The 48,333-nt window shown below is 48.4% G+C and carries 41 protein-coding genes; 34 read left to right on the top strand and 7 right to left on the bottom strand.

What is annotated here, in order from left to right; all coding sequences use genetic code 11:
- Positions 1-174: 174 nt before the first annotated feature.
- On the bottom strand, positions 175-1,143 hold the full coding sequence (locus AA84_RS0110035; protein WP_028977092.1) for a sugar-binding transcriptional regulator: 969 nt from the start codon (positions 1,141-1,143) through the stop codon (positions 175-177).
- A gap of 212 nt (positions 1,144-1,355) precedes the next feature.
- Between AA84_RS0110035 and rpe the strand changes: the two genes are divergently transcribed.
- The 5 genes from rpe to AA84_RS0110010 all read left to right on the top strand — a co-directional run bounded on the left by rpe (position 1,356) and on the right by AA84_RS0110010 (position 6,082).
- Positions 1,356-2,012 carry a ribulose-phosphate 3-epimerase gene (gene rpe, locus AA84_RS0110030; RefSeq protein WP_028977091.1) on the top strand — a complete coding sequence of 219 codons (657 nt, stop codon included), beginning with the start codon at positions 1,356-1,358 and terminating at the stop codon, positions 2,010-2,012.
- A 112-nt stretch (positions 2,013-2,124) separates the two neighbouring features.
- A complete protein-coding gene (locus tag AA84_RS0110025; protein ID WP_028977090.1) occupies positions 2,125-3,060 on the top strand; it encodes a DUF1861 family protein in 936 nt (311 codons plus the stop codon).
- 218 nt (positions 3,061-3,278) lie between these two features.
- Entirely contained in the window at positions 3,279-4,493 is a 1,215-nt protein-coding gene (locus AA84_RS17615) for a MalY/PatB family protein (RefSeq protein WP_160168715.1), read from the top strand.
- Positions 4,494-4,597: 104 nt separating this feature from the next.
- Positions 4,598-5,251, top strand: coding sequence for a helix-turn-helix transcriptional regulator (locus tag AA84_RS0110015; protein WP_051577928.1), 654 nt, complete (start codon positions 4,598-4,600; stop codon positions 5,249-5,251).
- Between the two features lie 90 nt (positions 5,252-5,341).
- Positions 5,342-6,082 carry a gamma-glutamyl-gamma-aminobutyrate hydrolase family protein gene (locus tag AA84_RS0110010; RefSeq protein WP_028977088.1) on the top strand — a complete coding sequence of 247 codons (741 nt, stop codon included), beginning with the start codon at positions 5,342-5,344 and terminating at the stop codon, positions 6,080-6,082.
- Between the two features lie 306 nt (positions 6,083-6,388).
- On the opposite strand, the gene AA84_RS0110005 is transcribed toward AA84_RS0110010, so the two are convergent.
- Positions 6,389-7,534: a M20 peptidase aminoacylase family protein gene (locus tag AA84_RS0110005; RefSeq protein WP_028977087.1), complete on the bottom strand. Its 1,146-nt coding sequence runs from the start codon at positions 7,532-7,534 to the stop codon at positions 6,389-6,391.
- Between the two features lie 180 nt (positions 7,535-7,714).
- Between AA84_RS0110005 and AA84_RS0110000 the strand changes: the two genes are divergently transcribed.
- Together AA84_RS0110000 and AA84_RS0109995 are read left to right on the top strand one after the other, a co-directional pair.
- A complete protein-coding gene (locus AA84_RS0110000; protein ID WP_028977086.1) occupies positions 7,715-8,680 on the top strand; it encodes a 2-hydroxyacid dehydrogenase in 966 nt (321 codons plus the stop codon).
- A gap of 193 nt (positions 8,681-8,873) precedes the next feature.
- Positions 8,874-10,343, top strand: coding sequence for an NAD-dependent succinate-semialdehyde dehydrogenase (locus AA84_RS0109995; protein WP_028977085.1), 1,470 nt, complete (start codon positions 8,874-8,876; stop codon positions 10,341-10,343).
- A gap of 105 nt (positions 10,344-10,448) precedes the next feature.
- Here the strand turns inward: AA84_RS0109995 and AA84_RS0109990 are convergent, their stop codons facing one another.
- The gene (locus tag AA84_RS0109990; RefSeq protein ID WP_028977084.1) at positions 10,449-11,660 is read right to left on the bottom strand and encodes a glycosyltransferase family 4 protein; all 1,212 of its coding nucleotides are present in this window, start codon (positions 11,658-11,660) and stop codon (positions 10,449-10,451) included.
- A gap of 2 nt (positions 11,661-11,662) precedes the next feature.
- The gene (locus AA84_RS17610; RefSeq protein WP_037563409.1) at positions 11,663-13,075 is read right to left on the bottom strand and encodes a lipopolysaccharide biosynthesis protein; all 1,413 of its coding nucleotides are present in this window, start codon (positions 13,073-13,075) and stop codon (positions 11,663-11,665) included.
- Positions 13,076-13,285: 210 nt separating this feature from the next.
- Between AA84_RS17610 and AA84_RS0109980 the strand changes: the two genes are divergently transcribed.
- From AA84_RS0109980 to nspC, 15 genes are all read left to right on the top strand, one after another.
- The gene (locus AA84_RS0109980; RefSeq protein ID WP_028977083.1) at positions 13,286-13,561 is read left to right on the top strand and encodes a hypothetical protein; all 276 of its coding nucleotides are present in this window, start codon (positions 13,286-13,288) and stop codon (positions 13,559-13,561) included.
- Between the two features lie 278 nt (positions 13,562-13,839).
- On the top strand, positions 13,840-15,159 hold the full coding sequence (locus AA84_RS0109975) for a UDP-glucose dehydrogenase family protein (RefSeq protein ID WP_028977082.1): 1,320 nt from the start codon (positions 13,840-13,842) through the stop codon (positions 15,157-15,159).
- A 31-nt stretch (positions 15,160-15,190) separates the two neighbouring features.
- Positions 15,191-16,441 (top strand): glycosyltransferase, encoded by a 1,251-nt coding sequence (locus tag AA84_RS0109970; protein WP_028977081.1) that lies wholly within the window; start codon positions 15,191-15,193, stop codon positions 16,439-16,441.
- A gap of 15 nt (positions 16,442-16,456) precedes the next feature.
- Positions 16,457-17,884: a lipopolysaccharide biosynthesis protein gene (locus AA84_RS17605; RefSeq protein WP_051577927.1), complete on the top strand. Its 1,428-nt coding sequence runs from the start codon at positions 16,457-16,459 to the stop codon at positions 17,882-17,884.
- Between the two features lie 136 nt (positions 17,885-18,020).
- A complete protein-coding gene (locus AA84_RS0109960; RefSeq protein WP_037563407.1) occupies positions 18,021-18,680 on the top strand; it encodes a sugar transferase in 660 nt (219 codons plus the stop codon).
- 36 nt (positions 18,681-18,716) lie between these two features.
- Complete coding sequence (locus AA84_RS0109955; protein ID WP_028977079.1) at positions 18,717-19,652, top strand: GDP-mannose 4,6-dehydratase; 936 nt, start codon at positions 18,717-18,719, stop codon at positions 19,650-19,652.
- Positions 19,639-21,153, top strand: coding sequence for a teichuronic acid biosynthesis protein TuaE (gene tuaE / locus AA84_RS0109950; RefSeq protein ID WP_081791762.1), 1,515 nt, complete (start codon positions 19,639-19,641; stop codon positions 21,151-21,153). Before AA84_RS0109955 ends, tuaE begins: the two co-directional genes overlap by 14 nt.
- Positions 21,150-21,842: a hypothetical protein gene (locus AA84_RS0109945; protein WP_028977077.1), complete on the top strand. Its 693-nt coding sequence runs from the start codon at positions 21,150-21,152 to the stop codon at positions 21,840-21,842. The genes tuaE and AA84_RS0109945 overlap by 4 nt, the downstream gene beginning before the upstream one ends.
- Positions 21,843-21,844: 2 nt before the next feature.
- The gene (tuaG, locus tag AA84_RS0109940) at positions 21,845-22,624 is read left to right on the top strand and encodes a teichuronic acid biosynthesis protein TuaG (RefSeq protein WP_037563405.1); all 780 of its coding nucleotides are present in this window, start codon (positions 21,845-21,847) and stop codon (positions 22,622-22,624) included.
- Between the two features lie 18 nt (positions 22,625-22,642).
- Complete coding sequence (gene tuaH, locus AA84_RS0109935) at positions 22,643-23,797, top strand: teichuronic acid biosynthesis protein TuaH (RefSeq protein WP_037563403.1); 1,155 nt, start codon at positions 22,643-22,645, stop codon at positions 23,795-23,797.
- A gap of 678 nt (positions 23,798-24,475) precedes the next feature.
- Positions 24,476-25,267 (top strand): adenosylmethionine decarboxylase, encoded by a 792-nt coding sequence (gene speD, locus AA84_RS0109930; protein WP_197021210.1) that lies wholly within the window; start codon positions 24,476-24,478, stop codon positions 25,265-25,267.
- A gap of 17 nt (positions 25,268-25,284) precedes the next feature.
- A complete protein-coding gene (locus AA84_RS0109925) occupies positions 25,285-26,730 on the top strand; it encodes an aminotransferase class I/II-fold pyridoxal phosphate-dependent enzyme (protein WP_028977073.1) in 1,446 nt (481 codons plus the stop codon).
- A gap of 5 nt (positions 26,731-26,735) precedes the next feature.
- The gene (gene speE / locus AA84_RS0109920; protein WP_028977072.1) at positions 26,736-27,587 is read left to right on the top strand and encodes a polyamine aminopropyltransferase; all 852 of its coding nucleotides are present in this window, start codon (positions 26,736-26,738) and stop codon (positions 27,585-27,587) included.
- A 67-nt stretch (positions 27,588-27,654) separates the two neighbouring features.
- Positions 27,655-28,854: a saccharopine dehydrogenase family protein gene (locus AA84_RS0109915; RefSeq protein WP_028977071.1), complete on the top strand. Its 1,200-nt coding sequence runs from the start codon at positions 27,655-27,657 to the stop codon at positions 28,852-28,854.
- An 11-nt stretch (positions 28,855-28,865) separates the two neighbouring features.
- Positions 28,866-30,002 (top strand): carboxynorspermidine decarboxylase, encoded by a 1,137-nt coding sequence (gene nspC, locus AA84_RS0109910; protein ID WP_028977070.1) that lies wholly within the window; start codon positions 28,866-28,868, stop codon positions 30,000-30,002.
- 38 nt (positions 30,003-30,040) lie between these two features.
- On the opposite strand, the gene AA84_RS18835 is transcribed toward nspC, so the two are convergent.
- Positions 30,041-30,235, bottom strand: a complete 195-nt coding sequence (locus tag AA84_RS18835) for a hypothetical protein (protein WP_028977069.1) — start codon at positions 30,233-30,235, stop codon at positions 30,041-30,043.
- 344 nt (positions 30,236-30,579) lie between these two features.
- Here AA84_RS18835 and AA84_RS0109900 point away from each other — a divergent pair, with 344 nt between their 5' ends.
- From AA84_RS0109900 to AA84_RS0109890, 3 genes are read left to right on the top strand one after another with little or no spacing between them, the layout of a single operon-like run.
- Positions 30,580-31,869, top strand: coding sequence for an ArgE/DapE family deacylase (locus AA84_RS0109900; protein WP_236628083.1), 1,290 nt, complete (start codon positions 30,580-30,582; stop codon positions 31,867-31,869).
- A 58-nt stretch (positions 31,870-31,927) separates the two neighbouring features.
- Positions 31,928-32,851 carry an EamA family transporter RarD gene (rarD, locus tag AA84_RS0109895; RefSeq protein ID WP_028977067.1) on the top strand — a complete coding sequence of 308 codons (924 nt, stop codon included), beginning with the start codon at positions 31,928-31,930 and terminating at the stop codon, positions 32,849-32,851.
- Between the two features lie 23 nt (positions 32,852-32,874).
- A complete protein-coding gene (locus AA84_RS0109890; protein WP_051575257.1) occupies positions 32,875-33,621 on the top strand; it encodes a helix-turn-helix transcriptional regulator in 747 nt (248 codons plus the stop codon).
- A 156-nt stretch (positions 33,622-33,777) separates the two neighbouring features.
- On the opposite strand, the gene AA84_RS0109885 is transcribed toward AA84_RS0109890, so the two are convergent.
- Together AA84_RS0109885 and AA84_RS17600 are read right to left on the bottom strand one after the other, a co-directional pair.
- Positions 33,778-34,935 (bottom strand): amidohydrolase, encoded by a 1,158-nt coding sequence (locus AA84_RS0109885; protein WP_028977065.1) that lies wholly within the window; start codon positions 34,933-34,935, stop codon positions 33,778-33,780.
- A gap of 59 nt (positions 34,936-34,994) precedes the next feature.
- Positions 34,995-36,236: a M20/M25/M40 family metallo-hydrolase gene (locus AA84_RS17600; RefSeq protein WP_037563401.1), complete on the bottom strand. Its 1,242-nt coding sequence runs from the start codon at positions 36,234-36,236 to the stop codon at positions 34,995-34,997.
- A gap of 419 nt (positions 36,237-36,655) precedes the next feature.
- On the opposite strand from AA84_RS17600, the gene AA84_RS0109875 reads away from it, so the two are divergent.
- From AA84_RS0109875 to AA84_RS17590, 9 genes are all read left to right on the top strand, one after another.
- Positions 36,656-37,876 carry a M20 family metallopeptidase gene (locus tag AA84_RS0109875; protein ID WP_028977064.1) on the top strand — a complete coding sequence of 407 codons (1,221 nt, stop codon included), beginning with the start codon at positions 36,656-36,658 and terminating at the stop codon, positions 37,874-37,876.
- A 17-nt stretch (positions 37,877-37,893) separates the two neighbouring features.
- Complete coding sequence (locus AA84_RS18395; RefSeq protein WP_051577923.1) at positions 37,894-38,931, top strand: ABC transporter ATP-binding protein; 1,038 nt, start codon at positions 37,894-37,896, stop codon at positions 38,929-38,931.
- A gap of 2 nt (positions 38,932-38,933) precedes the next feature.
- Positions 38,934-39,926 carry an ABC transporter ATP-binding protein gene (locus AA84_RS0109860; protein ID WP_037563414.1) on the top strand — a complete coding sequence of 331 codons (993 nt, stop codon included), beginning with the start codon at positions 38,934-38,936 and terminating at the stop codon, positions 39,924-39,926.
- 14 nt (positions 39,927-39,940) lie between these two features.
- Positions 39,941-40,891 (top strand): ABC transporter permease, encoded by a 951-nt coding sequence (locus AA84_RS0109855; RefSeq protein WP_028977061.1) that lies wholly within the window; start codon positions 39,941-39,943, stop codon positions 40,889-40,891.
- A 15-nt stretch (positions 40,892-40,906) separates the two neighbouring features.
- Positions 40,907-41,836: an oligopeptide ABC transporter permease gene (opp4C, locus tag AA84_RS0109850; protein ID WP_028977060.1), complete on the top strand. Its 930-nt coding sequence runs from the start codon at positions 40,907-40,909 to the stop codon at positions 41,834-41,836.
- A gap of 32 nt (positions 41,837-41,868) precedes the next feature.
- Positions 41,869-43,506 (top strand): ABC transporter substrate-binding protein, encoded by a 1,638-nt coding sequence (locus AA84_RS0109845; protein ID WP_028977059.1) that lies wholly within the window; start codon positions 41,869-41,871, stop codon positions 43,504-43,506.
- Positions 43,507-43,653: 147 nt separating this feature from the next.
- A complete protein-coding gene (locus AA84_RS0109840; protein ID WP_028977058.1) occupies positions 43,654-45,030 on the top strand; it encodes a M20/M25/M40 family metallo-hydrolase in 1,377 nt (458 codons plus the stop codon).
- Between the two features lie 21 nt (positions 45,031-45,051).
- Positions 45,052-46,470 carry an amidohydrolase gene (locus tag AA84_RS0109835; protein WP_028977057.1) on the top strand — a complete coding sequence of 473 codons (1,419 nt, stop codon included), beginning with the start codon at positions 45,052-45,054 and terminating at the stop codon, positions 46,468-46,470.
- Positions 46,471-46,588: 118 nt separating this feature from the next.
- The gene (locus AA84_RS17590; RefSeq protein WP_051575242.1) at positions 46,589-47,788 is read left to right on the top strand and encodes a metallophosphoesterase; all 1,200 of its coding nucleotides are present in this window, start codon (positions 46,589-46,591) and stop codon (positions 47,786-47,788) included.
- Positions 47,789-48,333 lie beyond the last annotated feature (545 nt).

Genomic DNA, 48,333 nt, shown 5'->3' with positions numbered 1-48,333 from the left:
CTACAAAGGGGTTCACGGCCAGGAATACAGAATTAAAGATTATCTCTAAACAAAAAAGGACCGGGCGTATTTTGCCCGGTTTTTCTTAACCGGTAATACGTTGTACCGCATTAAAAGATTATTTCCAGGGAAATAGTCGCGGAACATCGAATCCTGTCACAGTCTATGAACGAATCAAGGCATTTTAGGTTTGTCAAGCGCGAGAAGACCTTTTGCGGTTTCTTCGGTAGTGATTAGTACATTCAGATGACGCCCATGCAATGCGCCGAGAATACCCGGAATCTTGCCTTGCGATTCTGCAACGCCAATGGTGTAGCGAGTATGGTGCAGCACGTCCAGAGGAATCGAAAGTGTGCGCTTGCTGAGGTGCGTAGCGATTTCTTTACCCGCATCATCAAAGAAATGCGAGCAGAGATCACCAACAATCTGCTTTTCTTTAAAATGCTGGACGGATTCATGCCCATAAAAGGCGCGCCAAGTGGCATGACCGGTGTTTTGAATCGAACCGATACCGACAAGGGCAATGCTGATCTTCTTCCAATAAGCTGAAATTTCATCATAATAATGGGAATGCATCCAATCGTCTCGTGTCGATTCCTTCTCAACAATAGCGGGGACATCGATCATTATGGAGCGGGCATTCAACTTTTCTGCTGCTTTAAAACAAATCGTATTGACATGATAGCGGCTCTCTAATTTGCCGGCGGGCCCGCCAATCATTGGCAGACACAAGAGATCGGCGTACGTCTCGGACGGCTCAAGCGCATCGACCACGGAAGCAAGACCGCTGCCCCATGAAAAACCAATCACATCATGGGCTTGCAAATGGGCCTCAAGAAAGCGGGCCGCTGCTTGGCCAAGTGCGGTTAACGTCACATGGCTCGGCTGCGCCGGATCAACCGGAATAACAATCGACTTTTCGAGCTGAAACTTCTGCTCAAGTTGTTTGGCAAGAGAAAGGTCGTTTAAGTCATAATTGATGGTGATTTTGACAATGCCCTCGTCGCGCATCTTCTTCAGCATCCGGCTGACTGAAGTTCGGTTGACGCCAATTTTCGCAGCAATTTCATTTTGAGTGAGATTCTGTTCGTAGTACATCTGGGCGATTTGAATATATTTCTTTTTCAACGCATCGCGATCCATGGTATTTCCCCCTGATACTGCACAAATGATCAATAGGGTTGTAAATGTGCAAAATAATGGTTCCTATTATAGAGCGAATAAGATAAAATGTAAACGAACAAGGGGATGCCCAACATTCGTCGAATATCTTTTGACGAAGCGGTTGCTTTGACGTACTATTATTTGTGACAACGGTTACATAATACGGTTGCATTTGATTGGGGAGGGAAGCTGTGATGAAAATTTTACCATCAATTCTGTCTGCTCATTTCGCTTATCTTGCAGATGAGGTCCATGATGTGGCACGGGATGTGGATATGATTCATGTGGATGTTATGGATGGACGTTTTGTACCAAATATAACCATGGGGGAAAATGTCGTCGAAGCATTGAAACGTGAATCAAAGGTTGCGCAAGACGTGCATCTTATGGTTGAAGAACCGATTCATTTACTGCCGGATTTTCTGGCGGCAGGGGCAGATATGATCTCCGTGCATGTGGAAGCGTGCAAGCATGTGCATCGCGCCATCCAAATCATTAAAGAGGGTGGTGCTAAGGCAGGGGTTGTGTTAAATCCGGCCACACCTGCCGCCGTATTGGATTCGATATTGCGCGACGTTGACTACGTCCTGATTATGACGGTGGATCCCGGTTTTGGCGGGCAGCGTTTTATTCCGTCAATGCTTCACAAAATTCGTGCGGTTGCCCGAATGATTCAGAAAAAGCAAGTGCCGGTTAAGATTGAGGTCGATGGCGGTATTAACAGCGAAACCTTGCCGCTGTGCCTTGAGGCGGGTGCTGAACTCTTTGTCGCCGGCTCGGCGATCTTTAATGCAGAAGACCGTCATGGGGCAATAGAAACTTTACTGCGAAGCGCGCAGGAAAAATAAAGGATTCGATAGCGTTGAAAAAAATTTCAAATACATGAAGTTGCGCGAGAAGAAGACTATAGTAAGGGATGTGCTGTAATGGTGCAGCTTATGTTTTCAGGAGGCGCGATTCATGGAACGGGTTACGGAATGCTTGGATTTGCTTGAAGACTACATGTCGAGGCATCCGACTATTTATGAAGTTGAGAAGTTGAATTTTCTCGGAGCCGGTGCAAAGGATGTCTATAATTGCACGGCCCCTTTTTGCGATGAAGGTCGCCAGCGGATTGCAGCGCGCGTCGAGTCGCGCGAGAGCGAGGCGGCGCATGTTGGATTCTTTGAACAGACCGCGGAAGGCTGGAGGCTTGTACCGGACTTGCCTCTTTTCCCGCTTCAAGATCCTTTTGTGACACGGATTGACGGTCAACTGCTTTTCGGCGGGGTTTGGGTCAAACGTGCTGCCAATGGCGACAGCCAGTGGCGAACGCTCTTTTATCGAGGCGCATCGATTCGCATGCTAAAGCCGTATTTTGAGGGCCCCATCGGGATGAAGGATTTGCGTCTTGCACAATTGCCGAATGGGCGGATTCTTGTGCTGACACGGCCGCAAGGAAGTAAAGGCGGTCGGGGAAAAATCGGCTATCTGGTTCTTGCTTCACTGAACGCATTGACACTTGATAAAATAGAAGAGGCCCCGCTGCTTGAAGGTCATTTTGCTGAAGCGGAATGGGGCGGCGCCAATGAAGTACATCCACTGAAAAATGGCACCGCCGGCGTGCTTGGTCACATTGCCTACTTTGATGCACAGGGCAATCGCCACTATTATTCGATGGTATTCACGCTCGATCCGCTTACTGGCAGGCATACACCGGTCAAAATAATCGCGGTTCGAAAGGATTTTCTGGACGGGCCGGCAAAGCGCACCGATCTGCGTGATGTGGTGTTCAGCGGCGGCGCAATCCGTCATAGAGAAAGCGGCGTCATGGAACTGTATGCGGGTACCAGCGACGCCGAAGCTCAGCGAATCGTCATTGATGATCCTTTTCTGGATGAGGAGCAAAATGAATAAACCAATCCTTCGATTAACCACGCACCCCCTGAAAGCGGCCGAGCAACTGCTGCTTCAGGGGCTTTTATGATGAAAATGACTATTGACTTATTTTTACAAAACTATGAAAATAAAAATTATAAATAAATTATTATCGCAATAACAATTATTTTGCGAGCGGGCTGAATGATGGATTGCTGCAAAGAGATAAAGGAAGATTTGATATGGGAGTGAGCCCGGTGGCAAAAAGTATTTTCGATGAACCTGTTGAACGAACGAACACGAACAGTGTCAAGTGGGATGGAGCGGCAATGCTTTATGGGCATGCGCATTTATTGCCGATGTGGATTGCCGACATGGATTTTCGCGCGCCAGACTGTATTCTCGATGCGATGAGGCATGTTTTAGATCAAAAAATCTTCGGCTACACGCTGTGTCCAAAATCACTCAAACAAACGGTACGGGATTGGCTGATGCGGCGCTACGCATGGAATGTACCGGATCGTTCGATCATTTTTAATCACAACGTGGTGTCGAGTATTGCCCTTGCCTTGCGCGCCCTGACAAGCGAAGGGGATAAAGTTCTGATTCATCATCCGGTTTATAATCCGTTCTTTGAACAGATTAATCAGCTCGGACGCGTGCCGCTTGTATCCGAGCTTGAGCTGCACAATCAGCGCTATTCAATGAATCTCGCCGATATGGAACAGAAAATCAAAGAGGAGCAGCCTGCGTGTATGCTGATCTGTTCGCCGCATAACCCCGGCGGAAGAGTGTGGGATCCTGACGAACTACAAGCGGTTATCGCGCTTGCTGCTGCGTACCATTTGCCGATCATTTCAGACGAGATCCATGCCGATCTGCTGATTCCCGGGCATCAGCATCAACCGATTGCTCAGTTTGCCGGCGAGACAGCCAAGCAAATTGTAACCTTGATGGCGCCGACGAAAACCTTTAACCTGGCGGGAATTGGTCCGTCCTACATTTTGACTTTTGATTCAAAAATTGCAGCGGCGATTAAGCGCGAGCAGAGAGCGATGGTTTATCCGGCGATCAATCCGTTCCAAATTGCGGCAATGACGGCCGCTTATGAGGAGGGCGAGCCGTGGCTGATCGAATTGATGCACTACGTGAAAGGCAACATCGATGACGTGCGTCGCATCCTTTCTCAGCTTGATGGCATCTATTGCATGGAAAACGACGCCACTTATTTAATGTGGATTAACTATGAAGCGCTGCATTTGTCCGAAAAAGAGCTGCAGCAAGCCTTGATTAAACAGGGCGTTGTTTTGCAGATGGGCAGTACCTATGGGCCGTCAGGACGCGGATTTATTCGTATGAATGTGGCCGCGCCGCGTGCGCGTGTTGAAGAAGGCACGCAGAAGGTGCTGCGTGCGTTTCAACATCTCCTTGCTGTCACTCAAAGCAGATCCTCAAACGAACACGATTCATAATCGTTCTGAGTGACGCATAAAGAAACGGTAAAAACAGGGTGAACCTAAAGTTTCAATGTTCCCGAGGCTAGGAGGAGATAGACATCACAGATCAGCTGAACCGGTTGAAGGCCTTCGTTTTCTTTTTAAGTCATGTGTTGGGGGAGGATGCCGAGATCGTGCTTTACGATGTGCGAAATCGTGCACATTCGGTCATTGCAATGAGCGAGACCAATTGGAGCGGTCTTTCGCTCGGGGCGCCTGCCCCCCCATTGATCACGAAGATGCTTCGAAAAGAGAGAGAATCGCACCGATCGTTTCGCACCAATTATGAAGGTCATGCTGAGGATGGAACCGTACTCAGATCGTCTACATATTTTATAAGAGACGAACATCGTGAACTGATTGGTGCACTTGTCATCAATATTGATTTCAGAAAAATGGACGAAGCAATTCATTTTTTAGACGATTTCATGGGATTGGAACACGACGGCTTCACGAACGCCGGCAACGCCGTGGATCGCCTGGGGACATCGATAGAAGACATAGCGATAAACAGCATCAAGGAAATTGTATCCAGCATGCATGTCCCTTCCGAGCGCATGTCGCAAAAGGAGAAGCGCGACGTTGTGGATAAACTCAATAGTCATGGAATTTTCCTGCTCAAAGGGATTGTAAGTATTGTTGCTTCTGAGTTGAAGACATCTGAAGCAACCATCTATCGTTATCTGAGCACGATGAAGAAAAATGAATTGAACGTAAACTTTACGATGCCCTGAGAAGTAAGGCCCATTAATAAGCGAAAAAAGATGAATCGATAAAATAAAAAAGAAGACGCGCAAAAAAAGGAAAAAGAGAGGGGTAGGGCGGTGACAAAACCGATGATTGGAATCAGCAGCGGTTATGTAAAACTCAGTGAATTTTCAGAGGGGGACTACGCACACAAGGATTATATTTCATCACTGATCAAAGCAGGTGCCGTCCCTTTGATCCTGCCGATTGTCCCCGGTCCAAGTGTTGATGCGTATGCGGCGCTTTGCGACGGCTTTGTGCTCAGCGGCGGCTGCGACGTTAACCCGCAATTCTTTGATCAGGATCCGACTCCAGGGTGCGGTGTCTTTGATACGGAGCGTGATCGGGCTGAATTTCAGTTGTTGCAGCAAGCAATGAAACTGGGGAAACCTGTGTTCGGGATCTGTCGCGGATTGCAGGTGATCAATGTCGCGCTCGGCGGCACGCTGATTCAGGATATTGCTGATGAAATTGACCATCCGATTCAGCATACTCAAAAAGTGTCCCGCAAAGAAGGCAGCCATCGTGTACGGATTGCGAAGGATTCCCGTCTCTATCAAGTGCTCGGTGAACATGAAGCGATTGTGGTAAACAGCCTTCACCATCAATCGGTCGCTCGGCTTGGCGATGGGCTGCGTGCGGCAGCGTTCGCCGCAGATGGAGTGGTCGAAGCGGTCGATATCACGGAAAAAGGCTTGATCGGTGTTCAATGGCATCCGGAATCAATGACCGCAGGCGGAAGCGAACTCATGCTTCATCTGTTCGAGTACTTTGTTTCCTTGAGCAAAGAAATGAAACAAGCAAACGCCGAGATTTGATGCGCGCGCCAGCAGCAACGGACTGAGGCGATTATAAAAAATAGAAAAAAGATCGGCGCATTATCTTGTGGATGATGCGCCGATCTCTTTTAATAAATAAACGAAGCGGGGATAAAATTTTGTCATGCAGTCAGACCGAAAACAGGGCATCAAAAGCAGAAGTGCTCGGGTGCTTCAGGAGCGTTCCCGTTGATCGCGAGCCAAAGGAGACCCCGCAGGCCTTACAGAATCAGCCGATGCGGCTCCCGACTGCCCGCGGTTACGTCTTGTTGATGCACGCAAGTAAAACCAAACATGTAAGCACGATCATGCTTTGGCTTCAATGCAATTTAACTTTTCAAAGGTCTTAACGACGGCTTCAGACAGAATCAAGACTCCGTTGTACATTGCGTCATGGTTGAACGTCATGTAAGGGTGATGCAGTCCGGGCTTGAGGTCACAGCCGAGACCGAGCATGGTTGATTTTAGCTTGGGTGTGCGGATCGCGTATTGATGGAAATCATCGCCGCCGCCGGAACGTTTTGCCGGATCGTAATGCTCCTCGCCAAGGACCGTCTTGATCGCTTCTGCCATTATGGCGATGGCTTCCGGGGCAGAGACGGCGGCCGGACTGCCGTGTGATTCTTCAAGGGTCACGGTCGCACCGTAGCTGGCTGCCACCCCTTGAACGATCTGGCGAACTTTTTTCTTGAGCTCTGTCATGATTTCGTTGTTCTGAGCGCGAACGTCCAGACTGAATTCGGCATGTCCGGGGATGATGTTGGTTGCCGAACCGCTATGCAGCGTTGTCATTTTGACGGAGCTTGGCGTCATCGGATTGAGGTGCAGATGACCGAGCGCGTCTACGATTGAGGCAGCGACCTCGATGGCATTTATACCGAGATGTGGCCGTGCACCATGAGCCTCTTCGCCGTCAATGACACCGCGGATGGTGCCGCATGCGCCGTGCAGAATTGCCGGGCGTGCGCGTCCATCCAAGGTTTCTTCAATCGGACGGAGGTGAACACCGTAAAAATAGTCGGCGTCATCCAAGACGCCGCGTTTGCTCAATTCAAGCGCGCCTTGGCCTATTTCTTCTGCCGGCTGGAAGACAAGCCGAATGGTTCCGTTCATTCGATCGGTTTTTTCCTTAAGGATCATCGCTGCGCCAAGCACCATTGCCATATGGGCATCATGGCCGCAGGAGTGATTGGCTTGCAGCTTGCCGTTTACTTCTTGCCAGAGCGCGTCCATATCGGCGCGCAAGGCGACAACCGGTTTTCCGCTGCCGATTTCAGCAATGACGCCCGGGCAGTCTGCGAAAGTATGCGTCCGATATCCGAGCGCATCCAATTGTTTTTGAATAAATTCGGTCGTTTGAAACTCTTTCATACTCATTTCGGCATGGGTATGCAGATAGTTAAAGAGCGTCATCACTTTTTCTTTGATGGCATCGTCCAAATGTTGGTTCATGAATCGTCCCTGCTTTCATAATTTTCATACTTTATGTAGTATTCTTAACGTAGCATGATCGCTGTTGTTTTTCAACCAAAGAAATGGGGCTTTGTTTTTGGGCTCATCGGCATTTTTTTGCTATATTAATAGATAATTGTTCATTGAATCGATTGATTTGCGGCGGGGGAGGCTGACAAGATGCAGATTCTTTTTTGTGTGGGAAAATCCTATGTGGCCATTCACCAGCAGATGGTGGATCGTTTAGAGAAAATGGGCGCTGAGGTTCGTTGTCTGATGTACGATCAGGCGGCGAATAAAGCGGTAGTTAAGGAAGCAATTCGGGATGCTCAAGTGTGCATCACAGCCATTGCACCGTGTGACCGCGAAGTGATTGAGGCAGCTCCCCGGCTCCGCTATATTTTAAAAACCGGGACCGGACTCGATAATGTGGCCATTGATGCCGCCACGGAGCGCGAGATTATGGTCAGCAATGCGCCGGGAGAAAATGCAACCTCGGTTGCGGAGCTGGCGTTTGGTCAGCTGATTGCCTTGTCGCGGATGATTCCGATGTTTGATCGCGGCACGAAACAGGGAAAATGGCCGAGCGGGGATGCCTATGAACTCGACGGCAAAACCATTGGCATTATCGGTTTCGGTTCGATCGGGCAAAAGGTCGCGCGCTATGCAGTTGCGTTTAACATGCGTGTCATTGCTTATGGAAATTATCAGGATCATGATGCGGCGGCACGGCTGAAGGCAAGGTTCGTTGCTCTGAATCAGCTGCTCCGTGAATCGGATTATGTGGTGATTTCTACAGCCTTGAGCACATCAAACTATCATTTGATTGATCAGCAGGCCTTGTCGCGCATGAAACAGACAGCCTTTCTTGTCAATATTTCGCGCGGTGCGCTGATCGATGAGCCGGTATTAATGGATGCTTTGCGCCGGAAACAAATTGCCGGAGCGGCGCTTGATGTATTTGAAAAAGAACCGCCGCAGGCATTGCCGGAGCTGAATAATCTGATTGTTACCCCGCATGTTGCCGGGACGACGCGCGAGAGCATTGCTCGCGTTGCACAGGTCACGGTTGATAATATCGACAAATTTATGCGCGGGGAGCACCCTGACTTTGTCGTGAATGAAAAAGCACTGAAAAAAGCGTGAACCAGTCATTGATTTTCCCGGTGCAGAATGAGATTGTGGATGCATCTGGGCTACTTATTGAAGGCGGCGCCCGCATCGTTTTGTTTCGATTAAGTGGCTTAATTTTTCGCTGGCAGGTGCAGGCGCGTTCATGTATGCTAGTTTTATAATATTTGAATTGCTAGACTTATTTTATAGATGAGGTGAACGGGTGATGGCAAGTAAGGATTCGTTTTTAGAACAGGCACCAAAACAGCTTTTTATCGGTGGTAAATGGCTTGATGCGGAAAGCGGTGCGGTTGATGATGTGGTTAATCCGGCAACCGGGGAAGTCATTGCCCAAGTGGCACGCGGCAGTGTCGCAGATACAGAAAAAGCGATTGAAGCGGCTCAAGCTGCCTTTCCAATTTGGGCATCGTTGGATGTCGATGACCGTGCGAACGTTTTACGCCGTGTTGCCGATCTGATTACAGAAAAAGCAGATGAGCTGGCGGCGATTTTGACCATTGAACAAGGGAAACCGCTTGCTCAGGCCAAAGGTGAAGTCCTCGGCGGTGCGGAAAGTGTGCGCTGGCATGCTGAAGAACTCCGGCGCGTCTACGGGGAAACAATTCCGGGCCCGAATGGTCACCTTTTCCTCGTTCAAAAGGAACCGCTTGGTGTTGTCGGCGCGATTACGCCATGGAATTTTCCGTCGTCGATGATTACGCGCAAAATTTCGCCGGCACTGGCGGGCGGTAATGCGATTGTGTTGAAGCCGTCACCGGAAACGCCGCTTTCGGCAACGGCATTGATGAAAATTTTCCAAGAAGCCGGTATTCCGGATGGTACGGTAAACCTTGTGATGGGGGATGCGGCAGCAATCGGCAAAACGCTGACCGAAAGCAACACGGTGCGCAAAATTACGTTTACCGGATCAACCGCAGTAGGTAAACGGTTGTTCGAGCAGTCGGCAGATACATTGAAAAAGGTTTCGTTGGAACTTGGCGGACATGCGCCGTTTATCGTTTTCGATGATGCCCCGCTTGACAAGGTAGTCAATGATTTGGTTGCTGCAAAATTCCGCAACAATGGGCAAGTGTGCACGTCGCCAAACCGAATCTTCGTTCACGAATCGATCAGCGAAGCGTTCACAGAAAAACTGGTCGAGGCTGTGAAATCCGTCAAAGTTGGCAACGGCTTGGACGAGGGGGTACTCGCCGGACCGCTGATTCGCGAAGATGCGCTTGGCAAAATTCAGCGTCAAGTTGATGACAGCGTCGCAAAGGGAGCGCAGCTCTTAATCGGCGGCAAACGCTTAACCGATGGTGCGTATGCAAACGGCTATTTTTATGCGCCAACCGTTTTAGGCGGCGTCTCAACAAAGATGGCTATTTTCTATCAGGAAACGTTTGGTCCGGTGATCCCGCTGATTCCGTTCGCAGACACGGACGAAGTGATTCGCATGGCGAACGACACCAACTATGGGTTGGCCAGCTATTTCTACACGTTGGATTTGAAACGGATTGCCAAAGTCAGCCAAGGGCTGCAATACGGCATGGTCGGCGTCAACAGCAACACCGTTGCCTTCACGCAAACCCCGTTCGGCGGCGTCAAACATTCCGGATTTGGCAGAGAGAATGGGCATCAAGGGATCGATGACTATGTGAATACGAAATTCGTCAATTTGAATTACGGAATCTGAGAACAAGGTAGATAAAAATTCGAATCGCGCATGCGGCTTCGGATTTTTTTTATGCCAAATTGTGTCGTTACAAGTTGGGTTTCATCGCTAATTTCCGTGGATTTGTTATACTCGCGGCAAATGGGATCCCTTTCCTGCATGATTCAGTTTCTCGATGAGCTCGTCCAGATAGCCTTCTGCACGGAACCGGCGCAGCGCTGTGCGCCGGGCGTTAGCCCCGAGCCGCATTCGTAATTTCGGACTGGCGGCACAGTGCAACAGTGCGCCGGTTAAGCGCCGCTCCATGAATTGATCGGTTGGCAGAACAATACCAGAATCGCTGCCGATCAACTCGGGAATTGCGCCGACATTGGTGGTAATCACCGCTTTGCCCGCAGCCATCGATTCGGCGATGGTAAGCCCGAACGCCTCGTTCCACAGAGACGGCAGCGCGATCATGTCTGCTTGGAGGAGATAGGCCGGCAATTCCTCGTGTGGAATGGCATGCAGCAGCAAGTAGCTGCTGCCGGGCAGCCGTCCTAAGGCATGTTGAATCAGGATTTGGTCTTTTTTACTGGAATAGTCGCCGAGCAGAACTAAATAGAGTGCCGGATTTTTATGCCACGCGTGGAAGAACGCATGGATTAAATTCGGCACGCCCTTTCCTTGATTGAGCCTGCCATAATAGAGGACGACTTGCCGTTTTTCCGGAATGCCGCATTGCTGGCGGATCCTCAGCTGCAGTCGCGGATCATTCGCCGGATGAAACAAGCGGGTGTCGATGCGATTGTAGAGAACGCGCGCTTTGTCTGCATGCGCTCCTGCCGCTTTTACCCGTTTTTCAATATAACTGCTGACCGACAGCACAAGATCGCAGCGAGCGATGACCGTGCGCGCATAAAAGCAGTCGCAACTCAGCGTATCGTTATGCAGATGTAGAGCAAGCCGCGTCCGGTGGCTAAGATTGCGGCGCAGTTTTGGAATAAAAAGCGGCCGATTTTCAACAATGATCCAGTCGTAGTGCGTTTTCTTCAGCAGATGAATGGTCCGATTTAGAAAAACGTGGGAACAAAAGCGCACATGAAGTTTTGCGCAGAGTCGATTTGCAAAGCCGCGCATCCGCCGGAAGGGATCATAAGCTGAAACAAAATGAAACGTTGTATTTTTGAACGCGTGGCTTTGCCGTTGCGCTTGCGCATCTTCAATTGAATAAAGATCCAGATGCATGTCGTTTTTTTGTTCATTTTCCTTAACCAGCAGGTCGACCAATGTTTCTACCGCACCGCCTCGGACAGCAGGCAGCGGTTTTTTTTCTGTGCCGATGATTGCAATGTTCACTGTCAGTCCTCCTTAGACAATCGTGAATGCTGCCAGAGCTGCCAAATCATTCGAATCGTATTTTTCTGCAGCACGATCAGCAGGATAAACAGCAGCAGATTAAGGGCGGTAATGCCTGGGAATGCCTGTGCATTGATAAAAGCGCCGGCCAGCAAAAGCAGGAATACAGCATAATGCTTGGCAACAGGAAGCCGAATCCAATACTTTCCGGAAAAATAGGTGCGTGCACTGAAAAAAAATAGAAAAGCGACAGCGGTGGCGATTGCCGCACCTTTTGCACCAAACGGCGGAACGAGCAGAACATTGAGTACCGCGGCCGGGATCAGCGCGGCGAGACTGACCCAGATGTTCAGATCGCTTTTTTTGCTGAAGACGATGCCGAGGCCGGTGGCTTCACTGACGGAATAGATGATCGGCTGCAAGCAGAGAAAGCCGACCAGATATTGAGCTTCGCTGTAGCTGCCGGAGAGAAGCACAACAATCAGGTTTTTGAAAAGAAAAATTGCTGCTGCCAAAAGCGACATCACGAGCAGAATGGCTTCGCCAACCCGTTTAAATGAAGCAGCCGGCCGATTTTCGGAATACCAGCGATAGGCGGTGGGGACCCAAAAACTGGTGAACCCACTTTGAACCACATTGAGAACGGCGGCGATTTTCAAGGTCGCTGAAAAAATACCGATTTGATTAAAATCGCTCCAAAACCGAAGGACCAGCCGGTCGAGTCCGCCAAGCAGGCTGGAAAGTGACGTGGCTACGACAATCGGCAGACCGAACCGCACCATCATTTTTAAGAGGGGGCGGTTCATCGTCAACGTTCTAAAGTCAAGCAGCGCGCGGCAGCGCCAAAACAGCCATAGGTCACCAATGATTTGCCCTAATGAGGCAGCGTAGACAACCGTTAGAAAATCACGACGAATGAAAACGATAAAAAATAGGGTTAACAAGAGAACAGCCGCTTTGACGTTGATCGCAAGCAGCGAATACTCAAATGCTTTTTCCTGCATCCGGATCGACAGCATCATAAAGCGTTCGAGAACAATAAAAACCGTCATTAACCCGAATAGAAGTGTCGGCCAGCGCGCATCTGCCTGACCAAACAGAAGCAGCGACAGCGGCTGAGGTACAAGCAGTGCACAAAGGAAAACGATCATTGCCAAAGCAAAAGGCAGGAGCAAGGCATTTTGAAACAGCTGTGTTTTGTCGTCAACTTCATGGTATTCACGCGTATACGCTTGATCGATCCCCAAAAAAAGCAACGTGCCGGCAATGGTTTGGAAAAGCAGAAACATGCTTGCCTTGCCGTATTCCTCCGGGCTGATGAAATAGGTTGTAACCGGAATCGTAACGAATGAAAGCAGCGCGCCGACAACCGGTCCAAGCGAAAAGCCAATTAATTTTTTTATTAGCGAATGCATCTTCGTTCACACGCTTTTCTTCATTTATTGTTTAGTTTTTCAAAGAATGGTGTATTTCATACAGGGTTTTTGATTTATAAGGCGGTTTGAATCATGTATCATAGACAGAGATAAACCGATACAGGCTGTCACTACCGGTGTGATTCGCATGAAGACATAGGATGGGCGAATGAGGGAAAAACTAGGGACAATCCATACAGGAGGGAAAAAATGACTAGCCGATTTGCAATTTATGAGGAATTTGACGGCAGCAGGCCGCTGCCGGTGTCGATACGTCTGCCACAGAAAATCGTTGAAGCGGCTTCGATACGCGATGCGGTCAACGCTTTTTCAATGCGGCATAATCTGGATATCATCCGCTATGAGGAGCTCCCGGAGGACGATGTGCGCGTGCTGTTTCGCCGAACCAATGCGTTTGGACAGCGCGCCGACTTCGGCTATTACTTCCGAAAACTTCAATTCAGCGAATTAATTGAACAACCGTGACGATCCGTTCCACTCTAATCGGAGGGAACGGATTTTCTAATTGTCAGGGGAATGATCAATGATCGATCAAATAGGGAAAGCAGGATCAAAGCAAAGCTTCGACCTGCGTTGCTGAGGCTGGGATCCTTTTGCCGGCGCCGTCCGCAGCAAAACTTAACTAAATTCATCGTTTTCCTTAATATTCCCTTTACGTGCGGCATGCATAATAAGAAGCAATGCATGAAATCTAATTTTCGAGGATATCCTAATCATAGAGGAAAAATGTGGAGGGGACTCAGATGAAAATCGCGGTCATTGGCACAGGTTATGTTGGCTTAGTGACGGGGGTTGCGCTTGCGGAAATCGGGCATACCGTTACGTGTATCGATGTAGATCCGAAGAAGGTCGAGGCGCTGAATCAAGGGGTGCCGACGATCTATGAGCCGGGACTTGGCGAGATGATGCTGAGAAACCAGAAACAGAACCGTTTGTTTTTTACCGACCGACACAAGTTGGGGTTAGCCGATGCGGCTGTCGTTTATCTCGCGGTTGGCACGCCGCAAAATACGGACGGATCGGCAAACCTAAGCTATGTTGAACGAGCGGCAGTCGAAGTTGCCGAGCAGATCGATCATCCGGTTGTGGTTGTGATCAAGAGTACGGTTCCGGTTGGCACTAATCTGCGCATCAAGCGTCTTATGATGCGGCGTATTCGTCCCGGGGTGTTTATCCGGATCGCGTCGAACCCTGAATTTCTTAGAGAGGGTTCGGCGATTCATGATACGTTCCACGGAGACCGGATGATCATCGGCACTGAAGATGAGGCAACGGCGAGTCTACTTGCGGAAATTAATGAACCGTTTGGCATTCCAATCGTGAAAACCGATCTGTTCAGCAGTGAAATGATCAAATATGCATCGAATGCATTTCTGGCGACGAAAATCAGTTTTATCAATGAAATTGCTAATCTTTGCGAAAAGCTCGGCGCAAATGTCGAAGAGGTAGCCAAGGGAATGGGGATGGATCATCGGATTGGCGGTGCGTTCTTGCGCGCCGGCATCGGTTACGGCGGTTCTTGCTTCCCGAAAGATACCAATGCGCTGGTACAGCTGGCCGGCAACCATCATCATACGTTTAATTTGCTTAAATCGGTGATTGAAGTGAATAATCAGCAGCACCGCTTACTCATCGATAAAATACTCGAGCGATTCGGGTCGATCAATGGAAAAAAAGTGGCGGTGCTCGGACTCGCGTTCAAACCGAATACAGACGATCTGCGCGAGTCGCCGGCGCTGGTGATGATTCCGCAGTTGGCAGCACTTGGTGCAGATGTGATCGGCTATGATCCAATTGCCGCAGATCGGGGGACAAAATGGATCAGTGCGCCGGCACGTTATACGAATCATGTTGCTGAAGCGTTGGACGGTGCAGATTTTGCGGTAATCATTACCGACTGGCCGGACATCAAACGAATGGATCCGGAAACGTATGTACGTCTGATGGATCAGCCGATTGTCTTCGACGGTCGTAACTGCTACAGCATCGCGGCTGCTCGGAAAGCAAACCTAGAGTATTACTCGATCGGCCGTCCGAATGTTGTTCCAGAAGTCAGCAAGTAAACGCAATATATCTGAAGTTGGTGAGTCGTGAATGAAGATTTTATTTTTCGTCGGCGAATTTCCGAAACTCTCGCAAACCTTTATTTTGAATCAAATCACCGGCTTGATTGACGCCGGTCATGAAGTGACAATTCTGGCAAAGAAGAGCGGCGGTGCCAAAGTGCATCCGGATGTTCTGTATTATGATTTGCTTGATCATGTCGTCTATTATGGGGATTCAGCGCAGTCAAATTCGCGCATCCGAAAAGGATGTGCCTTTGTCCGCGCTTTTTGCGCACACGGCATTTCGCGCGTCTTCAATAAAAACGTTCAAGGTCAAGCGCCGCTTCGTGAATTGCTGGCCATGCCGAACTTGGTGCTGTTGATTCGCAAACTCAATCAAGTGGATCTTACCGACCACTCGATGATCATGGCGCACTTTGGTCCAAACGGTTTGCTTGCGCAGAAATGCATTGAAATGGGGCTGCTGCGCGGAAAACTATTTACCGCTTTTCATGGGTACGATATGTTGCGTTTTGTAAAGCAAAAGGGCAGCGCTGTTTACGACGATTTGTTTCAATCGCCATCAGTGATTCTGCCGATCAGCGAGCATTGGCGCCGACGCTGCATTGCCCTTGGCGCCGAACCATCGAAAACCGTTGTGCATCACATGGGCATTGATCTGCTGCGCTTCGATTGTCATCCCTCGCAGCCGGCCGTGCAGTTGTTCTTTGTATCGGCAGCACGGTTGGTTGAAAAAAAGGGTTTGCAATACGCGATTGAGGCGGTGGCTCAATTGGTGAAAAAGGGTTATTCCGTTCGTTATGCGATTGCCGGAGACGGTCCATTAAAGGACAAGCTTCAGGAGCAGATTGAACGGTGCAAAATGACACGACATATCCAGCTTGTCGGCTGGAAAACGCAGGATGAATGGATCAAATTAATGAAGGATGCGCAGGTTGTCCTTGCGCCAAGTGTAACGGCAAGCGACGGCGATATGGAAGGTATTCCGGTTCAGTTGATGGAAGCGATGGCGATGGAGAAGCTTGTGGTTGCCACGATACACTCGGGGATTCCCGAACTGATTCAAGATGGGGAAAACGGCTATCTGGTACCGGAACGGGATGCAGCATCGCTTGCACAAGCCTTAGAAAAGGCGATCAAAACACCGGAAAAATGGAAGCGGATCACGCAAAATGCACGGCGAACGATTAAAGAATCATTTAATATACAAAAGCTAAATACAGGGCTGCTTCGGCTGTTTAAAAACAGCCTGGATGAACCACGGAGAAACCCGAAGTAAGAGAAGAGGAAAAAAATGAAAAGCTTTATTAAGCGTCTGCTTGCGTTTTCGATCGGACCGTTTGGTGCAGCATTTATCGGACTGATTACGATTCCGGTAACCACCCATTTTGTTTCACCTGAGGAATACGGAAAAGCGAGCATGTTTCTGCTTGCGTTAACGATGCTGGCTACGTTTCAGTACCTCGGCATCGATCAAGCGTATACACGAGAATTTCATGAGGTGAACGATCGGGAAGCGTTATTCTTGAATGCACTGCTGCTTCCACTTTTGTTCGCCTTATTTATTTTGGCAATGATTGCACTGAATCTCAGCACAACCTCGCAACTGCTGTTTGGCGAACCGGATCATGATGCAGCATCACTGCTGCTCGGTGTATCACTTGTCCTCCTTTGCTTTGAACGTTTCTTGCTGCTGTCCTTACGGATGCAGGAAAAAGCGCTTGCTTATTCGCTTTACACCGTGTTCATTAAGCTTATCGTTCTTGCGGCTACGCTTGTGTTCGTTCTTTTCATCCGCCGCGACTTTCTTGCTGTGGTTTATTCAGCAGCTGTCGGTCAAATTTTCGGTGATCTGCTGATTCTATTTCGATTGAGGGCGATGTTTCGCCTCCGCCATTTTCGCCCCGATCGCGCGCTTTTACATCGCATGCTTCTTTTCGGTTTGCCGCTCGTTGTGGCCGCCTCGGCATCTTCTTTGCTCAATTCTGCCGGACAGCTTTCCCTTCGTACATGGAGCAGTTTTTATGCGGTCGGCATGTTTGCCGCCGCGCTTAAGGTTGCCGCCGTTTTGTCTGTGGTGCAGACGGCGTTTACGAGTTTCTGGGTGCCAACCGCGTATCGCTGGCACGCCGAGGGAAAATCGATTGCCGCTTTTCGTATGGTCAGCAGTGGCGTGCTCTTGTTCATGTCGGTGCTTTACTTCGTCGTGCTTCTCTTTAAAGAACCCCTGATGTGCTTACTTTCACCGGATTATCTGCCTGCCGCCGGCTTGATCGGCCTGCTTTGCCTGCAGCCGGTTCTCTATACGCTTAGCGAGACGACAACATTGGGGATCGTCTTCTCAAGAAAAAGCTACTTGAATCTATGGGTCAGCTTCTTGTCTTTGGTTCCTTGTCTGCTGATTAACGCACTCGCAGTTCCTAAACTCGGCACGATTGGTGCCGGGCTTGCGACCGGAGTCTCCTATGTTTTGTTTTTCATTGCCAGAAGCTGGTTTTCGGCAAAGAATTGGCGAAGTTTTCCACTTTATCGGCACTATGCGGTGATTGCGGTTCTTTTTACAGCCGGCGTTCTCAATAGCATGCATTTGCCATTTATGGTTTTGGCAAATTTGGGCATGCTTTTATTAGTGATCTTCATGCAAAGGCGGGCAATCGTCCTGTTCTATCAAAAGTTTCGGGCGACAAAACGAGAAAATGATTCTTCAGCTTTTCCTTCTTAAAGTCGGCTCTGCGGAGGATCATTTAAACCATTCCTTTACACAACCTTAAACGAGTCATCATATTGCCTACATAAAGGTTCACTATAATTGAAACAAGTTCAAAGGCAAGTAGTGATGAACTGGAGAGGTGTTTCATGTGAAGCCGGAAAAAGAAATACGCGCGTGCAGCGGCTATTCAATGGTCAATCGGCCGCAAATTGCACTCCCTGAGGGGATCAAAATGTATCTGCCAATCAAACGAGGCTTTGATCTGCTCGCTAGCTCAGTCGGGATCGTGCTTGCTGCACCGATCATTTTCATTTTCGCCTTATTGATCGTTTTGGAGACGCCGGGCTCGCCGTTCTACGTTCAGGAACGCTGCGGAAAGGGTGGAAAACGATTCAAATTGGTTAAGCTTCGTTCGATGCGAAAAGATGCCGAACGCGGCGGTGCAAAATGGGCGGAGGCCGATGATCCGCGCGTTACCCGGGTCGGTCGATTTATTCGGAAAACACGTATTGACGAACTTCCTCAATTTCTTTCCGTACTCAAAGGGGACATGTCGCTGATCGGTCCGCGTCCGGAGCGACCGGTATTTACCGAGAAATTTGATCGCGAGATTCCGGGATTTAAAAACCGCCTAATGGTGAAACCGGGCCTAACCGGGCTTGCCCAAGTGAGCGGCGGCTATGATTTGTCACCAAAAGAAAAACTCGTTTATGACTTGTACTATGTCCGCAACCTATCGCCAATGCTTGAGATCAGCATTTTGCTGCGCACGGTCAAAGTCCTGTTGACCGGGGACGGAGCCCGCTAACAAACGGGATGACTTTTACGATCAGGAGGGATTTCCATGGAAAAAGTATTGGTAACCGGCGGTGCCGGATTTATTGGCTCACATGTTGTGGAGGTCTTGCTAAAAAAAGGCTATGCCGTTGCCGTTATGGATAACTTTTCTACCGGGCGTCGGGAGAATATTGCCAATCTCCCGGTCGATCTTTATATTTGCGATATCGCCGATCCATCGGTCATTAATGTCGTCAAATCGATTCAACCGGACTATATTGTTCATCTGGCTGCGCAGATCAGCGTGTCGCAATCGGTCGCCGATCCGCTGTTTGATGAACGGACGAATGTAACCGGATCACTGAATATCATGAACGGTGCACGTCTTTCCAATGTGAAAAAAATCGTTTTTGCTTCATCGGCGGCCGTGTATGGTAACCCGCTGGAAATTCCGGTCACAACCGAGCATCCGACGCAGCCGGAATCTCCCTACGGATTAACGAAACGAACGGTAGAAAATTATCTACATCTATTCGCAAAATTTTATGATTTACGCTCTAGCATCTTACGTTTCAGTAATGTATACGGTCCGCGTCAGGATGCGGATGGTGAAGGTGGTGTGGTCTCGATCTTTTCCGATCGGATCCAAAAAGGAACGCCGCCGATGATCTATGGCGACGGCGACCAAACGCGTGATTTTATTTTTGTGGAAGATGTGGCCCGTGCCGTTGTTGCCGGCCTCTCCGTTAAAGAAAATCTATGCGTCAATGTCTCATCACAAACCGCGATCAGTATTAACGATCTGTTTCAGTTGATGAAAGATGTTTCCGGATCAGATCTGGAGGTTTATTATGGGCCGAAGCGCAGCGGCGATATTCGCCACAGCATGCTTTCCAACGAAAAGGCCAAAGAACTGCTGCATTGGAAACCTGAGGTGTCGCTCAAAGATGGGCTGCGGATGACCTTGCGTGCCTTGAAACGGAGAAAACGTGAAGTCGTTTGAGTTTAGCGAAGCCATGAACCGATCGCAGCAATACAATCCGCGAGCGCAGCGGGAGGATCATCGCGCGATTCGTGAACATGTCGTTCTCATTGCGCTGCTGGCGGCTGGTTTGCTGGGCATTTATTGGATTGGAGACACATGGCTGCAGCTTGTGGCCACACTTGGCTGGATTTCAGCTGCGCTGATCGCCGCGCTTTATTTAAAGGAGCATACATCGTCATCCGTACTGCTGACAAGCATGATGTATGTCTTCGTTGCCTCCACCTTTTTAAATCAAATCGTGTTGCGCGTAACGATCGGTTTCTTTACGCTTTTTATTTACAGAATCCTTTTAATTGCGAGTGCCGTCGTGTTTCTCGTCTATGTGGTGAAAAGCGGCGGATTGCGCGGGCAATGGGTAAGGATGCCGGTCAAAGGTGTCCTGCTCTTTCTTTGTTTTTGGATGGCCTATGCGCTGGCTTCGCTTACCTGGGCGTGGTCGGTTACTGAGGGCATTAAATATCTGTTCTTGCTCGGCATCGGTATGCTGTTCATTTTTCTTGTGGTGTTTACATTTACGCGCGTGCGCCAGTTGGTCGCTTTTCATACAATCTGGATGGTGATGAGCGGTTGCTTGATTGTCATCGGGCTTGTCAATCATTTTGCGCGCATTCAGCTGCCGACGTCAACGTTGTTTAATGGGCCAAACTACAAACAGGGCTACCCTACCGCCGTATTCACAAATCAGAACGATTTTGCATTGCTGCTTTCCGTTTCGATCTTTTTTTATTTAGCGGCGCTTCGAAACGTGAAACAGCCGTTTGCTCGGCTGCTCTGCCTATGCGCTGCCGGACTGTCGGTCTGGCTGATTATCCAAACCGAATCGCGTGCTTGTCTGCTGGGGGTTGCGGGCGGCATTGCCTGTTATGCATTCCTAATGCTGCCGAAAAACGGCAGAAAAATAGCCTTGTGGTGCGGTGGCTTGTTCGCAGCTGCAGCTGTACTGCTTCTTTCAGGAAAACTTCTGGAGATGCTGCAGCATATCATCCGTGCACCTGCCGTTTATGCGGTTAATGAGAATCCAAGTTCAAATACGGTACGGATGAATCTGTTGCAAAGCGCTTGGCACTATTTAACGGATACGTATGGTTTCGGCGTCGGCGCAGGCAATCTTTCGGTTTATCTTGAACAGCAGCCGATCACGAATACCGATCAAATTTTCGAGGTGCATCATTGGCTTGGCGAGATTACCGGGACATTCGGCTTACTGATCGGCGGCGGTTATCTGGTCATGTATCTTGTCCTCTTTTTCTACTTATATAAAGCACATGCAAAACAAACGGATCAAAAAGCAAGGATGCTTGTGGAAACTGGTTTGACTGCTCAGACGGCCTTTCTCATTTCCAGTATCAGCCCCAGTTCAGTCAGCAATCTGTATTTTCATTGGGTGTTTTTAGGTTTTGTGATTTGCTGCGCAAGCGTCCTTTGCTCGGTTTCAAAGTCGGGAGAGTCGATGAAATGAATCTACTGAAACGGTTTACCACACGCTTAAAACACTATTTATGGCTGGTGCTGGCGCTTCCTGCCGCACTTGCCGTCATCGGTTTTCTCGTACCGGTTGGCGCGATGCCTTCTTCTTATCAAGCGCAAGCAACCGTGCAATTGGGAAGCTATGAAGATCCCATTTTTAACGAGACGAATCCGGTCATCCTAATGCTAACCAACGCGCCATTCTACCAGCAGCAGCTGCCGCAACTGTGGGCGCAAAATGAACACGAATTGCTGAGCAAAGTGGAGATTCGCGATTTGAACAATCGTTTGATTCAGCTCCGTTACCGCGCGGCATCAAAGGAAGAGGCAAAGAATGGCGCGCAAGCCATAACGGATGCCTTCCTTGATGCTGATCGGCAGCATTATAACCGGAGGGAAAAATTAATCGATCAAACGCTTTCACAATTAGAAAAGGAAAAGGCGCCGGCAACCGATGCTGCTGCGCGTACGCGATTCGTTTATAAACTGCAAAGCTTAAAATTGACGATGCGACCGGCTCAGCAATTGGAGCAAGTATCGCTAAGCAGCGGGGCGAGTGTCACGACCTTATCATCGAAGAAACGGGCGGTCCTTGGTGCCGTGCTCGGAATGACGCTTGTGCTCCTTGCCGCGGCATTGCCGGAATTTATTCGCAAGAATGACGCGAGGGGAGCTGAATAATTATGGCTGCGGAACACGATTACAACGCCTTGATTTCGGTAATCACACCGACGTACTGTTCGGAAAAAACGATTCAGCAAACGATCCAATCGGTTCGCGCGCAGACTTGGCCGTACTGGGAGCTGATCATTGTCGATGACGCTTCATCCGATCAGACGTGCACGATGCTTCGCGAGGCGGCCAAAGAGGATGCACGCATTCGCCCCATTTTTTTAGAGGAAAATCATGGTGCGGCCTTTGCTCGGAATACGGCTCTGGATCATGCGAAAGGCCGTTATGTGGCCTTTCTCGACAGCGATGATTGCTGGAAGCCAAGAAAGTTAGAAAATCAATTGCGGTTCATGGAAATGCATCAGTACGCATTTACCTTTACCGGCTATGAATTGATGGATGCAGAAGGGCACTTGCTTAACAAAATCGTAGCGGCCCCCAAGCGTGTGACTTATAAAAGAATGTTGAAAAATACGATTGTCGGCTGTCTGACGGTGATGATCGATCGAAAGCAGACCGGGACTTTTCATATGCCTGATCTTCGTTCCAGACAGGACTTGGCAACTTGGCTTTCTTTGCTGAAAACAGGACTCGTGGCTTATGGTATGGATGAGGTGCTGGCCGAATATCGAATCAGCGGGAAGACCTCACTGTCAGGGAATAAATGGAAGGCAGCCAAGAAAACTTGGTTTGTCTACCGAAATGTCGAACGCTTGCCGCTGATCCTGTCTTGCTGGTATTTTGTTCATTATGCGGCCCATGCCTTGATGAAGCGAATGATCAGCATCTGACTGGAAAGGAAGACCGTGATGAAAAATATACATGTCATTGTTGGTGCAGGGAGATGGAGTCAGGATGGGCTGCGCTATCGCCGCCATCGGCTCGCTGAATTTCTTGCGTCTCGTCGTGACACCGAACGCGTAATCTGGCTTTGTCCCGCGCCGCATCGCGAGACGGATCACAAGGTCGGCGCGGGCCAGCGGATCGAGCAGTGGACGGTTACCGATTTATTGCCGCAAAAGGCGTTTCGTTTTTCTCGTTACCTTGCCTTATTTCACCAGCGGCGCCTGAAGCAGCTCGTTCATCGGTTGCAGATTTATCAGGGGCGTTTCCGTTTGTATTTGTGGTATACCTTTCCGGGCTTTCCAAGCTTGAGCCATTTGCTGCGCTGGGAACGTGTCGTGTATGACCGCAGCGATCTGTGGGCAGCACCGATCAGCGGCCGACTGTCCCTTGCGCGCCGAATGCGAAGACGCGTGATTGCTCAAGCGGAGCATCGAATTGTCACGCGTGCCGATCTGATCTTCTGCACGTCGGATTACTTGCATAATGTCACCGATCAAGAGCTGCCTGTCGCCAAGCAAAGCCGCGTCCGAACGTTTGAGAATGGGGTGGATTACGCGATGTTCGAGGCGGCAGGCAAGCCGACAAAGAATGCGCGAACAGTGCTCGGCTACATTGGCGGGATTAAGCCCAAGTTGGATTTCGCCCTTTTGGATGCCGTTGCCTGCCGCAAACCGGATTGGACGATTCTGCTTGTTGGTCCGGACAGTACCCATGGCGACCCGAATTTCAAACAACTGCTTGCACGTCCGAATGTGACTTGGGTAGACGCAGTACCTCCGGATCAGGTGCCGCATTACATGCAGCAAGTGACGATCGGACTGATGCCGTATAAAGCATCGCCTTATAATCATGCCGTTTTTCCGTTAAAATTGTTTGAATTTCTTGCTTCGGGAAAAGCAGCGGTCGGGATTCATTTGCCTTCGACGAAAAAATATGAACGAGAGGGAAGCTATCTTTGCCTGGACCAATCAGATCCGGAGCTATTGATTTGCGAATGTGAACGGCTCGCGCGCATCGCCGATGATCCGGTTTATATCCAGCAGCGCAAAACCGTTGCGAAAGCAAAAGACTGGCCAACCATTTTTGAAACAATGCTTCATCACGTTAAACTTGATTAACAGCGGCGGATTGCCGCTTTTTTGTTTTTGACCTGTTCTTCGTATGGACCCTCTATAAGGTTCTCGAAATGCGCTTTAACTTTTCGAGAATCCGCTTTAACTTTTGAGAGATTCGCTTTAACTTTTGAGAGATTCGCTTTAACTTTTCGGGGATTCGCTTTAACTTTTGAGGGATCCGCTTTAACTTTTCGAGAATCCGCTTTAACTTCGGGGATTCGCTTTAACTTTTCGGGAATTCGCTTTAACTTTTTGGAATTCGCTTTAACTTTTGAGGGATTTGCTTTAACTTTTCGGGGATTCGCTTTAACTTTTCGAGGATTCGCTTTAACTTCGGGGATTCGCTTTAACTTTTTGAGAATTCGCTTTAACTTCGGGGATTTGCTTTAACTTTTTGAGAATTCGCTTTAACTTTGGGCGGATTCTTTTTAACTTGGCGGGTCGTTTTTTTCTTCACACGTTTTTTTGTATTTCGATCGATGAGATGGATATAAATAATAGAAGAAATTGGTTTTTGCTGTGTATTATTTTTTCTTGACTTGAATCGGGTTGTCTATATAATTAAATTAGATTTTTATGTGTGTGACGATTCGACAATTATCGCCGTAGCGGCTTATTTTTTTCTTGTAGCGAATGCCATCGATTGTGAGTAGAGAACCGGGAAAGGTTGTGGGGATAGGGTTGGAAAACAAACTGAAATTGTACGGCTTCAACAACCTCACGAAGTCACTAAGTTTTAATATTTACGATGTCTGCTATGCGAAGAGTGAACGTGAGCAACGCGATTATATTACCTACATTGATGAACAGTACAATTCAGAGCGGCTGACCCATATTCTTTGCCATGTCACGGAGATGATCGGTGCGCATGTGCTCAATATCAGCAAACAAGACTACGATCCCCAAGGTGCGAGTGTTACCGTACTGATTGCTGAGCAGGAGTTCCCAAAGGATCAAATTGATCGCTCATGCAATCTCGGGCACTATGCGGACACCATTGTCGGCCATCTGGATAAGAGCCATGTAACGGTGCATACCTATCCGGAATTTCATCCGGGCACGGCGATTGCCACGTTCCGCGTTGACATCGATGTGGCCACATGCGGGGAAATCTCCCCATTGAATACACTCAATTACTTGATCGGCAGTTTCGATTCCGACATCATCACGGCGGATTACCGCGTACGCGGGTTTACACGCGATGTCGATGGAAAGAAATTGTTCATGGATCATCCGATAACATCGATTCAAAATTATATCGATGACGAAACACTTGAGAATTATGATGCCGTTGACATTAATGTTTATCAAGCCAATCTTTTCCATACCAAAATGCTTATTAAAGAACTTGATTTACAGAACTATTTGTTTAATCGCGATGTACTTGAAATCCCGCCGAAGGAACGTTTGAAGATCAGCAGCAATCTCCGCAGGGAAATGATTGAGATCTACAGCGGGGCGAATATTTTTTAATTATTGGAGTGCTGCTTATGAATTTATCACAAGAACGCGCGCCTGTCCTTGAGGCGCTGAATCGCTATAAAGCGATGCGGGTCGTGCCTTTTGATGTGCCGGGACACAAACGAGGCAAGGGGAATCGTGAATTAACCGATTTTCTTGGAGAAAAATGCCTGACCGTTGATGTGAATTCAATGAAACCGCTTGATAATCTGTGCCACCCGGTGTCGGTGATCAAAGAAGCAGAAGAACTGGCGGCTGAAGCATTCGGGGCGAAACACGCCTTTTTTATGGTGAACGGAACAACCTCCGCTGTGCAGAGCATGGTGATGAGTGCTTGCAAACGCGGTGAAAAAATGATTATGCCGCGCAACGTGCATCGCAGTGCGATTAATGCGCTGATTCTGAGTGGAGCGATTCCCGTTTACGTCAACCCGGGCGTGAACCACGAACTTGGTATTTCACTTGGCATGTCGGTTGCCGATGTGAAGCAAGCAATTCTGGAAAATCCGGACGCCAAAGCGGTTTTAATCAATAACCCAACCTATTATGGCATTTGCTCAAATTTAAAGGCGATTACGGAACTGGCGCATCAGCACAACATGCTGGTACTTGTTGATGAAGCGCACGGGACGCACTTTTATTTTGGCGAAGGGCTTCCAGCCTCGGCGATGTCGGTCGGCGCTGATATGGCTGCAGTCAGCATGCATAAATCCGGTGGTTCGCTGACGCAGAGCTCGCTCTTGCTTGTTAACGGATTAAGCGAGGGTTATGTCCGTCAGATCATCAATTTGACGCAGACGACAAGCGGCTCCTATCTGCTGATTTCTTCTCTGGACATATCGCGCCGCAATCTCGCCTTGCGCGGCCGCGCGATTTTTGAGAAAGTGGCTCAGATGGCCGAGTACGCGCGTGCAGAAATTAATCAGATCGGCGGGTATTACGCGTACGCCGAGGAACTGATCAACGGCGATTCGATCTATGATTTCGACCGTACGAAATTGTCCGTGCTGACGCGTGATATCGGTCTTGCCGGCATTGAAGTTTATGACCTTCTCCGCGATGAATACGATATCCAAATCGAGTTCGGCGATATCGGCAATATTCTTGCTTATCTTTCAATCGGCGATCGGATCATGGATCTCGAACGGCTCGTGTCGGCCTTGTCGGAGATTAAGCGGCGCTATGCCAAGGATCGGACCGGTATGTTAAGCCAGGAATACATTCGTCCGGAAGTCATTCTTGCCCCTCAAGAGGCCTTTTATGCGGAAAGTGAGTCGACAAGACTTGAGGACAGTCTTGGACGGATCTGCGGCGAATTCGTGATGTGCTATCCGCCGGGGATTCCGATCCTCGCTCCGGGCGAAAAAGTGACGGCCAAGGTACTTGAATATATTCAGTATGCGAAGGAAAAGGGCTGTTTTCTTACCGGTACACAAGACAGTCACGTCAACGCAATCCAGACAGTGAAGGAGTGAACGGCTTGGACTTATGGTTTACAGAGAAACACACAGATAACGTGAAACTGTCGATTAAGGTTGACCGACAAGTGTACAGCGCGCAAAGCGAGTTTCAACGGATCGATATTTTCGATTCGCTTGAATTCGGGCGCTTTTTGACCCTTGACGGGTATATGATGCTGACGGAGAAGGACGAATTCATCTATCATGAAATGATCGTCCATGTGCCGATGGCCGTCTTGCCACAGGTGAAAAAGGTGCTGGTGATCGGCGGGGGAGACGGCGGTGCGGTCCGCGAACTTGTCCGCTATCCGGAAATCCAGCAAATTGATTTAGTTGAAATTGATGCGCAAGTCATTGAAGCATGTAAAAAATATTTGCCGCAAACCGCAGCCAAATTAGATGATCCGCGCGTGACCATTCACGAGGCGGATGGTTTGAAATTTGTTCGTTCAAAAAAGGATGAATACGATTTGATTATTGTCGATTCAACCGATCCTTTTGGTCCTGGTGAAGGCCTTTTTACAAAGGAATTCTATGGAAACTGTTTCAAGGCGCTTACGGCAACCGGGGCAATGGTCAACCAGCATGAAAGCCCATTCTATCTAGTTGACGCGATTGCAATGCAGCGCGCCCATAAGCGGATCGTTGATTCCTTCCCGATCAGTCGTGTCTATCAGGCGCATATTCCAACCTATCCATCTGGCCACTGGCTGTTTGGCTTTGCGTCGAAGCACGGTCATCCGCTTCAGGACTTTGATGCACAAAAATGGAAGGCACGAAACCTGAAAACCCGCTATTATAATGATAAAATTCACGTCGGCGCATTTGCACTGCCGAACTATGTCAAGCGGATGCTTGAAGAAATGGAATAAATGTGTCTGATCCATTATTAATGAGTCCTTGCAGTGGACAGGCTACTTTTAAGGAGGCGTTCGTAAATTGGGTAAAGCATTGATGATCGGCGCAGGCGGCGTCGCAGGGGTTGTGGCACATAAGTGCTGCCAGAATTCAGAGGTATTTGAAGAAATTTGTATCGCAAGCCGTACACTTTCCAAATGTAATGCCCTCAAAGAAAAGTTGGACGGCGGTAAGACAAAAATTACGACCGCACAGGTAGATGCAAATCATGTTCCGGCATTGATTGCATTGATTGAAAAGGTGAACCCGGATATTGTAATCAACGTCGCGCTCCCTTATCAGGATCTAACGATTATGGATGCGTGTCTGGCAACGAAAACAGACTATGTGGATACGGCAAACTACGAGCCGGAAGATACGGCCAAATTCGAATACAAATGGCAATGGGCGTATCGTGACCGCTTCAAAGAAGCCGGCATCACCGCACTACTCGGCAGCGGTTTTGATCCGGGCGTGACCGGTGTATTCTCTGCATATGCTCAGAAACACTACTTTGATGAAATTCATTCAATCGATATTCTCGACGCTAACGCCGGCGACCACGGCTATCCATTTGCGACTAACTTCAATCCGGAAATCAACATTCGTGAAGTAACCGCGAACGGCAGTTACTTTGAAAATGGTCAATTCATTGAAACCGAACCAATGGCGATCAAACGCGTCTATGATTTTCCACAGATCGGACCGAAAGACATCTACTTGCTTCACCATGAGGAAATGGAATCCCTTGCGCAAAACATTAATGGCATTAAAAAGATTCGCTTCTGGATGACCTTTGGTCAAAGCTATCTGACGCATCTTAAAGTTTTGGAAAACGTCGGCATGACTTCCATTGAACCAATCGAATTTGAAGGAAAGAAAATCGTTCCGCTGCAATTCCTGAAAGCCGTTTTACCAGACCCGGCATCACTTGGACCGCGTACAAAGGGCAAAACGAATATCGGCTGCATCTTCCAAGGCGTCAAGGACGGCAAGCCGCGCACCTATTATGTTTATAACGTATGCGATCACCAGGAATGCTACAAAGAAGTCGGTTCTCAGGCGATTTCATATACAACCGGTGTACCGGCGATGATTGGTGCAGCAATGGTGATGACCGGAAAATGGAAACGACCGGGTGTTTACAATATTGAAGAATTCGATCCGGATCCGTTTATGGATGCGTTGAATCAATTTGGGTTGCCGTGGCATGAAGAATTTGCGCCAACGCTAATCGATTAAGGAGCTTGCCAATGGCTATCGATTTTACTGCGGCTCCATCGCCAAGTTACATTGTTGATGAAGATCTGCTTGTGAAAAATCTTGAACGCTTGAAACAACTGCAGGAGCGGACCGGCTGCAAGATCCTGCTTGCACAAAAGGCTTTTTCAATGTTCGCCTTTTACCCACTGATCGGCCGCTACTTGAGCGGGGTTGCATCCAGCTCCTTGTACGAAGCACGGCTCGGCCGTGAAGAGATGGACAAGGAAGTGCATATCTACTCACCCGCTTACGATGAAAAGGACTTCGCTGAAATTCTCGAGGTGAGCGATCACATCGTCTTTAACTCATTCAGCCAGTGGGCGCGCTTTAAAGACCAGGTGAAGCAGGCACCTCGGGTGATTGAATGCGGCATGCGTGTCAACCCCGAATATTCGGAGGTTGAGACCGGACTTTATGATCCCTGCGCGCCATACTCGCGCATGGGCGTTACGGAAACAAATTTTGATCCGGACGCCCTGGAGGGACTTGACGGACTGCATTTCCATACATTATGTGAGCAGAATTCGGATGCGCTGGAACATACGCTGAAGGTTGTGGAACGCAAGTTTGGCCAATACCTCAAAGGCATGAAGTGGCTCAACTTTGGCGGTGGTCATCACATCACACGCAAGGATTATGATCTGGAACGGCTCGAACGCTGCATCACATCGGTGCAAGAAAAGTATGACGTTGATGTTTATTTGGAGCCGGGCGAAGCGGTGGCCTTGAATAGCGGCTATCTTGTGGCTACCGTTCTCGATGTGTTTGAAAATGGAATGCCAGTTGCCATTCTGGATACTTCGGCGACCTGTCATATGCCGGATGTACTGGAAATGCCCTATCGGCCTGAGATCCTTGATGCAGGAAAGCCCGGGGAACGTGCCTTTACCTATCGTCTTGGCGGGCCAACTTGCCTGTCCGGCGATGTGATCGGCGACTATTCCTTTGATCAGCCGCTCAAAGTCGGCAACCGTCTTGTCTTTTGTGATATGGCCATCTATTCGATGGTCAAAAACAATACCTTCAACGGCATCGCGCTGCCCTCGCTTGTCAAGTACAGCGAACAAGAGGGGCTGCAGACGATCAAAACGTTTAACTACGAAAATTTTAAAACAAGACTTTCTTGATCGACGAGTTCCTGCCAGTTAAGGCAGGAGCTTTTTTTTTACACTGGTAAGAAAGTATAGAAAATAAAAGATTTCAGGAAACGAGTGTAGGTGGTTCGGTAGAACACCGCGTCCTGCGGCTCACCGAACACTAGGCCGTCCATGGCCGTCGCGGGCGGCGACTGTGCCTTCGCCAGAGGCTTGGCAAAGCCAAGTTTTCTAACAGGAAAAGAAAGCTTATGATTTTGCCCCATCTTCAAACCTACAGACCGGTGTCTTGACCGAATCAAAGCGGAGGTACTCTGGCACCAAGCAGGATTGCGCTTTGTTGATGCGTGCCAGCGAGACCCCCTGTCTGAGGCGGCTCGCGGTGCGCCCGTGGCAAGCGGAAAAGACACGAACCCATCACACAAGCAGTAATCGTGGAAATCGTAACAGATCCCTCTAAATCCGTAACATTGCAACATTTTTGCCCAGACTATCTCATTTTTGTTCGTATAATTCGAAAACTTTTAGACGATTCAAGTAAACGACTGCCTAAATTGTTTGAATTTTGTTATACTTAATCCATCGAATGCTGTTTTTGGCGGTATTCATTGTGAAAGAAGCGATGCTGGCGGTTTATGGACACAGCATCGCTTCTTATCGAATCGATGCTCCAATACGTTTGTATGCCAGCGTTTTAAAACAACTTATAAACACAACAGATTACAGCTTAAGAGAAGAGGAATTGGCGATGAACGATGAGAAAGCGCTAGCGCTGCTAAAAAAATTATTGAAAATAAATACCACCAATCCGCCGGGAAATGAAGCGGAGGCTGCGGCGCTTATTCAGAAAACCTTTGAGGCGGCGGGGATTCCGAGCGAAGTCATTGTCTATGGTGAAAAGCGGCATCAGCTGATCGCGGAACTAAAAGGCGCGGAGCCTGGCAAGACACTGGCATTTACCGGACATATGGATGTTGTACCGGTCGGAGAGATCGCTTGGGATCATGATCCGTTTGGAGCAGAAGAAGTGGACGGCAAGATCTATGGACGAGGCGCTTCCGATATGAAAAGCGGTCTTGCCGCGATGATCGCAGCACTCATTGCATTGAAAGAAGAGGGGACGCCGTTTAAAGGAACCCTTAAATTTATCGCGACCGTTGGTGAAGAAACGTCATCAATTGGCGCCGAGCAGCTGGTCAAGCGTGGTTATGCAGACGACCTTGATGCGGTGCTGATCGGCGAACCAACGGATAATGAAGTGTCTATTGCTGAGAAAGGCGCTTTGTGGCTGCGCTTAGCTACATATGGAAAAACGGGACATGGTTCAACACCGAGCTGCGGGATTAATGCCAATGAACATATGATTGCGCTTCTCTCGAAATTTCAATCGGAGTTTCGATTCACGTTTGAACCGGATGATTTGCTCAGCGAGCCGACCTCTAGCATTGATGTAATCCGTGGTGGAAACGGTACCAATGTTATTGCCGATAAGTGTACCGTGGAAATTGACATGCGAACGCTGCCCTCGCAAAATCATCAAGCGATCATTGCGTCGATACAAGCGATCATTGATGCCGTCCAAAAAGATATTCCGCAATTAAAAACGACGATCGAGATTCTTAACGACATGCTCCCGGTTAAAACAGCAAAAGATGATCCTTTTGTGAAACAGCTGGTTCAGGTCGTCGAGGAGGTTCGTGGGAAGACGATTGAACCTTATGGATTTTCGGGGTATACCGATGGCGCTTTTTTTTCACAAGTAAAAAAAGCGTTTCCGATTGCGGTCGTTGGTCCGGGCTACCCGCCGGCTGCTCATCAGCCCAATGAATATGTGGCGCGTCAGCCATTCTTTGACTCCATTCAGATCTATAAGAAAATCGCTGCTGATTTTCTGCGCTGATGGGGGAGAAGCACGATGAACTGGGGCTGTAATCCTCTTGAATTGAGCAGAGTGGGGCGTGAATGTATTGTCTGATCGTCGTCTTGGAATCATTTATACTTTTTCAGCCTTTTCCATATGGGGCTTTCTCACGGTTTATTGGAAATGGCTTGCAGCAATCCCTTCATGGGTAGTGCTTGCGCATCGAATCATTTGGGCTTTTGTATTTATGATGCTTGTCATTGCCTTGCGCAGACGATTTAGATGCTTATGTCTGAAAACGATAGAGCTCATTCATCAACCGAAACAACTGCTCATTGTCTTTGCCGGTTCACTGGCAATCAGCACAAATTGGATGCTCTATGTATGGGCCGTTGGCCATCAGCATGTCTTAGATGCAAGTCTTGGTTTGTTCATGATTCCGCTTGTGAGTATGCTGATCGGGATTCTATTTTTTAAGGAACGGAGTGATGCCTGGGGATGGCTTTCTCTTGCACTTGCTTTTACAGGTGTCCTGCTGGTGACCGTTCATTTTGGCGTCGTCCCGTGGCTTGCGCTGGCTCTTGCAGCAACGTCAGGTATGTACAGCTTTTGTAAAAAAATCATTAAGCTTGATGCATTGATCGGGATGAGCATTGAGACGCTGCTTATCGTTCCGATTGCTGTCGTTGTGCTTACGGTTCATACTTATACAACCTCCGGCCTGCAGACCGCTTTTTCGGGTACAACCGCACTTCTGCTGATCGGTGCCGGAATTCTGACTGCACTTCCCTTAATCTGGTTCGCTGAAGGAGCGAAGCGGATTCCTTTGACAATGATTGGATTCTTCCAATATATGACGCCTTCATCTGCTTTTCTGATTGGGGTGTTTCTTTTTCATGAATCGATGGATCGGATCCAGTTCCTTTCCTTTTTGTTCATTTGGTGCGCCATATGTATCTATGCATGGCGTGAAGTGTCTCGAAATGCGGCAGGGAAACGATCGGCACACGCATCTTTGTAAGCAATGAAACAGCAAATGTGCAGTTGAAAAATAAGTGTGAATCATTTATCATTACAATAATTATTTATTATATTTTTTACGTTTTGAGAAGTAAGGGCGGTGATTTTATTAACGCGGAATTAGACTGTTACAGAGCGTTGGTTGGGTTTCTAAGTGAGGTTCTTGGAGATGATACTGAGATCATTCTTCATGACGTGACTGATCTTGAACATTCGGTGGTCGCGATCGGTAAAACGAATTTAAGCGGTCGCGAGCTCGGCGCTCCAGTGACCAATTTAATGTTGAAGATGTTGAAGGAGGGCCGCGCCAAAAATAAAAGCTATATCACCAATTATGAAGGTGTGGCGAAAGATGGAACGGTACTGCGCTCGTCAACATTCTTCATACGAAACACGAAAGATGATATTATCGGCATGCTCTGTATTAATAGTGACTATCGAAAAATGGAGCGTGTCATTGCCTACTTGAGTCAATTTGTCGGCGTGCAGCGGCCGATCGAAAAGAAGAAAGAAAAGCCGCCGGCCGTCGAACATCTGAGTCCGTCGATTGAGGACTTGGCCAAAGAAAGCATTAAAGAGATTGTCGGTGGGGTAAACATTCCTCCGGAGCGTATGTCTCAGGAGGAACGGATTGCGATTATTGAGAAATTAAACGAGAACGGCATTTTTCTGTTAAAAGGGATTGTCAGCATTGTTGCTCAAGAGTTGTGTACGTCGGAAGCTTCAATTTACCGCTATCTGAGTAAAGTGAAAAAGGTACGGGAATCGTAAAGGGTAAAACAAAGAAGAGGGTATCTCAACGTCGATGACGATGTGATACCCTCTTCTTGATCGCGCTTAACAAGCTTTGTGATTTTGAATGACGGAGACGGTTCCAAAAGGGGCACTGCGCGCATCATCAGTTAGCTTTTGGGATCGATCCTTTTATTACAACGCACGTACTTTTTTAACCATAGCGATGGCAAGATTCGCAAAAAATTTAGCACTAGGAAGAATGGCTTTTTCATCAATGATCAGATCAGGATGATGGAGTCCCGAGGTTCCGGATACACCCATAAAGTAGAAGGCGCCCGGTATCTTTTTCATGTATTCGGCAAAGTCTTCGCCCGCTGTAGACGGTGTCGGTGTGATCACGTTGAGCCCTGAAGCCTTCGCGGTGTCAATGGACCATTCCGCTAGTTTTTCATTGTTAATTGTTGCCGGGCCAAGTTTTGTAAAATGCAGAGTTCCTTTGGCGCCAAGTCCTGCAGCAACGCCTTCAACGACACGTTGCATCTTTGCCGGGATACCATCGCGAACATGCTCTTGGAAGGTACGCACGGTGCCTTCCATTTGAGCGGTTTGCGGCAGCACGTTCCAAGTGTTTCCGGCTTCAAGACGTGTGACGCTGATGACTGCGTTGTTCAGCGGCGAGACATTGCGCGCAACAATGGATTGCAGTGCGGTAATGATATGTGAGGCGACGACAATCGAATCGATCCCTTTTTCAGGTGCCGCTGCATGGGTTCCAATTCCCTCAACATCAATCGTAAATTTATCAACGGCAGCCATGAGCGGCCCGGGTTTGATGCCGATCGTTCCTGTCGGCAGATGCGGCATGTCGTGCATACCGAAAATGGCTTGGACATCATCGAGTACGCCGGTTTCGAGGACCTTGAGCGCACCGCCGCCATTTTCCTCAGCGGGCTGGAAGATGACCTTGACGGTACCTTCCAATTCTGCTTTTCGTTCATTAAGCAGCAGTGTTGCGCCAAGAATGGATACGGTATGAAAGTCGTGTCCGCAAGCATGCATCTTGCCCGGAACTTTTGAAGCAAAAGGAAGTCCCGTTTCCTCCTGAATGGGCAGCGCGTCAATATCTGTGCGCAGGCAGATGACCGGGCCGGGCTTTGCGCCGCGAATGACGGCCAGCACGCCGGTTTCAAGCGGAAGTTCAAGCGTTTCAACGCCCGCCTCGTTAAGCCAACCTCTCAGCGCCTTCGTTGTTTCATATTCTTCAAACGACAGCTCCGGATGTTCATGCAGCTGACGGCGGCAATCAATCAATTTTTGTTCGAGTTCAGTATCTGTAACGCTATTTGGCAATGTGAAGACTCCTTTTATATGGTTTCACTGATTAGTGAACGAAAGCTAAACGTGCATTTTTAGGTTGCAAACAGAACAGACGGCACGGTATCTTCAATTCCTGAAAAGCCGAGTACTGTTAAGAGCACGGCCTGTGCACCGACATAAGCATCTTTCGGGTCATAATACTCCGCAAGTGTATGCATGCCGCCGCATCTGCCGCCGCCGCTTAAGGTCAGTGCGGGGATGCCTTTATGAATCGCAACATTGGAATCGGTGCTCATTGGTTCAAGCTGGGGCTGTAGACTGAAGGAGCGAATCGCGGCAACCGCTGTCTGAACGGCAGGATCTGTTTCTTTCTGCGTTCCGGCAGGACGTTCGCCGACACGCTCGATTTCTGCCTGAATCAAGTCCGTTTTTTTCCAGCGCGCGTTTTCTTCTTTAACCGCTTGGCGGACGCAGGCCAATGCTTGTTTTTCTAATTCAAGCAGTGCATCCTGGGCGACCGAACGCATGTCGAGCCCCATCTCAGCGTGCTCGGCAATAGAATTGATGGACGTACCGCCGCTCACCGTACCCACTGTGAACGTAGTGACCGGATTTTTTGGTACTGTGAGTTCACTGATTTTGGCAATTGCGCGCCCAAGTGCATGAATCGCGCTTGGGGTACCGAAATTGCCAAAGCTGTGGCCACCGGGGCCTTTGACTACGATTCTGTAGCGATGACTGCCGACTGCGGTTGCCGTGATCCGTTCCGGCGTCCCCGGCTCGATCGAAATAAATCCGCCGATGTCCTTCCTTGTTTGAAACAAGGATTTAACGCCGCGTAAATCGCCAAGGCCTTCTTCGCCGACCGTAGCGACAAACAGGAGCGTGTGCTGCGGTTTAATTTCAGAAGTGATGAGTGCGCGAATCAAGGTGAGCAGCACCGCCAGCCCGCGGCCGTCATCGGCGATCCCCGGCGCATAAACAACGCCGTCTTTCACCATTGGATCAATGGACGTATCTTCCGAGAAAACCGTATCTAAGTGAGCGGAAACAACGATTTTCTGTTCACTAGATTTTCCCGGAAGCAGGCCAAGTACATTTCCTTCTTTATCAGTATAAACGGATTTCAGCCCTAGTGCATGAAAACGCTCCGCCATCCAAGCGGCACGGGCGTTTTCTTTAAATGGCGGCGCGGGTACAGCAGTCAACGCAATTTGCTCAGTGGTTGTGCGGGCATTGTCCTCAGCAAGGAAAGACAATGCTTGCTGCACAGCAGGAACAGCACGTAATTGGCGGATGACTTCACTGGTGTCTGTATTATTCTTTTCGTTCAATGGTGATCTCCCCTTGTTAGTCATACCTTTATCGATGTGCGGAATGGAGCAAGCGAATCATTAAAAATGACAAATTAAGAATACACCGAACCATTAATTTAGACAATTTGTTCTTTTTTGTATTGTTTCATTCGTAATAATTTATTATTATTGTAATAAATTCTATCATGTTTCAACAAATAATTCTCTTGAATTCTAAAAAATGCGGATTAAAAAATTTTTTTAATGTAGAATCCGCATTATATGTGAGAAATTATGACATAAATAACATAAAAATGATTTATTATATTAAGAATTTTTTTGACTATTAGATTTTTGTTGATTATAATTGCGTTATAGATTTTCCGAATTCTGAAAATAAATTATTATTTTTATTGTTGTGCACTGCAGATTATTAAATCAATACAGGGGGTCAGAAAATGAGCGCGTCATGGTCTGATGACTTAGAAAAAGAATACGAAACAATGGTGGAATGGCGCAGATATTTGCACCAACATCCGGAACTCTCAACGCAAGAAGCAGAAACGTCCGCATTTATTTTAGAAAAATTAAAGCGTTTCGGTATTACCGACATTCAAACGCATGTGGGCGGTTTTGGCATTGTCGCCCGCATCCACGGCGAAAAGCCGGGACTGACCGTTGCCCTGCGCGCTGATTTCGATGCACTTCCGATCAACGAAGAAACCGATGTTCCCTATAAATCAAAGGTTCCGAATGTCATGCATGCATGCGGCCACGACGGGCATACCGCGACCCTCCTTGGTACGGCAAAAGTGCTTCAAGCCCATCGCGCAGAACTTGCCGGAGATGTTGTGCTGCTGCACCAGCCGGCAGAGGAATTTCCACCGGGGGGCGCCCAGGCCATGATTAAGGATGGTTGCCTTGAAGAGGTTGATCTGGTGTTCGGAACGCATCTTTGGAGCACCGTTCCCTTTGGCACAATCGGCTACCGCAAAGGCTATTTCATGGCTGCAGCCGACTATTTGAAAATCCATATCCAAGGGAAAGGAGGTCATGGTTCGGCACCGCATCTGTCGATTGACTCGGTCGCTGTTGCTTCGCAGGTCGTCAACCAAATTCAGATGATCGTCAGCCGGGAAGTTGATCCACAGCAGGCGGCAGTTGTAACGATTGGGAAATTTAACGCCGGCGTGGCGCCGAACGTGATTGCCGATACGGCAACGATGGAAGGAACCGTACGAACCTTTGACCCCGCTGTGCGTGAGAAGGTAAAAAAAGAACTCGCCTCTATTGTTGAAAATGTCTGTGCTGCTTACCATGCACAAGGTTCTGTTGATTATCGAGACGGTTATCCTGCGGTCTACAATCATGAAAAAGAAACCGATGTGTTCAAAAAAGTCATGGATCAAACTTTCGGCGAAGGTACAGCTGTCGAAATAGCCCCTCAAATGGGCGGCGAAGATTTCTCAAATTATCTTTTGAAGAAACCAGGCATGTTCTGGTTCTCCGGTGCCGGCAATCCTGAAGTCGGCGCCAGCTACCCGCATCACCACCCGAAGTTCAACTTTGATGAACGGGTGATGCTGGTTGCGGGAAAGGCATTCTTGGCGCTGGTTAACCAGTATTTGTGCAACAGCGATATACCGGAACTTACCGCATTTGCAGCTGCCGGAAAATAATAAGGAGGGACAACGCATTGGGTGAACTCTTAAAGGTAGACAAGATTAAAACTGAATTCCAAACGGATAAAGGCCCGGTTACATCCGTTGACGAAGTGAGCTTTGATTTGAAAGAGGGGGAAACGATTTGCCTTGTTGGCGAGTCCGGCTGCGGGAAATCCGTCACCTCTCTGTCGATCATGCATCTGCTTGATCGAAACGGTTCTGTCACCGAAGGGTCGATTCGTTTCGAAGACAAAGATCTTGCGCACGCAAGCGAGGCGAAAATGCGCAAGATTCGTGGAAATGATATTTCAATGATTTTCCAAGAACCGATGACTTCACTCAATCCTGTGCTTACCATTGGCGATCAGCTTACCGAAGGCATCCGCTTACATATGAACTATTCAAGGGCGGATGCACGCAGCTATGCCATTGAGATGCTGAAAAAAGTCGGTATTCCGCGAGCAGAAGGCATCATTGATGAATATCCGCACAAATTGTCCGGAGGAATGCGGCAGCGTGTAATGATTGCCATGGCGCTCAGTTGTAAACCGAAACTGCTGATTGCCGATGAACCGACAACCGCTCTCGATGTAACGATCCAAGCACAAATCCTTAAGTTAATGAAGAAACTGCGCGAAGAGTCCAACACAGCGATCATTTTGATTACGCATGACCTCGGCGTTGTTGCGGAAATGGCGGATAAGGTCGCGGTTATGTATGCAGGACAGGTCGTTGAGGAAACCGATGTGTATACGTTGTTCGATAATCCCAAACATCCGTATACGCTCGGCTTGATGAAATCAATCCCGCATATTACCAATCCGGATGATATGCGTCTTAATTCCATTCCGGGATCAGTGCCGAGTGCCCGCAACATGCCGAAGGGCTGCCGCTTTTACGATCGCTGCCCGCATGCGATGAAGCGTTGTCTGGCTGAAAAGCCGGAGCTCAAACCGATTGAAGACAAACAGGCTCACAGTATTCGCTGTTTTCTCTATGAAGAGGAAGAAAAGAATTATGAAAAGAAACATGCTGAAAAGCAGCACGCTGAAAAGGAAGTGAGCTCGTGAACATGCCACTGGATCAGGAAAAGCCATTACTTCAAGTCAGGCATTTGAAAAAGTATTATCCAATTAAAAAGGGCGTTATTTCGCGGACAGTGGGTTACGTCAAGGCTGTTGATGATGTCAGTTTCGATATCTACCCTGGTGAGACGATGGGAATTGTCGGCGAGTCCGGCTGCGGCAAATCCACAACGGGCCGTTCCTTAGTGCGACTGGAAGATCCGACAGCCGGACAAGTCCTCTTTCAGGGCAAAGATTTGGCAACGGTCTCGCAAAAAGAGATGCGTAAGCTGCGCACCGATCTGCAGATCATCTTTCAGGATCCCTATTCTTCATTGAATCCAAGAAAACGCATCGGCGACTTGCTTGCGGAACCGTTGCTCGCACACAAGATGGCAACGAAGGCGGAAGCAGAAAAGAAAGTTAATGAAATCATGGAAATTGTGGGGCTTCCAAAACAATACAAAAACCGTTATCCGCATCAATTTTCCGGTGGTCAGCGCCAGCGTATCGGTATTGCCCGAGCACTGATGCTGAGACCAAAATTGATTATCTGCGATGAACCGGTTTCCGCACTCGATGTGTCGATTCAGGCGCAGGTACTTAACTTGCTTAAGGATCTTCAAAAAAGCTTGAATTTGACTTATGTGTTTATTGCTCATGGTCTTGGCGCCGTGAAGTACATCAGCGATCGAATTACGGTGATGTATTTGGGCAAGGTTATGGAGCTGGCAACGACACGGGAAATTTTCGAGCATCCGAAACATCCGTATACGGAAATTCTGCTGAATGCTTATCCGATACCGAACCCGCATGAGCGTAATCGTACTCAGATGGTCATTGAAGGCGATGTTCCAAGCCCTGCCAATCCGCCGAAGGGCTGCGTGTTCCATACACGTTGTCCTTTCGCAAAGGATATTTGCCGTGAGAAGGCTCCGGGATTAACCGGTAAAGACCATCTTGTTGCTTGTCACTTCCCTATTGATGAAGGAAAAGTTTGAAAGGAGGATTTTAGGTGCTTCAATACATCATACGGCGAATTTTGATCGCCATTCCCGTGCTTTTCGGGGTAACCATACTGAACTTTTTCATTATTAATCTTGCTCCAGGAAATCCGGTCGATATGATGGTCAATCCGTCCGCGACACCTGAACAACTCGCAGCGACAAAACATGCCCTAGGTCTTGATCAGCCAATCTGGGTACAATATTGGAATTGGATTGTTCAACTATTGCATGGCAATCTCGGATTCTCCTATTCAACGCGTGAACCGGTGACACAGATTCTGATGGCTCATGTTGGTCCAACCGTTCTGCTGATGGGCGTTTCACTGATTGTCGGCTATTTGATTGCGATTCCGCTCGGCATTATCTGTGCGAGAAAGCAAAATTCGTGGATTGATTACCTCGTTACCGGTTTTTCATTCTTCGGTATCTCGGTACCGCATTTTTTCTTAGGACTTGGTGTTATTTATGTCTTTGCCAGCAAATTACTCTGGTTCCCAACCGGAAGTATGAACACGCTCGGCGGAGATGGCAGCTTTATCGATACGTTCAATCACCTTGTGCTTCCGGTTCTGGTACTGGCAACCGGGATCGGCGGCAACATGGTTCGCTATGTTCGTTCCAGTATGCTGGATGTGCTAGGCAAAGATTATTTGCGAACCGCTAAAGCAAAGGGATTGTCACAGTTTTTGATCACAAATAAACATGCCCTTCGGAATTCCTTAATCCCGATCATCACCGTAATCGGGATTGACATTCCACTCTTGATTGGCGGTGCGATCGTTACCGAGCAGGTCTTCCAATGGCCGGGTCTCGGACTGCTCACCATTCAATCGATTACGTCCCGGGATTATTCGACACTGATGGCGATTAATCTGCTTGCAGCATGTACCGTACTTTTTGCAAACTTGCTGACAGATATCCTTTATGCTGTCGCGGACCCAAGAATACGGTACGACTAAGGAGGATCAGGTCACATGGGGATGAAATTAAATCCGAACAAGAACGTGCCGGAAATGGCCGGTACGGAAACTGGGCAGATGGCCGTTCAGTTCGAAAAAGAAGAAACCTATCTGCATATGGTTATGCGGCGATTTTTAAAGCATCGCCTTGCATGTGTAGGCGTTGTTGTCTTTCTCTTAATCCTGTTAATTGCTCTTTTGGCACCGGTGATCGCGCCTCAAGATCCGGCAAAAATTTTCAATGAATTTGAGGCACCGCCATCTGCAGCACACTGGCTGGGCACCGATCCGGTCGGCCGTGATGTGATGAGTCGACTGATCTTTGGTGCACAAGTCTCGGTCGCTGTTGGTATTGGCGCCGTTGCGATCTATGTTGCCATTGGCATTGTACTCGGTCTGGTTGCCGGTTATTTTGGCGGCTGGGTCGATATGCTCATCATGCGTTTGACCGATGTGTTTATGTCTTTCCCGTATTTTATGGTCATTCTTGTGCTGGTGAGTATCATCGGACCAAGCTTGTTTAACATCACGCTTGTCATTGGTCTTCTTGGTTGGCCGGCCATTGCCCGCTTAGTCAGGGGCAGTGTGCTTTCAATAAAAGAAATGGATTACGTAAAGGCAGGTGTTGCACTCGGCTATTCGACGCCAAAGATTCTTTTTCAGCACATCCTTCCGAATGCACTCGCACCAATCTTAGTAAACGCAACGTTCGGTGTCGCTTCGGCCATCATCATGGAAGCATCCTTAAGCTTCCTTGGGATGGGAGTTCGGCCCCCGGCAGCAAGTTGGGGGAACATGCTTACACAGGCGGAATCGATCACGGTACTTTCCTCACAGCCTTGGCTGTGGATTCCGCCGGGCTTGATGATCTTGCTGGCCGTTCTTTCGGTAAACTTTATCGGTGACGGTCTCCGCGACGCCATTGAGTCGCAGAACGCGAAATAAATTCAGATAAAAAAGGGGATGCAAACAACACAATGAAACGACACAAATCGACGCCAAAACGTATTCTGAGTTATATGATTACCTCATTAATGGTGATGTCTCTTCTGCTTCTTGCCGCATGTGGTGGCGGCAGTTCAGGCACATCGGGCGGTAAGACAAAAGACACGATTTACCTTGGTACGGTCAATCCTCCGGGTGGATTTAACCCGATTAATACCGGGGATATTGGCGGTCAGTTCGCGATCCGCGTCATGCTGGATGCTTTCCTTGACATGACCTCACCATTGAAATTCCAGCCAAAATTGGCAACATCGATTGATACATCGGACAATCAGACCTATACAATTAAACTGAATCCGAAGGCAAAGTGGACCGACGGCAAACCGGTAACCGCGGATGACGTTGTGTTTACCTTTAATTTAATTGCAAACCCAAAAACTGAAGTTGCCGTAGGCTCGAACATTTCGACACTGACCGGACTTGACGATAACGGTAAATTAACGGGCGGCGCGAAAACGATCCCGAACTTGAAAAAGATTGACGAACATACGGTTTCCTTCAAAACAAAGAAGCCGGTTGACCCGAACTACATCAAAGAAATGATCGGTACGAAGATTATTACGATGCCGCAACATGTGCTCAAAGATATCGCTCCTGAAGATTTTTCAAAGAGCAAATATGTACAGGCACCGAATGTAACCAACGGACCTTATAAATTTGTTACCTATAACAAGAATACGTACATTCAATACAAAGCAAACAATGACTACTATCTTGGTAAACCCAAAACACCTAAATTCTTTATCAAAATCATGCAGGCACCAAACCTGTTAAGTGAACTTCAATCCGGATCGATTCAAGCGAATACATCCGGCGGTATCGGCAACTTGCCGTTCCAAGATGTTGAAACAGCGAAGAAGCTGAAAAATGTAACAACGGAAATTCATCCGCAGATCGGATTCCAAACGATGCAGTACAACACCAAGACGCTGCCAAATGCAAAAGTCCGTCAAGCACTTGCTTATGCGATTGACCGTCAGCAAATTGTAGACAAACTGCTCAAAGGAAACGGCGAAATTGTCGACGGACCATACACATCACAGAGCCCTTATCTTGATAAGAGCACAAACGTAATCAAGTACGATCCTAAGAAAGCAAAACAAATGCTGAAGGATGCCGGATGGGACTTCAACAAGACGCTGAACTTCGTTGTACCAATCGGAAACAAAGTACGTGAACAATCTGCCGACATCATCGTCCAGAACTTCAAAGCAATCGGCGTTAAAGTTAAAGAAACAACGTATGACTTCCCAACGATCATGCAAAAAGGTAAGGCTGGTGATTTTGACCTGCTCCTGATCGGATTTACATTCAACCTTGACCCGGATGTTTCGGCTCTGTACGGACCAAACGGGGCTTACAACTTCATGAAATACAATAATCCGGAAGCAGTTAAATTGATTGCTCAAGGTAAAGAAGAACCAGACAGTGCAAAACGTAAAACGATTTACAGCAATCTGCAAAAAATCTGGGAGAATGATATGCCGGTCATTACGCTTTATTCCGACCATGAAGTGGTTGTAAAGAGCAAAGATCTTGCATACGGCGGTGCGTCAGCTTATTGGCCAGGTACAGTAGCTAATTTCCAGAAATGGGCTTATAAGAAATAATTCGTTACCATTGAAATGGTCTTTATTTAAACAGCTGCTCACTTTGAGTCAGCTGTTTAAATTTTTTCAGGAAACGCGAGTCTTTCGAGAGGCAAGGATCGAGCAATGCGCGTTCGACGCGAAACTACGATGAGGAAGCGATGAATGATGAGCAACAACATGAGAGAACAATTAAAGCATGCCGTGCATGACCAAGCAAACCAATCGTTAGAGCTTTTGGATCACTATTTAAACCTGCCGTCGGTATCGGCGCAGCATCGAGCCATTCCGGAAACCGTTGCCTTCGTGAGTGATCTGCTGACCGGAATCGGTGCTGAGGTGAAAGTGCTGGATGATCTTGGCGGCAATCCTGTGATTTACGGATTCTTGCCGGCAGGCGATGGCGGCAATACGGCGAAGACGTTGCTTTTCTATGATCACTACGACGTTCAGCCGCCGGATCCGCTCGATGAATGGGATTCTGAACCCTTTGAGGCAACGCTCAAGGAGGGCATTCTCTACGCTCGCGGTACGGCTGATAATAAAGGCACGCTGATGCAGCGTATTGCAGCGATCAAAGCACTTGAGGAAACGAGCGGACTCCCGTGCAACGTTAAGTTTCTTATTGAAGGTGAGGAAGAGATCGGCAGTCCAAGTCTGCCTGTTTATTTGAAAAAGTATGCAGAGCTCTTCCAGTCAGATGCCTGTATTTGGGAATTTGGCAGTACCGATGCCAAAGAACGTGTTCAGCTCTATGCAGGGATTAAGGGATCGGCTTATTATGAATTTCATGCCAAGAGTGCAGCCATTGATCTTCATTCCTCACTGGCTGCGGTTGTGGACAATCCGGCATGGCGGATTGTCCAGGCCCTCAGCAGCATGAAAAATCAGAACAACGACATTACCGTTGAAGGCTTTTACGATGAAATCGAAGCGCCGGATGAAGAACTGATCAAACTTGTCCGCGCCATTCCATTTGAGGAAGAGGCATTGCGGGATACCTATAAGATCACGCGGCCGCTGATTACGGCCGCGCGAGGCGAGGTAGCGCAAGATGCGCTGATGCTTGCGCCAACCTTTACAATCTGCGGGATGGTGAGCGGTTATACCGGTGAAGGTGCGAAAACGGTGCTTCCTAAGGAGGCAAAGGTGAAGATCGATTGCCGGATGGTTCCGGGACAGACCGGGGAGCATTTGCTTGCCTGCTTCAAGCGTCATCTTGCCCGCCATGGATTCTCAGACATTACCGTTGACTTGATTGAATCGCAACGTGCCTACCGTTCAGACATTCATGATCCGTTCTTGAACCTAGTTAAGAAAACAGCCGAAGAGGCATATGAGCATGAAGCCATCATGTATCCCAATTCGGCGGGCACCGGTCCAATGTATGTCTTCAATGAATACCTGCATCTGCCGATTGTGAGCACCGGTGTCGGCTGGGTTCAATCAAAAGCGCATGCACCGAATGAATCGATTCGAATGAATGATTATGTAAACGGCAGTGTGCATATGGCTTATTTACTCACTGACTTTGCAGCCGAATAATTGAATAAAGGAGCATCCATCGTGACATTCATTGACGAAATCAAACGCATCATTAATGAAAAAAGAAGGACGTATCAAGCGCTTAGTGAACAGGTGTGGGACTATGCCGAACTGCACTTCGGCGAAGTCAAGTCGGCGGAATTGCTCAGTCAAGCATTGGCAAACGAAGGCTTCACGGTGACACGCGGAGTCGCAGGATTGAAAACCGGTTTTATCGGCAGTTACGGAAGCGGAAAACCGGTGATCGCCTTTCTCGGTGAATTTGATGCACTTGCCGGTCTCAGTCAGAAGAAAGACCGAACCGTACATGATCCGATTGTAGCGAACGGAAACGGACACGGCTGTGGTCATAATCTGCTCGGGGTCGGATCACTGGCGGCTGCTTTTGCGGCGAAGGAATACATGATCAAACATCAGTTAAAGGGGACGGTGCGTTACTATGGCTGTCCCGCGGAAGAAAGCGGCAACGGTAAAGCTTATATGGCACGGGAAGGTTGTTTTAACGATGTTGATGCAGCGTTTTCCTGGCATCCGCATTCATGCAACGCAGTTCAGCATCTCTCATCCAATGCGGTTATCGAAGCGCGGTTCACGTTCAAAGGCGTGAGCGCTCATGCAGCCGCTTTGCCTGAACTGGGCCGCAGCGCGCTCGACGCCCTTGAGCTGATGAATGTCGGCGTCAATTATTTAAGGGAGCATATGGCAGACAAAGCGCGCATTCACTACGCGGTAACCAATAGCGGCGGCGTTTCGCCAAATGTTGTGCAATCGATTGCTGAGGAGCGATTCCTTGTTCGCTCGCCAAAGCCGGATGAAGTGAAGAAGCTGTTTGAACGCGTCGTCAATGTTGCCAAAGGTGCTGCGCTAATGACGGACACGAAAATGAGCGTCCAAATTGAAGGCGGCTGCTGCAATCTGATTCCCAACACGGCTCTTCACCAAGTCATGGCAGCATTTATGGAAGAAATCGGCTATCCCAAGCTGTCGGTGAAAGATGAAGCCTTTATCAAAGCGATCTATGCGTCACTCGGTGAACCCGAGAAAACCTTTGCAATGAAACAGCTGAATGCACAGCAAAAAGATAAGATTGGCCAAGCGCCGCTTGCAGATTGGGTACACCCTTGCCCAGAACACGATCTGTTTATGGAAGGGTCAACCGATGTTTCGGATGTCAGCTGGAACGTGCCGACCGCACAATGCGTCACGGCAACCTGGGCTTTTGCAACCGTCCCGCATACATGGCAAGTGGTTGCACAGGGCACGCAAGATTATGCGCTGAATGCTGCATTATTCGCAGCTGAAGCGATGGCCTGCACTGCTTTGAAGGCGGTACAAGATCTAGACTTGCTCAAAGAAGCAAAACGAGAATTGAAGGAAAGGCTTGCCGGAGACGTTTATGAATGTCTGATTCCAAGCGACGTCACACCGCCTACCTTCTGATCACACCACTAAAAGGAACGTTTCGCTTTAATTTTGGCGAAGCGTTCCTTTTTTCATGCATGAAAATCTCCTAATCTGCGCAATTTAAGATTGATTATGGACGCAGGAGTACGTTGACATGTTCACCGGAAGGAAAACTGAATTTGGCGAGCATGCCCTCCCGGTTAATGGTCCGTCAAGGAAGGGAGAAATCGTTATGAATCGCAGCAAATGGCGTCATTATCTTGCCATTGAACTAATCATTGTTCTCATGTTCTTGACTTGCGTGATTTCAGGAGTGTTCAGCCTTTTTCCTCCCGGGAAGCAAAGTGAAGCAAATCTTCAGTCTGCTGGTGCAGCACGCCACGCCGAAGGCGCTCAATTGATGCATTCTGTTTTTTTTAACAGACTGGAACCCGTCGCGCAAGAATCTAAGGTTGCGCACAAACTGTTTAAAGGCATTGATTCGATTGATTTTACGTTTGGTGTACTGCCGGACACTCAGTATTACAGCCGTTCGCATCCCGATATTTTCAAGCGGATGAATCGATGGTTTGTTGCCAATCGGGATGCGCTCAAGCTGCGCTATATTTTCCACTTAGGCGATATTGTTAATAATGACGACCAGCCTTATCAATGGAAAACGGCGAACAAAGCCATGAAAATACTCGATGACGCAGAAGTTCCTTATGGTATGATTACCGGAAATCATGATGTGGGTTACAAGAAAGATTATCGGCCGTTTGATCGCTATTTTGGCGAAACGCGTTATCTCTGGAACCCATGGTATGGCGGTTCTTATAAAAATAATCGCGGCCATTTTGATTTAATTAACACCAATGGTCAGAAATACATTATGCTGGGAATGGGCTGGGGGATTGGCGGTCAGGAAATTGCCTGGATGAATCAGGTGCTTCATGCCTATCGCGACCGTATTGCCATTTTATTTGTCCATGACTATCTTGGAAGCTATGGAAAACGAACCGTACAAGGGCAGATGCTGTTTGAAAAAGTGGTCAAGCCGAACCGCAATGTGCGCATGGTAATGAACGGTCACAGTTATGGCGCCGCCCGGCGTGTCGACACGATTGACGACAACCGTGATGGGAAACCGGATCGCAAAGTCATGCAGATCTTATCCGACTATCAATCGGTCAAAGGCGGGCAGGGCTATATTCGGGTAATGGGCTTTGACCTTACCCATGACAAGGTGTATGTCCGCACCTTTTCGCCACAGGTGCACAAGACGCATGCGTTTAAGAAAAACAAAGATAATTTTACCTTCAGATTTGATCTGGATCAGAAGCCGATAAAGAAAACGAACAAAAAGCGAAAATAAGCGAGCACGTATCAAACCGCCGGCTGTTTGCCCTGAAAATACGGGCAACAGACGGTTTTATTTTATGTTCAGCGCAGCGATGGGTTCAAGATCATAACATTGACTTGATTGAAGATGGTCGGGCACCCGGGGATTGCGTTTGTTGCGAGCGACCGAAGCGTTGATGCAAAACCATGAAGACACAGACCAACAGCACACCCTCGAGGTTAAAGCGAAATCCTGAAAAGCTAACGAAAACAACCAGATCCTGTGAAAGTACGTCCTGTGCACAACGCGTGAGCCACCGCATCCCGTACGAAAGCGCGACACGTCTTCGGGATCGCGCCTTGTTGATGCGTGCCAGCGAGCAGCTGAAGTGTTGTTCGTGCATAACGTGAAAGTCCCTGCATTCTGCGGAGGTAGGATCTGGTCAATCCAATTTTTCTAATCTTAACTAAATGTCAAAAAAATCACATCATTTATCCTGAATTATTCACCGCTTGCCGTTTTTTCGGGATTTTGCTCACCAGGATGCAGCCAACCTGATTTCACTTGATTTTTTGAAT

The sequence above is a fragment of the Sporolactobacillus terrae DSM 11697 genome (assembly GCF_000648615.1).
GTDB lineage: Bacteria > Bacillota > Bacilli > Bacillales > Sporolactobacillaceae > Sporolactobacillus > Sporolactobacillus terrae.
This window is presented reverse-complemented; position numbering and strand designations above follow the sequence as displayed.

Excerpts from the sequence above, each read along its gene's own strand:
- nspC (WP_028977070.1), top strand. The coding sequence starts at position 28,866 with ATGGCTATCGATTTTACTGCGGCTCCATCGCCAAGTTACATTGTTGAT.
- AA84_RS0109995 (WP_028977085.1), top strand. The coding sequence starts at position 8,874 with ATGGCAAGTAAGGATTCGTTTTTAGAACAGGCACCAAAACAGCTTTTT.
- AA84_RS0109875 (WP_028977064.1), top strand. The coding sequence starts at position 36,656 with ATGAGCGCGTCATGGTCTGATGACTTAGAAAAAGAATACGAAACAATG.
- AA84_RS0109970 (WP_028977081.1), top strand. The coding sequence starts at position 15,191 with ATGAAGATTTTATTTTTCGTCGGCGAATTTCCGAAACTCTCGCAAACC.
- AA84_RS0110025 (WP_028977090.1), top strand. The coding sequence starts at position 2,125 with ATGGAACGGGTTACGGAATGCTTGGATTTGCTTGAAGACTACATGTCG.
- AA84_RS0109845 (WP_028977059.1), top strand. The coding sequence starts at position 41,869 with ATGAAACGACACAAATCGACGCCAAAACGTATTCTGAGTTATATGATT.
- AA84_RS0109955 (WP_028977079.1), top strand. The coding sequence starts at position 18,717 with ATGGAAAAAGTATTGGTAACCGGCGGTGCCGGATTTATTGGCTCACAT.
- opp4C (WP_028977060.1), top strand. The coding sequence starts at position 40,907 with ATGGGGATGAAATTAAATCCGAACAAGAACGTGCCGGAAATGGCCGGT.
- tuaH (WP_037563403.1), top strand. The coding sequence starts at position 22,643 with ATGAAAAATATACATGTCATTGTTGGTGCAGGGAGATGGAGTCAGGAT.
- AA84_RS17590 (WP_051575242.1), top strand. The coding sequence starts at position 46,589 with ATGTTCACCGGAAGGAAAACTGAATTTGGCGAGCATGCCCTCCCGGTT.
- AA84_RS17605 (WP_051577927.1), top strand. The coding sequence starts at position 16,457 with ATGAAAAGCTTTATTAAGCGTCTGCTTGCGTTTTCGATCGGACCGTTT.
- AA84_RS0109925 (WP_028977073.1), top strand. The coding sequence starts at position 25,285 with ATGAATTTATCACAAGAACGCGCGCCTGTCCTTGAGGCGCTGAATCGC.
- AA84_RS0110005 (WP_028977087.1), bottom strand. The coding sequence starts at position 7,534 with ATGAACCAACATTTGGACGATGCCATCAAAGAAAAAGTGATGACGCTC.
- AA84_RS0109860 (WP_037563414.1), top strand. The coding sequence starts at position 38,934 with ATGCCACTGGATCAGGAAAAGCCATTACTTCAAGTCAGGCATTTGAAA.
- AA84_RS0109975 (WP_028977082.1), top strand. The coding sequence starts at position 13,840 with ATGAAAATCGCGGTCATTGGCACAGGTTATGTTGGCTTAGTGACGGGG.
- AA84_RS17610 (WP_037563409.1), bottom strand. The coding sequence starts at position 13,075 with ATGCATTCGCTAATAAAAAAATTAATTGGCTTTTCGCTTGGACCGGTT.
- AA84_RS18835 (WP_028977069.1), bottom strand. The coding sequence starts at position 30,235 with ATGGGGCAAAATCATAAGCTTTCTTTTCCTGTTAGAAAACTTGGCTTT.
- AA84_RS0109840 (WP_028977058.1), top strand. The coding sequence starts at position 43,654 with ATGAGCAACAACATGAGAGAACAATTAAAGCATGCCGTGCATGACCAA.
- AA84_RS0109980 (WP_028977083.1), top strand. The coding sequence starts at position 13,286 with ATGACTAGCCGATTTGCAATTTATGAGGAATTTGACGGCAGCAGGCCG.
- tuaG (WP_037563405.1), top strand. The coding sequence starts at position 21,845 with ATGGCTGCGGAACACGATTACAACGCCTTGATTTCGGTAATCACACCG.
- AA84_RS0110000 (WP_028977086.1), top strand. The coding sequence starts at position 7,715 with ATGCAGATTCTTTTTTGTGTGGGAAAATCCTATGTGGCCATTCACCAG.
- AA84_RS0110035 (WP_028977092.1), bottom strand. The coding sequence starts at position 1,143 with ATGGATCGCGATGCGTTGAAAAAGAAATATATTCAAATCGCCCAGATG.
- AA84_RS0109945 (WP_028977077.1), top strand. The coding sequence starts at position 21,150 with ATGAATCTACTGAAACGGTTTACCACACGCTTAAAACACTATTTATGG.